This is a genomic window from Massilia sp. IC2-278 (assembly GCF_020708045.1).
Taxonomy (GTDB): domain Bacteria; phylum Pseudomonadota; class Gammaproteobacteria; order Burkholderiales; family Burkholderiaceae_D; genus Telluria.
In genome coordinates, this window is sequence record NZ_JAJFES010000004.1 from 286,014 (window position 1) to 341,425 (window position 55,412).

A 55,412-nucleotide genomic window follows, 5' to 3' on the forward strand; every position below is an offset into this window, starting at 1 on the left:
GCAGGCATAGTTCGGCCCGCAAGGCGGCGCCTCGGCCAGCAAGGAGGTGATGGCCGAGGCATCCGCCGGTGCAAAGCCGAGCAGGCGCACGGCGGTCGGGGTTTTCTTTGCTTGCATGATGATCATCCGGCACCGCAGACAATGCCTGTTGTGCGCTGCGGTGCGGTCGGCCTCTCCCCCGCCCCTTGCACTATAATACTGTATGCATGTACAGTATCGGTCTTGACCAGCGCTTTCCTTTCGACGATTTCTCGAAGCCCCTATATGCTGGCAGGCTTGCGTATCAATCTAGTCACGTTCCACAACGTTGACAAGGAGATTCGGCCGCACGGCTCCTATTTTTGCCTGCCGACAAGATAGAATGCGCAGGAATTTCAAAAAACACACATCAGCATGGCAACCAAGAAACCCGCACCCGATTACAGCGAATCATCCATCCGCGTCCTGAAGGGGCTCGAACCCGTGAAGCAGCGTCCGGGCATGTACACCCGGACCGAGAACCCGCTGCACATCATCCAGGAGGTGATCGACAACGCCTCGGACGAGGCACTGGGCGGTTACTGCAACAACATCGGCGTCACCCTGAACGTCGATGGTTCCGTCACGGTCGAAGACGACGGCCGCGGCATCCCGGTCGGCATCCACCCGGAAGAAGGCGTCTCCACGGTCGAGATCGTCTTCACGCGCCTGCACGCCGGCGGCAAGTTCGACAAGGGCTCGGGCGGCGCCTATGCCTTCTCGGGCGGCCTGCACGGCGTCGGCGTCTCGGTCACCAACGCGCTTTCCACGCGCCTGGAGATCAACGTCTGGCGCAAGACCGACGACGGCAACGGTATCCACCGCCTGGTCTTCGAAAACGGCGACGTGGTCGAACCCCTCAGCTCCGCGCCGTTCGAGCGCGGCGGCAAGAAGAATGGCACCCGCGTCACCGCCTGGCCCGATCCGAAATACTTCGATTCGCCGAACATCCCGATGGCCGAACTGGTGCGCCTGCTGCGCTCGAAGGCCGTGCTGCTGCCGGGCGTGACCGTCACCCTCACCAACGCCAAGACCGGCGACGTGCAAACCTGGCGCTACGACGAAGGCCTGCGCGGCTACCTGACCGAAGCACTGGCGCAGGGTTCCAGCGGCCAGACCCTGATCCCGCTGTTCGAAGGCGCGCAGTACGCCCCGCTAGGGGACGAAAGCTTTGCCGAAGGCGAAGGCGCGGCCTGGGTCGTGGCCTGGAACGAAGAAGGCAGCGTGGTGCGCGAGTCCTACGTCAACCTGATCCCGACGCCGAGCGGCGGCTCGCACGAGTCCGGCCTGCGCGACGGCTTGTTCGGCGCAGTGAAGGGCTTCGTGGAACTGCACGGCCTGCTGCCGAAAGGCGTGAAACTGCTGCCGGAAGACGTGTTCGCGCGCGTCTCGTTCGTGCTGTCGGCCAAAGTGCTGGATCCGCAATTCCAGGGCCAGACCAAGGAACGCCTGAACTCGCGCGATGCCGTGAAGCTGGTTTCCACCTTCACCAAGCCGCCGCTCGAACTCTGGCTGAACCAGCACGTCGAATACGGCAAGAAACTGGCCGACCTGGTCATCAAGCAGGCGCAGTCGCGCATGCGCTCGCTGCAAAAGGTCGAGAAGAAAAAATCCTCGGGCGTGGCCGTGTTGCCGGGCAAGCTGACCGATTGCGAATCGACCGACCTCACCCGCAACGAACTGTTCCTGGTCGAGGGCGACTCGGCCGGCGGTTCGGCCAAGATGGGCCGCGACAAGGAATACCAGGCGATTTTGCCGCTGCGCGGCAAGGTGCTGAACACCTGGGAAACCGACCGCGACCGCCTGTTCGCGAACAACGAGATCCACGACATCTCGGTGGCGATCGGCGTCGACCCGCACGCGCACGGCGATTCGCCTGACCTCTCCGGTCTGCGCTACGGCAAGATCTGCATCCTGTCGGACGCGGACGTCGACGGCTCGCACATCCAGGTCCTGCTGCTGACCCTGTTCTTCAAGCACTTCCCTGCCCTGTTCCGCCACGGCCACATCTGCGTGGCGCGTCCGCCGCTATACCGCGTTGACGTACCGGCGCGCGGCAAGAAGCCGCTGCAAAAACTGTATGCGCTCGACGACGGCGAACTGCTGGCCATCGAAGACAAGCTGAAAAAGGAAGGCCTGAAGGAAGGTTCGTGGAGCATTTCGCGCTTCAAGGGCCTGGGCGAGATGAACGCCGAGCAACTGTGGGAAACCACGATGAACCCGGACACCCGCCGCCTGCTGCCGGTGTCGCTGGGCGACTTCGACCACGTCGAATCGAGCGCACGTTTCAACATGTTGATGGGCAAAGGGGAGGCCGCCGCACGGCGCGCCTGGATCGAAGAACACGGTAACGAAACCGAAGCGGACATCTGATCATGATCATTGGTATTGATTTGGGCACCACAAACAGCTTGGTAGCAGCCTGGCGTGACGGGCGCGCGCAGATCATTCCCAATGCGCTCGGCGAATACCTGACGCCGTCCTGCGTCGGCATCGACGACGACGGCACGGTCCTGGTGGGCGCAGCGGCACGTTCGCGCCTCCAGACCCACCCCGACCTTTCCACCTCGCTGTTCAAGCGCTACATGGGCAGCGAGCGCGTGACGCAACTCGGCAAGCAGCGATTCCGTCCGGAAGAGCTGTCATCGCTGGTGCTGCGCGCCCTGAAGGAAGACGCCGAGGCCTGGCTCGGTCAACCGGTCGAAGAGGCCATCATCACGGTGCCGGCCTACTTCAGCGACGCCCAGCGCAAGGCCACGCGCGCGGCGGGCCAGCTGGCCGGCCTGAAGGTCGAGCGCCTGCTGAACGAACCGACCGCCGCGGCCCTGGCCTACGGCATCCAGGACAGCCAGCAGGAAACCAAGTTCCTCGTCTTCGACCTCGGGGGCGGCACCTTCGACGTTTCCATCCTCGATTTGTTCGAGGGTGTGATGGAAGTGCGCGCCTCGGCCGGCGACAATTTCCTGGGCGGCGAAGACTTCGTCGAGGTGCTGGTCAAGACCTTCTTCGAACGCAGCAGCCTGCGCAACGCGCTCGGCACCGCGGTGCTCAGCCGCGCGCAGACCCAGCGCCTGCGCGACGAAGCCGAACGCGCCAAGCGGGCGCTGTCGGAATCCGCCACCGCCCAGATGACGTTCCAGCACGAGGGCCGCGAATTCACCTGGCGCCTCGACGAAGACACCCTCGCCCAATTGTGCGAGCCGCTGCTGCAGCGCCTGCGCAAGCCGGTCGACCGCGCCCTGCGCGACTCCACCATCAAGGCGAGCGAACTGGATGCCGTGGTGCTGGCCGGCGGCGCCACCCGCATGCCGATCGTGCGTAAACTCGTGTCGCGCATGTTCGGCCGCTTCCCGTCGGTGCACCTGGATCCGGACCACGCCATCGCACTCGGCGCGGCAGTGCAAGCCGGCCTCAAGATGCGCGACGCCGCGCTCGAAGAGGTGGTGATGACCGACGTCGCGCCCTACTCGCTCGGCATCAACATCTCGCGCCAGATCGGGCCGAACAACTTCGAAGGCGGCCATTACCTGCCCATCATCGAGCGCAACTCCACGGTGCCGGTGTCGCGCGTGCAGAACATCACCACCGTGCGCGACGGCCAGGGCGCGCTGCGCGTGCTGGTCTACCAGGGCGAGGCGCGCCTGGTGAAGGACAACGTGTACCTGGGCGCGATCGACTTCCCGATCCCGCCGAAAAAGGCTGGCGAGATCAGCGCCGACGTGCGTTTCACGTACGACATCAGCGGCGTGCTGGAAGCCGAGATTACGGTTCATCCGACCGAGGAAAAGCACAAGCTGGTCATCACCGAGAATGCCGGCGTGATGACGCCCGAGCAGGTCGAACAGCGCCTGGCTGAACTGGCCGAACTGAAGATCCACCCGCGCGACCAGATCGAGAACCGCACCGTGGTAGCCGAGGCCGACCGCCTGTACCAGGAACTGCTGGGCGACGCGCGCGAATACCTGGCCCAGCACATCGCCGCCTTCCAGTCGGTGCTGGAGCAGCAGGACCACCATGCGGCGGCGCGGGCGCGCACCACGCTGCAGAAGGTGCTGGCCGACCTCGGCCGCGGCGGCCTCGAATGAGCGCCTGGGCCGTCCTCGGCATCAATCCCACGCCGGATGTGCGTGCGATCAAGCGCGCCTATGCGCGCAAGCTGAAAGTCACCCGGCCGGAAGACGACGCCGAGGGCTTCCAGGAACTGAACGACGCCTACCAGGCGGCGCTGCAGATGGCGGCCTACCTGGACAGCGACGAAGAGCAGGCCGAGCCGGAAGTGCTGGTCGCGCAGGCGCCGGCGCAATGCCATGAACCGGCGCCAGCACCTGCGCTGGCGCCTGCACCAGCGCCTGCATTCATGCCACTGCAGGAAGCGGCGCCCGAAGAAACGCAGGACGATCTCGAACCCGCCTGGCAACGACCGGTCGCCGCCTGGCGCGAAGAAGCCTGGGAACGCCCGGTGCCGCTGCTGCGCGAGGTTCCGGACGAGCACGCTCAGCGCCTGGCGCGGCAGAAGGAACGCGAACAGGCGCGCGCCGCCGCCCAGGCCGCGAGCGAGGCCGCCTTTACGCTGGCCGGGCAGTTGTGGGCAGGCTTCCTCGAACGCGCCGCCGTCTCGCCCAAGTACCAGCTCAGCCTGATCCTCGAGGGCGACGACATGCTGAACCTCGAAGTGCGCGAGCATTTCGAGCTGTTCGCCATCCAGTACTGCGCCGGCGCCGCCTGCAGCGACGAGCTGCGCGAAGCCATCGTTACCGTCTTCGGCTGGGAAGAGGACGACGCCTTCGTGCAGCGCCGCCTGCCCGAAGCCGCCGGCGAAGCCATGGCGCGCCTGCGCGCCGGGCGCGACTACCTGCAGCTGCAGCAGCGCGCCAGCAGCGAACCGGCGATCGCCGCCCTGCTCGCCGACAGTGCGGGACGCCGTTTCGGCCGCACCCTCAGGAGCGGCTTCACGCGCCAGATGCAGCAACAGACCGCGCTGATCCGCGAATACCAGCGCGAACTGCTGTACTTCAAGCTCAACCTCGACGTGTTCGGGGAATGGGAAAAACGCGTCGCAGGCCGCCGCTATTTCCTCGAGACGGCGCTGTGGTCGCTTGCCGTGGGCCTGTTCGGCCTGAACCTGCTGGCCGATTACCTCGTGAAGTCGTCGGGCCTGGACGTCGATCCGAACCTGCGCATCGCGCTGTGCGTGGCGCTGGCGCTCGCGGGCGGCGCCGCCTGGACGCTATACCAGCCGCTGGCCAAGCTGCAAGGCGGCGACCGCGGCGCCTGGCTGCTCTACGAAGTGCGCTACCGGCCCGACGTACAGCTGGGCTGGATACCGGTGTTTGCACTCCTGTCGGCCTTCATGGTCCTGTATGAACCGCAGACTGCCGGTGCCTGGCTGTTCCGGGTGGCGCTGCTGGCCTGCGCGCTGGTCGCCGGCTTCGCCAATTCGGTCATGCTGGAAAAAGTCCATTATGTGTTCGGCGCCCTCGCCGCCTGCCTGTTCGGCAGCATCATGGCCAGCCGCTATTTTTCCAGCTACGGCTACGTCACCTGCATGGCCAGCGCCTTCTGCGCCATGCAACTGCTGTACCGCGGCGGCGCCGACCTGTGGAGCCGGATGCCGGACAAGACGCACCTGCTCCTGCCGCTGCGCTGCGCCTGGCTGGCCGGAACGATGGCCATCGTGCTCGGCGCGGAAGGCTCGCCGCTGCCGCTGCCCCTGCATGCCGCGCTGTGCTGGCTGTGGGTACTGGGCGGCATGCTGCTGTCGAACCCGACCATCCACTATTTCGCGGCGGCGGTCGGCGGCCTCGTCTTCATGTTCGGCCTGAGCACGGTGCAGCCCTTGTCGCCGGCACTGAAAACCCAGCCGCTGTCCCTGCTCGTCACACCCCTTTTTGGTGTTGCCATCTTCATGATCATGAACATGATCCGCACTAAAAAGAATCAACATCCATTTTCGTAAGTACCATGTCTAATCAAGCAAATCTGTTCGAACAAGCCAGCGAAGCGCTCGACGACGTCGAATCGCTGACCCTGTCCACCTTCGCCGAGCGCGCCTACCTCGACTACGCCGTCTCGGTGGTCAAGGGCCGCGCCCTGCCCGACGTCTCCGACGGCCAGAAGCCGGTCCAGCGCCGCATCCTGTACGCGATGAACGAACTGGGCCTGGGCGCCACCGCCAAGCCGCGCAAGTGCGCGGCCGTGGTCGGCGACGTGCTCGGTAAACTGCACCCGCACGGCGACCAGTCGGTGTACGACGCGCTGGTGCGCATGGCCCAGGACTTCTCGCTGCGCTACCCGCTCATCGACGGCCAGGGCAACTTCGGCTCGCGCGACGGCGACGGCGCCGCGGCGATGCGCTACACCGAAGCCCGCCTGACTCCGATCTCGCGCCTGTTGCTCGATGAAATCGACATGGGCACGGTCGACTTCCAGCCGAACTACGACGGCACGACGAACGAGCCGCGCGCCCTGCCGGCGCGCCTGCCGATGGTGCTCCTGAATGGCGCATCCGGTATCGCGGTCGGCCTGGCCACCGAGATCCCGTCGCACAACCTGCGCGAAGTGGCCGATGCGGCGGTCGCCATGATCCGCAATCCGAAGATCTCGAACGCCGAGCTGATGACCATCATCCCGGGCCCGGACTTCCCGGGCGGCGGCCAGATCATCACCCCGGCATCGCAGATCGCCGACATGTACGCCACCGGCCGCGGCTCGATGAAGGTGCGCGCGCGCTGGAAGATCGAAGAGCTCGCCCGTGGCCAGTGGCAGGCGGTGGTCACCGAACTGCCGCCGGGCACCTCGGCCGCCAAGGTGCAGCAGGAAATCGAAGAGCTGACCAACCCGAAGGTCAAGCTGGGCAAGAAGACGCTGACGCCGGAACAGATCGCACTGAAGCAGACCATCCTGAATTCGCTCGACACCATGCGCGACGAATCCGGCCGCGAAGCACCGGTGCGCCTGGTGTTCGAGCCGAAGTCGAAGAACCAGGACCAGAACGAGTTCATGCTGCTGCTCCTGGCGCACACCTCGCTGGAAACCTCGAGCGCGATCAACCTGGTGATGATCGGCGGCGACGGCCGCCCGCGCCAGAAGGGCCTGAACGACATCATCCAGGAGTGGATCGACTTCCGTTTCGTGACCGTGCGCCGCCGTACCGAGTTCAAGCTGGGCAAGGTCAACGACCGCATCCACATCCTGGAAGGCCGCGAGATCGTCCTGCTGAACATCGACGAGGTGATCGCCATCATCCGCAATTCGGACGACCCGAAGGCGGCGCTGATCGAGCGTTTCAATTTGTCGGAACGCCAGGCTGAAGACATCCTGGAAATCCGCCTGCGCCAGCTGGCGCGCCTGGAAGCGATCAAGATCGAGCAGGAGCTGGCCCAGCTGCGCGGCGAAAAGGAAAAGCTAGAAGACATCCTGGCCAATCCATCGACCATGAAGCGCACCATCATCCGCGAGATCGAAGCCGATGCAAAACAGTTCGGCGATGCGCGCCGTACCGTGATCGAGGAAGCGCAGCGCGCCGTGGCCGAGCAGAAGGTCATCGACGAGCCGGTGACGGTGATCATTTCCGAGAAGGGCTGGGTGCGCGCGCGTACCGGCATCGGGCACGATGCAGCCCAGTTCACCTTCAAGCCGGGCGACTCGCTGGGCAGCGCCTTCGAGTGCCGCACCGTCGACACCCTGCTCGGCATCGGCGACAACGGCAAGGTGTATTCGGTGCCGGTGGCGGCCCTGCCTGGGGCGCGCGGGGATGGCGTGCCGATCACCACGCTGGTCGATCTGTCGGGCGGCGTGCGCATCCTGCATTACTTCGCGGGTTCCGGTGAGACGCGTCTCCTGATCTCGACCTCGAACGGTTTCGGCTTCATCACCAAGGCCGGCGACATGATCAGCCGCCTGAAGGGCGGCAAGTCCTTCATCACGCTCGACGACAAGGCCGTGCCGCTGGCGCCGCGCGTGATTTCGGATGCCGCCGGTGCGGTGGCCTGTTTGTCGGAAAAGGGCCGCGTGCTGGTGTTCGGCATCGACGAGATGAAGGTGCTGACCAATGGCGGGCGTGGCGTGATCCTGATGGAGCTGGAGCCGAAGGAAACGCTGCTCGCCGTGCAGCCGATCAGCCAGAAAGGCGTGAACGTGATCGGCACCTGGGCGGGATCGAAGCCGCGCGTGGTGGAGCTGTACGCGTCGGGGCTGGAGCCGCACTTCGGCAAGCGCGCGAAGAAGGGTAAACCGCTGTCGGCGAAGCTGAAGGCGACGGATCTGGCGATGCGGGCGACGGGCGAGTAATCGCTTGACCGCAGCGTGAATGGACGAAGCCGGCGAAAGCCGGCTTTGTTGTTTGTGGCGCCGGTTGCGGATTATTGGCAGGCGGTGCGATGACAGTCAACGCGGCATGACGAGGACATTCCGACGTAGCCAGCGCACGTCGGGCAGCCAACGGCGCTACACTGATCGCGTCCATTCACAGCAAGCCTGCCGGCGCCACTGCAGGCGGCGACTACCTACGGAAACCGATCATGCAGCGCACCCGCTCACGCCATTGCCGTACCGCCCACACTCACCGTACGCTACCCATCCTGCTGGCCTGCCTGTCGGCGCTGACGCTGCTTTCATCCGCCAGCACCAATGCCGCGGCACAGGCAGCCGCCGCCGATACGCGCTATGAACGCGTCGCACCCAGCCCGGACGGCATCGGCAAGCGCTACATGGGCCGCGAGATTGCCGGCGTGATGGGATGGGAAGGCGCGCAATGGCTCGAGCGCGACAGCCGCGCACGCGAGGAGCGGCCGGAACTGCTCCTGCGGGAACTGGCGCTGGCGCCAGGCATGACGGTGGCCGACATCGGCGCCGGCACCGGCTACTACACCTGGCAGATGGCGAAACAGGTCGGGCCCGGCGGGCGTGTGTATGCGGTCGACGTGCAGCCGGAAATGATCGCCATGCTCGACAGCCAGATGACAAAGCGCGGCGTGCGCAACGTGGTCTCGGTGCTGGGCAGCGAAACCACCGTCAAATTGCCGCCGGCCAGCATCGACCTGGCAATCATGGTCGATGTCTATCACGAGCTCGCCTATCCCTCGGAAGTCCTCGACAGCATCGTCGCAGCGCTGAAGCCGGGCGGGCGCGTCATCTTCGTCGAATACCGGGCCGAGGATCCCGCAGTCGCGATCAAGCCGCTGCACAAGATGAGCGAGTCGCAGATACGGCGTGAAGCCACGGTGCATGGCCTGAAGTGGGAACGCAGCATCGGGTCGCTGCCGATCCAGCATGCGATCGTGTTCCGCAAGCCCTGAGCGCAGATTTTCTTGCCGTGGCTATCGAAACTGCCTGAACGAAAAATGCCGGCATCACGCCGGCATTTCTCATGCGTTCGACACACGGATTACTTCTTGGCAGCAGCCTTGTGCACGTCGGCCATCGCTTCGGCGCGTGCCTGTTCGGTCTTGGCAGCAGCGGTCGCGCGGTCGGCGGCGGCATCAACCTGCTTCTTCAGCGACTTTTCGTCGGCCTTGATCATGGTCTTCTCGGCCTTCAGGTTCGCTTCCGAGACTTTTTCCTCAGCCTTGGCCACGGCCTTGGCGCGGTCTTCCGGATCAGCCTTGGTCACTTTCTCGGCTGCGTCGGCGTGGGCCTTCACGGCCTTGGCGTGGGCCTTGGCTTTCTTTTCCTGGGCGTCGGCGACGGCCTTGGTGGCTTTTTCGTCGGCCTTGGCAGCAGCCTTGGCTTCTTTCGCTTCGGCCTTGGCGACGTCGGCTTCGGCCTTGGCTTCGGCTTTCACCACGGCTTCGGTGTTGGCCGAGTTGACGTTGGTCTGGGCGTAAGCGGAAGTAGCGAAAACGCCGGCGATCAGGGTTGCGAGCAGCTTGTTCATGGTATGTCCTTTCGGTTTTATGGTGGGGTGCAGGTCTGTGCCTGCGTTTGTATTTTTGTTAAGCACAGGTCCAGAATATGCCTCCGGCCCTGGAAGTTCTGTTCGCCACCACACACACTACTGCTGAGTTGAAACAAGGTGTTTCAGCGCCGCGCCGGCCCCGCATACAGGTCGATGATGTCGACGATCCCGTCCTGGCAGACCGGGCAGAACTGCTCGCTGCGATCGAACATGATGCATTGCATCGCCGGCCGGTAATACCCGCTCGCTTCGTAGTTCGCCCCCTCGAACGCCCCTATGGCGTGGCGGTGCGGCTGCTTCTCGAACAGGGCTTTTGTCGCTGCCAGGTCTTCGCGGAACAGCGCGTTCATTTCGCTTTCGGGACGATTGTTTTCACGCAGCTGGGCACGCTTTTTCTGGTAAGCGCGCGAGGCGTTTTCGTACTCTTTTTTCGGCCAGGGCGTCGGCAAGGGCGTGTTTGCTGTTACATGTTGTTTCCATTTGAGCGCGGCCGGATCGCGCAAGGCGGTCACGTTCGGCTCCCACGGTTCGGTGCGCACGTCGCTCGCCTGGTAGGCCACCGGCGAGGTGTAGTATTCGTCGGCCAAACCGGCGAAGTGGTGGCCGAACTCGTGCACGAACAGATAGTTGGCCCAGGCATTGCCCGCCGCCGCCGTGCTGAACTGGCCGAAGATGCCGCCGCCGCCATAGGTCTCGTTGTTCACCAGGATTTCGATGAATTCGTAGGGCGCGTGCTGGGCAATGTCGCGCAAGGCGCGGTTGTCGAGCGTCAGCACGTAGCGTTCGCTGCCGAAGATGTCGTAGCGCGTACCGAGTGGCGACGCGTGGTGCACGCCGGTCGAGGGCCGCGAGATGCCCGACTCGGTGGTCGGCACCGCCAGCGCCCAGACGTTGAAGTCGTTCGCACGCTCCTTGAACGGCGACACCGTGAACAGGTGCTGCGACAGGCGGCGCGCATCGGCCTCGAACTTCTTCATGTCGGCAGCCGTGTAGCCGTCGCCCAGGATCAGCAAATCGACCTTTTGCGGCGACGGACCGCTGACGTGGATCGGAATCGGTTTCGCTGGCGCGGGAGGCTGCTGCTTCACCACGTCAGGCGCTTTCGGATCGACCTCCACGCTCCAGGCCACCGAAAAGGCATTGCGTTCGTCGCGCTTCAGGATGCGCACGCGCACCGGCTTGTCGAACTGTGGAAAGCGCACCGACTCGCTGAAGCTGCGGCTGAGCTTATTCGCTTCCTCGGTCGTGCGCCACTCGCCGAACACGGTCGAGAAGCCGCGCGAATACAGCAAATCGCCGGTCTTCGCATCGACCACCTCGACGCGGTTCTGGCCGCGGTTGGTCTCATCGAAGTTGCGCGACATGTCGCCCGGCCAGGGCAGCGGCTCGATCAGTACGCGTTCGATGGCGTAGCTGTCGCTTAACGCGTTGCCGCTGTGGGTGTAGTCGAGGCGGACGGTGGCGGGCTGGGCGGCGAAGACGGCGCTGGAAGCAAGCGCCAGGACGGCGGCAAGGAAGCGGAGCATGCGGTTTCCTGTGAGATGGGAAAGCCCGCATTGTAATCCTGTACACGGCCGGCAAGCGCTGCCCGCCGGCCGTGCAGGTTCACGCTATTTGTACTGGTACAGCGGCCGCTTCACGATGATCGGCCGGATATCCAGCCGCACGTTATAGATCGAGTAGTTCTCGGTCGCCGCCGACATGTAGCCCACGCTCTCCCCCGTGCGCGAGAACTTGAACTCGAAGCCGAGGTCCGGCTGCACCGAATTGGCGCTATCGAGGGTTAGGCCGATGGCTTCCGGCTGGTCGCTGTCGATCAGCTTGCCCATCAAATCGACCACCGTGCTGTTGCCGAGGATATCGGCGGAGAACAGCGGCTCGCGGTAATACGGCCGGGCCGGGTCGAGGCGGCCGTCGGCCTTGTCGGGCGCTGGGGTGAATGCATGGCTGGCGATGTTGAAGCGGTCGCCGTTGTCGAGGTAGCTCAGGCGCACGTTGCTGACGTTAAAGGCGCCCTCCTGCGCATTCGCCGCCGACAGATCGACCACCAGCGCGCCCTTGTAGCCGATCACCTCGACGTCGCGCTACGGCCCCACCACCATCGCCGTGTTCTCGTCGATGCCCAGGCCCAGCTTGTAGCCTTTTTGCAGCATGGCCGGCAGCATGCGTGCAAAGCGGCCGCGCACCAGCAGGTGCTGGTCGACGAATACGTCGTCGCCGATGAAACCGAGTCCGGGCGTGATTTCCTGGCCGTCGGTGAGGCCGAGCTTGAGGGTGGCCAGCACCGGCTTCGGGTGGCCGAACATGGAGGAACTCATGATGGCGGCGCCGGCGCTGGTGCCGGCGATCACGCCGCCGCGCCGGTACATGCTCCAGAGGGCGTCGAGCACCAAGCTGTTGGCGCCGTCGGGGCGGCGCAGCGCGCGCGTGATGCGGGCCTGGTCGCCGCCGGCGAAATACGCTCCGCCTGCGGTGCGGACGGCTTCGGCCAAGGCGGGATTGTCGGCGGCAGCCTGGTAGTCGGTGCCGGTCAGGCGCACGGCCACCGGGACGAAAAAGGCATTCGCGCCGTAGCGGTTCAGGCGCTCGACGAGGAAGGCGCCGGATTTTTCGGGATTGGAGGAAGCGGAGGCGAATACGGCAATGCGCGCGCCCTTGCCGCCGGCCAGTTCGACGATGCGCTCCCAGACGGCGGCGTTATCCGGACGCAGCGCCCCGCCGATGATGACCAGCGAGCCCTTCGGCGGGGTTTCTGCGGCGACCCCGGGCTGGCCCGCCAGGCAGGCCATGATGAAGGCGACAAAGACGGCGAACCGGACCATGATGCGCTCCTTCTCGAACAGTCAAAGCGTAAGCCTGATTCCAGAAAGACGTCGCCATGTTGAGTTCTCTCAGGAGACGTATATGTTGGGGAAATAGCGTTCCATCAACGTTTCCGGCTTGCTGGGTGTGGTGAAACCGAAGCGTTCGTACAGGCCGTGGGCGTCGCTAGTAGCGAGGGTAAAACGGCGCAGGCGTTGCAGGCTGGGGTGGCGCAGCACGGCCGCGACCAGCTGCTTGCCGTAGCCATGGCCGCGGTATTCCGGCACCACGAAGACGTCGACCAGGTTGGCAAAAGTGGCGAAATCAGTGATCACGCGGGCAAAGGCGACTTGCCGCCCGTCCAGGTAGCCGCCGAAGCACAGCGAATTCTCGATGGCGCGCTCGACGACCGGCCGCGAGATGCCGACCGCCCAGCTCGACTGCTCGCTGAGGAAGCGGTAGATCATCGGGATGTCGAGCAGCGACTGGTCGGTGCTGACTTCGAAACTGGAATCGTTGGTAGTCATCCTGGAGCCGTCTGCGAAAAAACCAATTCTAGCGCCGTTTGCCTGAACAACAAGTTTCGATTGCGCCTGCCTCAGCGTGCGTCTTCGCTGCCCGGCAGGTAGCGCTCGGGCAGGGTCAGGTGGGCATCTTCCGCGCGCCAAATCAAGTTGGCGATCCACCAGCGCTTGCCGTCGTGTACCAGCTGGATGCTGTTAATGCCGCGCATGAAGGGCTTGGTGTCGTGCGGCGCGCGCAGCAGTTCATAGGTGCTGAACACGTGCACCAGCTGGCCGAAGGTCTCGGTGCGGCGCGCGATTTCGCGCTCATAGAAACCGTTGGCGCTGAAGGTGCTCATGTTGCGGCTGATGTAGTCCTCGACCGTCATCGGGCGCAGGGCAAAAGCGCCGTGATTCTGCGGGACGATCATCGACAGTTTGGCGTCGGGCACGAACAGCGCGCGCATGCGGTTCCAGTTGCGCGCCGCGCCGGCCGGGCCGGAAATGACTTCGTACAGGGCGGCGACGGTGGAGTCGACCGAGGCGCCGTCGGCTTCCCGGGCGGTGACCGGCTGGGCCGGGGCGGTATGGACCTGGGCCGGCGGCTGTGCCGGTGCCTGCGGCGTTTGCGCTTGCGGCTGGGCGTGGGCAGCGGCGCCGGCCAGCATGGCCGCCGCGGCAGCCGGGATCCATCGTTGCATCATCTTGTTCTCCATTGCGTCAGACTTAACATGCGCATCATCGGGGATTTTTGCCGCCTTGTCATCCAGCCTTGCCCGGACTGCGGCCCTGCGTGGCGGTTTATAATCCGGTAAATCAACCGGAACCTTCCCCATGACTTCACAATTCTCCAAGAAAGCCGAGGCCTGGTCGGCGCGCTTCTCCGAACCCGTCTCCGACCTCGTCAAGCGCTACACCGCGTCCGTGTTCTTCGACAAGCGCCTGGCCCTGTTCGACATCCAGGGTTCGCTCGCCCACGCCGAGATGCTGGCCGCGCAAGGCATCATCAGCCAGGAAGACCGTGCCGAGATCGAGCGCGGCATGGCGCAGATCCGCGGCGAGATCGAAGCCGGCAGCTTCGAGTGGCTGCTCGACCTGGAGGATGTGCACCTGAACATCGAGAAGCGCCTGACCGAACTGGTCGGCGACGCCGGCAAGCGCCTGCACACCGGCCGCTCGCGCAACGACCAGGTGGCGACCGATATCCGCCTGTACGTGCGCGCCGCCATCGACGACGTGCTGGCTCTGCTGAACGGCCTGCGCAGCGCGCTGACCGACCTGGCGGAACGCCACTTCGACACGATCATGCCGGGCTTTACCCACCTGCAGGTGGCCCAGCCGATCACCTTTGGACACCACATGCTGGCCTATGTGGAGATGTTCGGGCGCGACGCCGAGCGCATGCAGGATGCGCGCCGCCGCGTGAACCGCCTGCCGCTGGGCGCCGCGGCCCTGGCCGGCACCACCTTCCCGATCGACCGCCTGCGTGTGGCGCAGAACCTCGGCTTCGAGGATGTGTGCCACAACTCGCTCGACGCCGTGTCCGACCGCGACTTCGCGATCGAGTTCACCGCTGCGGCCTCGCTGATCATGATGCACGTGTCGCGCATGTCGGAAGAGCTGGTCATGTGGATGAGCCCGCGCATCGGCTTCATCGACATCGCCGACCGCTTCTGCACCGGCTCGTCGATCATGCCGCAAAAGAAGAACCCGGACGTGCCGGAACTCGCGCGCGGCAAGACCGGCCGCGTGTATGGCCACCTGGCCTCGCTGCTGACCCTGATGAAGGGCCAGCCGCTGGCCTACAACAAGGACAACCAGGAAGACAAGGAACCGCTGTTCGACACCGTCGACACCGTGCTCGACACCCTGCGCATCTTCACCGACATGGCCGGCGGCATCACCGTCAAGGCCGAGAACATGCGCGCCGCCGCGCTGCAGGGCTATGCCACGGCGACCGACCTGGCCGATTATCTCGTCAAGAAGGGCCTGCCGTTCCGCGATGCGCACGAAGCCGTGGCGCATGCGGTACGTGCCTGCGACGCGGCCGGCGTCGATCTGTCGGAGATGTCGCTGGAGACGCTGCAGGGCTTCTCGCCGCTGATCGAGGACGATGTGTTTGCGGTGCTGACGCTGGAAGGCTCGGTGGCGGCGCGCGATCACGTGGGTGGGACGGCGCCGGATCAGGTGAAAAAGGCGATCGAGCGCGTACGTGGGCAGTTGAAGGATAACTGACCAACGGCTTATCCCGTAGGGTGGGCACTCCGTGCCCACGCGGTTACGTGCGTCTCTCCCGGACTCGTGCGTGCGAATGTCGCTCGCATCGCGTCACCGTGCCGCGATCCAATCGCCGCCCAATCGGATCGCAACTAGCGGACACACCGCGAGCGACCAGTCACGACACGTGTCCACGGGAAACGCACGTACCGCGTGGGCACGGAGTGCCCACCCTACGGACTCGACGGCTCCGTAGCCGTATTTGCTTATGCGCACGACTCCCCCGTTACGATGAGCAATCTCCAGTTGCTGCACCGGCCATTCAATGTCAGCATGCATGCTTGCCAACAATATTGAACACGCATGGACGCCCAGCTCTGGCTGATCTGTTTCCTCACCTTCGTCATCCACCTGATCGGCACCCTCGCCTACTCGGTACGCATCGCCGGCGTGCGCACGCGCCGCATCGCGGTCTCGTTTGCCCTGTTCAGCATCCTGGTGCTGGTCTCGCGCACCTCGAATTCCTTCCTCGGCCCCTTCCTCGCCAAGCGGGTCGAATCGAACCTGGCCGGCACCATGGCCACGCACCTGCTGTCGGACTTCCGCTGGCTGCTGGTCTCCGCCTCGCTGGCGACGATTGCCGGCGCCCTCCTGATCCCGACCTTCCAGCGCGTGTTCTGCCGCGCCGTCGAGCACTTCCAGGTGCACCGCTCGGTGCCGAAGCTGATTCTGCACGGCTTTTTCAAGGGCGGGCTGTCGTACATCCGGCATTCGGCCACGCTGCCATCCGCGCCGCAGGTGAGCAAGCCGACCAGGACCGGCGCCGTGTCGTGGTCGATCCTGCTGCTGAACGTCGGCGCCGCCGCGCTCTGGACCGTGGGCGTGTTCGCCGCCCTGTACGCCGGCGCGCTCGATCCGGCGGTGCGCGTCACCTCCAGCACCCTGTCCTCGATCATCAATGGCGGCGCAACCATCATGATGGCCGTCTTCATCGACCCACATCTGTCCGGCATGACCGACGACGTGGTGGAGGGCAAGCTCGATGAAGCGGAGTTCCGCCAGGGTATCGTGTGGCTGGTGGGCAGCCGGCTGGCCGGCACCTTGCTGGCGCAAGCGCTGCTGGTGCCGTCCGCCATGGTCATCGTCTACGTGGCGCGGATCATTTGAAGGAAAGCAAGGCCGCGCACGCTTCCCCGGCATCTGGCTAGAATCTCTTTCAAGCCATATTGCAGGGGAATCACATGCATCGCTATAAAAACATCAGCGGCGAATCCGGTGTCGTTGCGTACGACATCGGCCGCCGTTCGATCACCGTGGAATTCCGCAGCGGTGAGCGCTACCTCTACACCGACGACAGCGCCGGCGCCGACAACATCACCGAGATGCAGCGCCTGGCCACGCTCGGCAGCGGCCTCTCGACGTACATCAGCCAGATCGTGCGCGAGCGCTATGCGCAAAAACTGAATTGAACTGAATTGGTAACCATGAAACTCAGCACCCTGCCCGACCGCAGCTATTCCGTTTTCCTGTTCGACATGGACGGCACCCTGCTCACCTCGATCCGCTCCGCCGAACGCGTCTGGACCGCCTGGGCCACGCGCCACAAGCTCGACGTCGAGAAATTCCTGCCGACCCTGCACGGCAAGCGCACCCACGACACCATCAGCCAACTGAAACTGCCCGGCGTCGACCCGATCGCCGAAGCCGCCTGGATCACGGCCGCCGAGATCGAGGACGTGGCCGATATCGAAGCCATCGAAGGCGCCGCCGACTTCATCGCCAGCCTGCCGCCCGAACGCTGGGGCATCGTCACCTCGGCGCCGCGCAAGCTGGCCGAGGCGCGCCTGGCCGCGGCCGGCCTGCCCGCGCACCGCCTGCTGGTGGCGGCCGAGGATGTGGAGCACGGCAAGCCGGCGCCCGACCCTTTCCTGCTCGGCGCGCGCAAGCTCGATGCCGCCCCGGCCGACTGCCTGGTGTTCGAAGACACGCAAACCGGCCTGCGCTCGGCGGAAGCAGCGGGCATGGACGCCATCGTCGTCACCCTGACCCACGCGCATCCGATGGAGACCACCGTGCCCGCCATCCTCGACTACGCCGACCTGCGAGCGCAGTCTGGCCCCGACGGCCTGCGTGTGCTGCGCAAGGCCGCCTGATCACCCTTCCTGTTGCGGCGCCGGCATCAGCCAGAACGCCGCCAGCACCACGTGGATCACAGCGCCGAGCGGCGCGTACCACAGCGACACCAGGATCGCCGCCGCATACAGCCCGATCGACACACGGTTCTTGCGGCTGCCCCAAGCCATCGCGTGGCCGCCCGCGCTCACATCCAGGCGCCAGGCCAGCAGCATGAAGGAGATCGAGCAAAGCAGCAGCACCGCGCCATACAGCGCCACCGGCAGCGGCGCCATCGGGTTCTCGCCGGCCCAGGCGGTGACGTAGGGGATCAGCGACATCCAGAACAGCAGGTGCAGGTTGGCCCACAGGATGCCGCCGTCCACCTTCTGAATCCGGTCGAACAGCGCGTGGTGATTCACCCAGTAGATGCCCACGTAGACGAAGCTGAGCGCATAGCGCAGCCAGCCCGGCAGCACATGGGCCAGGTCGGCCACCTCGGTGCCGTGCGGCGGTTTCAGCTCCAGCACCATGATCGTGATGATGATGGCGATCACGCCGTCGCTGAAGGCCTCGAGCCGGCCCTTGCTCATGGTGCGGCGCGACGTGTTTGTGACGACGTTGCTCATGGCGCCACCAACTGCGCAGCGGGTTCCGGACGCCACACGTGGAAGGCTAGGATCGCCACCGGCAGCACCAGCATCACGAAGCCCAGCGCCAGGTAGGCAAACGCCGCAGCCGCACAGCCCAGGGCGAATGCCAGCACCGGCCAGAAAAACTTGGCACAGCGCGCGGCGGTGGCGGCATCGGCCGCGCCGCGCAGGCGGTCGACCGTGTCGATGACGAGCTGGGTCACGTTCCCGGTCATCATCGAGGTTGGGGCCAGGTGGCTCAGCAGCAGCTTGCTGGCCGCGCTGTGCGCACCCATGCTAGCGGTGCCGAGCAGCCCGGCCGCCATCGCCAGCGCGCCGACATGCTTGCCAACTGGCTCGGCCAGCATGCCGCAGACCATGAAGCCGAGCAGCAGCACCAGCTGCAGCAGATACACCGGCCGTGTGGCGGCGGTGCCGCGCCGTTCGCAACTTGCCACCAGCAGCCGGCAGGCCGCCACGCCGAGAATGAACGCCGGGAAGGCGAGCAGTTTCAGCAGCGACGGCGTTTGCGTGGGGTCGGCCAGCGACACCGCGATCAGGACGAAGTTGCCGGTCACGTGGGCCGTGAACAGCCCGAACAGGGCGATGAAGCCGAAGGTGTCGACGTAGCCGGCCAGGAAGCCCATGCTGGCGCCTTGCAGGCGCTGGAATTGTGGGGTCGTCATGATCAGAACGCGAAGCAGCTGCAACCGAAGGCGCCCCAGAAGCCGCCGAAGTCCGACACCGGCACGTTGGCTTTGCGCGCCCGGTCGTGCGAGTGGGCGTGCACGCCGCAAGGACCGCTGCACTGGTGCGGCATGGCGATCTTCGCCTGTGGCTGCGGCTCGGCGCGGCGCCAGTGCCCCGGCACCTTCTGCACCGGCGACCATTCCGGCAGCACCGGGATCGGCGCCGGCCCGTGGCCCGAGAACTCGGCCGCGCCATACACCACCTTGCCGCCGACGACCGTCAGCACCGACTCGATGGCCTTGATGTCGTCTTCCGGCACGGTGAAGAAGTCGTTCGACAGCACGGCGAGGTCGGCCAGCATGCCTTCCTGGATGCGTCCCTTGCGGCCCTGTTCGTTGGAGAACCAGGCGCTGCCCGCGGTCCAGAGTTCGAGGGCCGTCTCGCGCGGCAGGTGGCCATTGTCTCCGTACAGGGCCAGGCCGCCGACGGTGCGCCCGGTGACCAGCCAGTACAGTGCCGTCCACGGGTTGTAGCTGGCCACGCGGGTGGCGTCGGTACCGGCGCCGACCGGCACGCCGCTCGCCAGCATCTGCTTGATCGGCGGCGTGGCGCGCGCGGCGTCCTTGCCGTAGCGGTCGACGAAGTATTCGCCCTGGAAGGCCATGCGGTGCTGGATGGCGATGCCGCCGCCCAGTGCGCGTACGCGCTCGATACTGCGTTCGCTGATGGTCTCGCAATGGTCGAACATCCAGTGCAGGCCGTCGAAGGGAATCTCGCGGTTCACCTTCTCGAACACGTCGAGCATGCGCGTGATCGATTCTTCATACGTCGCATGCAGGCGGAAGGGCCAGCGGCTGCTTACGAGGTGGCGCACCACCTTTTCCAGTTCGTCTTCCATGCCGGCCGCCAGTTCCGGACGCGGCTCCAGGAAATCCTCGAAGTCGGCCGCCGAAAACACCAGCATCTCACCGGCGCCGTTGTGGCGGTAGTAGTCGCTGCCCTGCCCCGGCGTCACCATGTCGGTCCAGCGCTGGAAGTCTTCCAGCTCGCCGCCCTTGTTCTGGGTGAACAGGTTGTAGGCGATGCGGATGGTCAGCTGTTCTTCGCGGTCCAGCTGCTCCACCACCGCGTAATCGTTGGGGAAGTTCTGGAAGCCGCCGCCGGCGTCGATGGCGCTGGTGATGCCGAGGCGGTTCAGTTCGCGCATGAACTGGCGCGTGGAATTCACCTGCAAGTCGAACGGCAGCGTCGGTCCCTTGGCCAGGGTGGCGTACAGGATCATCGCGTTCGGGCGGGCGATCAGCATGCCAGTGGGGTTGCCGGCGGCGTCGCGCTGGATCTCGCCGCCCGGCGGATTCGGCGTGTCCTTCGTGTAGCCGACGGCGCGCAGGGCGGCGCGGTTCAGCAGCGCGCGGTCGTACAGGTGCAGGATGAACACCGGCGTATCGGGCGCGGCGGCGTTGATCTCTTCCAGGGTCGGCAGGCGGCGCTCGGCAAACTGGAATTCGCTCCAGCCGCCGACCACGCGCACCCATTGCGGATGCGGAGTGCGGTCGGCCTGGTCCTTCAGCATGCGCAGCGCGTCGGCCAGCGAAGGAACGCCTTCCCAGCGCAGTTCCAGGTTGTAGTTCAGTCCACCGCGGATCAGGTGCAGGTGCGAATCGTTCAGGCCCGGGACCACGGTGCGACCGTTCAGGTCGATGACCTGGCTGCCCGCTTCGCGATAACGCATCACGTGTTCGACGTCGCCGACGGCGAGGAAGCGGCCGTCCTGCATGGCGACCGCAGTGGCCTGCGGCTGTTCGCGGTCGAGGGTGGCGAAGCGGCCGTTGATGAGGATGAGGGGCGCCGCGGCGCTGCGGTTGGACTGTGCTTGCATGTGCTGCTCCTGTCGCCGGGCGCTGGCCGGCACGATGGTGGGGATAAGGTCCGCCCTGGCGGCGGACCTGTGGTCGGCTTGCGGTAAGGCTTAGTGGGTGGCGGGCACCGGCGCCAGCACTTCGTTCTGGCCCTGGTTGCGGGCCGCGGCCTTGTGCACCATCGTGTAGGCATAGTCGACACCCATGCCGTAGGCGCCGGAGTGCTCGCGCACGATGTCCATCACGGCGTTGTAGGTGTCGCGGTGGGCCCAGTCGCGCTGCCATTCGAGCAGCACCTGCTGCCAGGTGACCGGTACCACGCCGGCCTGCACCATGCGCTGCATGGCGAAGTCGTGGGCTTCTTTGGTGGTGCCGCCGGATGCATCGGCCACCATGTAGATTTCGTAGTCGCCTTCGAGCATGGCGCACAGGGCGAAGGTGGTGTTGCACACTTCCGTCCAGAGGCCGGCCACGATGACCTTCTTGCGGCCGTTGGCCTTCAGCGCGTCGCGCACCTTCTGGTCGTCCCAGGAATTCATCGAGGTGCGCTCCAGGATCGGCTGGCCGGGGAATACGTCCAGGATTTCCGGGTAGGTCTTGCCGGAGAAGGAATCGGTTTCCACGGTGGTGATGGTAGTCGGGATGCCGAAGGCCTTGGCCGCCTTGGCCAGGCCGACCACGTTGTTCTTCAGGGTCTGGCGGTCGATCGACTGCACGCCGAAGGCCATCTGCGGCTGGTGGTCGATGATGATCAGCTGCGAGTTTTGCGGGGTCAGGACTTCGAGTTTGGCGTTGTTCATGGTGTGCTCCTTTGGTATTGTGGTTTGCCGGGCCTGGCCGCGGCGGGTTGGAAATCGATCAGCCTTGACGGGTGTCTTCGGCTTCGGTGTTGGCGTTGACTGGCACGCCGGTAATCTTGGTCTGGCATTCGCTGGCGAACCAGGCGCGGGTGAGCGGGATGCCGTCGATAACACGCTTGGCCACCGGCACGATCTGCTCGCCGGCCAGCATGCCCAGCAAGCCGATCAGGGCAATGGCGGGCGGCGCCGGGGAGCGCACGTTGATCACACCGTAGAGCACGCCAGCCAGGATGCCGGCGCCGAAAGAGATCAGGTAGACCATGGTTCGCTCCTCGTTCTGCTGCGTTGATGATGCCGATACGTTCGGTTGTACCGTCGAATATGTCGGCTGCCCGTACTGCCTGCTTCTTTGCTGCATCGCCCTTTGTGTGCTGCGATGGAGTTCATTATGCGTGGCTAAAATGAAAACGAAAAACGGGAAAAATACAGTTGTAAAATCAAATTTTTCGATGATTGTTTTTGGGGTGGTGGCCGGGCACGGGCTGCTGCCGGTGAAAAGACTTTGACCGTGTTGATGAGATGAAGATTCCGATGACTTCCTGTCCGCTTGTCCTGCTGCCTGGGTTCATGCTGGACGAGACCCTGTGGGATGAGGTCGTTCCGCTGTTGCAGTGGGAGGCGCCGGTGCACCGTTTGCCGTTGGGGCCGGGCACGACGACGGACGAGATCGCGCGCAGCGTGGCTGCAGCGGCGCCGGAACGCTTCGTACTGGTGGGCTTTTCGCTGGGCGGATATATCGCGCGCAAGGTGGCCGAACTGTTTCCGGAGCGGGTGGCGGCGCTGGTGCTGGTTGCCAGTTCGCTCGAGTCCGATACCCCGGAGCGGGCCAAGGCGAAACAGGATGCGATCAGGGCGCTGGACCCGTCCACCTTCCGCGGCTTGAGCACGGGGTCGATTGCGCAGTCGCTGCATCCGGACCGGCGCGGGGACTGGGAACTGGTGACGCGGATCAGGGAGATGGGACGGCGGCTCGGTTATGAGGCGATGGTGGTGCAGTCGGGATTGCGGCGGGATGGGATTGCGGCGGCGGAGTTAAGGTGTCCGACGCTGGTGATCGGGGCGGATCAGGATGCTTTGCGTAGTGCGCAGGAGATCAGGGAGTTGGCTGATGCAATCCCTGGTACCAGGCTTGAGGTGATTAAAGGGTCTGGCCACATGCTGCCGCTGGAGCAGCCGGAGGCGCTGGTGAGTACGGTTCGACGCTGGCTTCTCGCACCAGAAAATCAATAGTGCTGTGGCCGAAGCAGCCAACGGCTTTCACAAGATAGCGTGTGCCCTGAGTCCGCGCAGCACTTCGTCGAACTGCGGTTTCCATTGCATATGTCCTCCGACAAATCTGGTGCAATCAAGCTCGACAATTCTCTTGTGCTTGTAATTGATCCCGGAAAGTCCGATAGGATTGCTGAGCATGGCATTGGCGCCACGATATGCCCATTGCAAGACATCATCGCGTGAAGAGTAGCAGTTGTAGATTTTTCCTTTTACAGCAGTGGCTGCAGTCGCCCAGCACTTGTCGTCTTTCGCGCCGCCTCCGACCGCACCGCCGAGCAGGTACGCGCTATCAATCGTGCATTGGGCATCCGTTCCCAGTTTCTTAAGCGCAAAATGGATGACTCGCGCACCGAGCGAATGTCCAGCAAGTGTGAATCGCCAGCCAGGTGTATGGGTGATGGCGTCAGCGAGCGCCCGTCCAGTGCTGTGAGCAGACAGCATGGCACGGTGCCATGCCAGCATGAAGTCAGCAACAGGCGTGGTCGGCCAAGTTGCAATCAGATCAGCAATCCCCTTTATGGAGGCAAGCTCGCCAAGCACGGCGGCGGGACTTTTCGCAGCGTTCCAGTCAAGGTGATAGATCGTCGAGTGACGATAACGCTCTTCGATGACGTGTTCCCAATCGCGCGTCTCCTTATCCCCCTGTGACAGGAAGCCATTAACGACGATGAGCCCATGTCGATTGCCGGATCGAATTTTCCTGAACCTGCAGAGGTCATTCGAATGAGAGTCAACACCCGATACTCCTTTTCCAAGTGCATTAACAACAGTCCCGGCAAACGAGGCGTCGGCCAAGCGCCCCCATAACGAAGTGGGACCTGGATACTCTTCAATATCGGAGAATGACTTTTCACTAGCAAACTTGAACATAACTATCCATATTTCTTTTGAGAAATATTATAGCCGATGTTTCGTATCACAACGCGGGCAAGCAGCGAATGTGGCTCTGCTAGGGTCTTCACAGGATGGTCACTGGCTGTACGGTCTGGAGAACTTATACTGATCCATGTCCTTGATTTTTGCCGGGCATGCAATGGACCCGATAACCCTTTCAAATTATCATGTACGGATCGACCCGAGGATGAAAGTATTTCAGCCGCCGTGAGACGGAACGCTACATCCCTGATTCTTGTTACGCCAACGTGTACAGCAAAGGCTGAAATTGTTCTCTCTTTTTCCAAGAAAATCACGATCACAACTGGGTCGGCTTTATCGTCCAGAAATTGTCGAACGTATTCATCGAATAGACTGGTTCGCACGATGCGGCCAGCCATTTGAAGCGGATTTCCCGTTCGAGCAGCGCTTTATGACCTGGACTGAAGCCGAAGCAAGCAGCACTTCGCAAGTCTGGGAAGATGCAACCCTGGAATTCAGCAACAGCCTCACCGGGCACCTTCACGCCAATGCGTATGCCGACTATCAGCAATGGAACAGCATTGTGGACAAGGCAAAACACGAGGTCATTCTTCCGCTGGAGCACGACGTGTGGAGACCGATGGTGCGCAGGCGCGGATGGGACGAGAAGATCGTCGCCACGCTTCAATGGGACATACTCGGTGCGCTAATGGAAAACGCCTTTTGTGACATCCAGGGCTGCCCAGACTTCTTCCAACGGCTCCTGACAACATATGAAGCCGGGCATTTCCCATGCGGGTGGGAAGGTACGATCGAACCTTTGGCGGGACGAATCATCGTTTATTAAGCCGGCGGACAGACTCATGCTACATTCAGTTCAAGGACCGGCTACTCAACGACCGTTCTGCTCGATGCTGGGCATCGGCATCGTAAATAGCTGTCGCCAGCGCCATTACGGACCAATTCACGAGCATTCTGTTTTCCGCAAAAACAAAACCATATACGCCTGGCGGCACCGACTCGATTACTTACCGCTCTAAACACTCAGCCGAAAACATGTATACATGGATGGGAAAAGCGATTCTGATCACAGCAATGCTTGGGTTGCTGATCGCGGACCTCATCGCGTTTTCTCACCTCTGTCACGCGACACCGCCTCCAAACCGCCCCGGCATCATCATAGGGTCGCTATTCCAGCTTTGCGCCCTTGGTGCAATCGCAGTCGCGCTGCAGTATTTCAGGTTCGCTTATGAACCGTTCAGACCGGCTGCGGTTTCGATACGGATAAGAGTGGTTGTAGCAGCTATCGTTTTTTGCGCGGTTTCAACCGGCTTGTTCCGATCATCGTTGTTGTTCTCAGATACCTTGTGGCAACGTGGTGCAGTTTCCGATGGATATGCATGCTTTAGCTAATGCCCCTCATCTTCCGATTGAATGCGGGTCTGCGGCGCCTGTAGAGGAAGCAGAATGTCAGATCTCACGACCGCTCCAAGTTTGTAAATATGTAAAGGCACTAACTGGCCCAACACGCAGCAAAAGTTGTCTTGATTGCACAAGTGCCGTTAACACAAAAACGCTCATCAATATGCAACATCCACCGCCTATTTGACGAAATTGCGTGACAGTTGCCTTAGCGCAATTTATGATCGTAGGCCTTCACCACACTTCGGCCGCACGCGTGTGTGCGCCTCTCCAATGAACAACATCACCAATATCGCCGGCTGGCGAGAGCGCATCTTTGCCTCCTTGCTGACAGTTGTACTGGTTGTAGGCGCCATTTCCACCGCTGTCGTCATTCCCTTCCTGATCCAGAACGGCATGTCGCTGGTCGCGCTTGCCGATGGCTTGGCACTGGCCTGGATGTTCGCGATCTGGCGTTTCAAGCGGCTCTCGTATGCCACCCGGGTCCTGAACTTCCTGGCGGTGGTGTACGTGCTGGCCATCGTCCTGATGCTGTCCGTCGGCTCCGCGAGCCTGAGCTACCTGCTCGGCCCGCCCCTGATCGCCGCCATCCTGCTCAACCTCCGCTCCGCCATGATCGCCACCGCCCTTGGCGTCGCCGCCCTGGTCGTGGCCGGCGCGACCAGCCATATCGAATTGAGCGTGCCGGGCATGAGCGATGCGCCGTTGAAGTCGTCGATCGTCGCTGCCATCAATTTCAGCACGGTGGGCGTCATGCTGTCGCTGACCTGCAGTACCCTCCTGCAGGGTCTGTCGCGCTCGCTCAAGGAACTCGAACTCACGTCGGCAGCCGTTTCGCACCTGAACGACATGGTCCTGATCCTGGAGGCTGCCCACCATCCCGGGCCGGACCAGCCCATCATCTTCGTCAACGATGCGTTCCTGCACAGGATGGGCTATGCACGCGGCCAGGTCCTCGGGAAAGGCTTGCCGCTCCTGCGCGGCCAGGACACCGATGCAAGCGTCTTCGCAGGCATTTTCGAGGCGATGAAGGCGAACCGGTCGGCCAAGGCCGAGATCATGGCCTGCACATCGGCCGGCGCGTCGTTTTGGCTGGAAATCGAAGTGATGCCGTTCACCCGCGACGAGGACTGCGCGAGCAACTGGGTCGTCGTCAGCCGCGACATCACCGAACGCCGCACGGCGGCGGACGCCATCCACCGCCTGGCCTTCTACGATGTGCTGACCGGGCTGCCGAACCGGCGCCTGTTGATGGACCGCCTGAGCGCCACAGTAGAACGCAGCCAGGCCGAGGGGAGCGTCAGCGCGGTGCTCTACCTGGACATCGACAAGTTCAAGAACGTCAATGACGAACGCGGCCATGCGACGGGCGACGTCCTGCTCGAACATGCCGCCGCGCGCTTGAAACAGGCCGTACGCGACACCGACATGGTGGCCCGCATCGGCGGCGACGAATTCGTCGTCCTGCTCGACAGCCACGATCCGCATCCGGATACCGCCGCACGTCTTGCCCTGGAGGCCGCTGCCCAGGTGCGCGACACCCTGGCGGCGCCGCTCGACCTCAAGGGCAAGCCCTACCGCATCGCGGCCAGCATCGGCATCGCGCTGGCCAGGCCAGGCGGGCCGGGTGCGCACGACCTGCTGCGCGAAGCCGACACCGCCATGTACCACGCCAAGGCCGCCGGCCGCGACGGCGTGAGGGTGTTCGAGGACGCCATGCTGGCAGACGCGCAGCATGCACTCATGCTGGAACGCGACCTGGCTGCGGCACTCGAGAACGGCGAACTGGCCATGCACCTGCAGTTGCAGGTCGACCAGCGCGGCCTGCCGGTCGGCGCCGAACTCCTGATGCGCTGGCGCCGTGCCGACGGCAGCATGGAGCGGCCGGACATCTTCATTCCCGTGGCCGAATCGAGCGGCCTGATCGTGCCGCTCGGCCACTGGGCCTTGCGCCAGGCATGCACTGCCTGGCTGGCGCTCGACAGGGCCGGCTGCCCCCTGCCGCTGTCGCTCAACGTCAGCCCCATCCAGTTCCGCCAGCCCGACTTCGTCGAGCAGGTGCACCGGATCTTCACCGAGATGGGCGTGCCGGCGCAGGAATTCATCTTCGAAGTCACGGAAGGCCTGCTGATCGAGGACATCGACCAGACGATCACGCGCATGCACCAGCTGGCCAGCCTGGGCATCCGCTTCTCGGTCGACGATTTCGGGACCGGCTATTCGAACCTGGCCTACCTGAAGAAGATGCCGCTGTACGAGCTGAAGATCGACAAGAGCTTCATGCGCGATACGCCGCAGGACCACAACAGCACGGCAATCGTCCAGTCGATCCTGGCGATGTCCGCCCACCTGGGCCTGCGCGTGGTGGCGGAAGGCGTGGAGACCGCGGCACAGGCGTGCTACCTCGCGCAGCACGGGTCAGCCTATATGCAGGGCTTTCACTATCATCGGCCGATGCCGCTCGGCGACGTGATCGCGCGCCTGCAAACTACCGCCGAAGCCGCATGACGGGCGCGCATTGAGAGGCGCGCATTGAGAGCTGCTCACTCGTGCCGGTACACGCGCTGATCGAGGGTCTGCTCTTCCAGCGCCGGCGCATCCGCCGCCACCGCAGCGGCCGGCGCCGCAGCGTCGCGCTTTGGATACGGCGTGCCATCCCGGTGCGTATAGCTGTCGGTGGTGCCGTCGTACACCAGGTCGATGTCCGGATAATTCGCCCGGTCCGCCGGAATGGTCGGGCCCACCGCCACGAACAGGGCATTGCCCCAGCTGCGGTTCACGAGATGATGGCCGTTCGGCTTCCCCGCCGGGAAGGCGGCGCAATCGCCCGCGCGCATCAGGGTCTCGCCTTCGTCGGTGATCAGGGTGAGTTCGCCCGACACCACCATCACGAATTCGTCTTCATGCGTATGCCAGTGGCGCTGCGACGAAGCCGCGCCCGGCTTGAGTTCGACCAGGTTGACGCCGAACTGGGTCAGGCCGCCGGCCTCGCCCAGCGCCTGGCGGCTGCGGCCGTTGACGATCTCGGCAAAGGGTTCGGGATAACCGGTGCCGGTCAACACGGGGATACTGCTCAGGTCTAGCCGCGACATGCTTGCTCCTCAAGGATAAGTTGGGCGGCCGACCTGTCACAAGCCCGTGTCAGCCGCGCTTTTGTACTAGCGTCAGGATATCGTAACTTGCCACCAGTTCGTCGTTCTGGTTGGTCACCTGCACGTCCCAGGCCACCACGCCCTGGCCGCGCCCTTGCTCGTCGGTACGATTCCGGTCGACCTTGCGCTTGCAGGTCAGGCGTGCGCGGATGGTATCGCCGATCGCCACCGGCGCCACGAAGCGCAGGTTGTCGAGGCCGTAGTTGGCCAGCACCGGTCCCGGCGCCGGCGACACGAACAGCCCGGCCGCCGCCGACAGCACGAAGTAGCCGTGCGCGATGCGCTTGCCGAATTGCGTGTCCTTGGCCGCGATCTCGTCGAAGTGCATGTAGAAGTAGTCGCCCGAGATGCCGCCGAAATTGACGATGTCCGCTTCGCTCACGGTGCGGCGATGGGTCAGCAGCGAGTGGCCGATTTCCAGGTCTTCGAACCAGCGGCGGAACGGATGGATCTCCGATTCCTTCACGGCGCCGCCGCGCACATATTCGCCGGTCACGGCAGTCAGCATGGTCGGCGAACCCTGTACCGCCGCGCGCTGCAGGAAGTGTTTTACCGCGCGGATGCCGCCCAGCTCTTCGCCGCCGCCGGCGCGGCCCGGGCCGCCGTGCTTCAGCTGCGGCAGCGGCGAGCCGTGGCCGGTGGAATCCACCGCCGACTCGCGGTCGAGAATGTGCACGCGGCCGTGCGAAGCGGCGGCAATCGGCACCGCATGCGCGGCGATCATCGGGTCTTTCGTTGCCAGCGTGGTCACCAGGCTGCCGCGGCCCAGCGCGGCCAGGTGCAGGGCCTCGTCGATGTCGCGGTAGGTCATCATGGTGGACACCGGGCCGAAGGCTTCGATGTCGTGCACGGCCGTGTTGATGGACGCGTTGCGGCACAGGAGCAGGGTCGGCGCGAAGAAAGCGCCGCTGGCCGCGTTCTCGCCGACCGGGTTGAAGCCGTGGTGGGCGCCGAAGATGACTTCGTTGCCGCGCGCGAGCATTTCCACGCGTTCGCTGACGTCGCGGTGCTGGTCCATCGAGGCTAGAGCCCCCATGCGCACGCCTTCCATCTTCGGGTTGCCGACCACGGTCTTTTCCAGGCGCGCACGCAGGCGCTCGCCCAGCGCATCCACATGCTGCTCGGGCGCGATGATGCGGCGGATCGCCGTGCATTTCTGGCCGGCCTTGCCGGTCATCTCGCGTGCGACTTCTTTCACGAAGAGGTCGAACTCGGGGTCGTCCGGCGTCACGTCCGGCGCCAGGATGGCGGCGTTCAGCGAGTCGGCTTCGGCCGTGAACGGGACCGATTCGCGGATCAGGTTATGGTTCGCCTTCAGCTTGGCGGCGGTGTCGGCCGAGCCGGTGAAGGTGACGGCATCAAAACCCGTCAGGCGGTCCAGCAGATCGCCGGTGGAGCCGATCACCAGCTGCAGCGCGCCTTCCGGTAGCAGGCCGGATTCGTGGATCATTTTCACGACCGCGTGGGTCAGGTAGCTGGTGGCGGTGGCGGGCTTGCCGATGCAGGGCATGGCGGCCAGGAAGCTGGGCGCGAATTTCTCGAGCAGGCCCCAGATCGGGAAGTTGAAGGCGTTGATGTGCACGGCCAGGCCGCCCTTCGGGACCAGGATGTGGGTGCCGGCGAAGCCGCCGCGCTTGCCCAGGTTCAGGGCCGGGCCTTCGTGCAGCACGTTCGAGGACGGCAGTTCGCGCGAGCCCATGCTGGCGTAGGCGAACAGGGTGCCAATGCCGCCTTCGACGTCGACCCAGCTGTCGGGGCGGGTGGCGCCGGTCAGGTGGGAGATCTCGTACAGCTCTTCCTTGCGCTCCATCAGGTAGAGCGCGAGGGCTTTCAGGCGCTGGGCGCGGGTCTGGAAGTCGAGCTTCATCAGGGCGGGGACGCCTTGCTTGCGCGCGTAGGTCACGGCCTCGTCGAAGTCGAGCTTCTCGGCATGGGTGTGGTAGACCAGTTGGCCGTCGAGGGCGCTGTGCAGGGGGGTGGCGGCTTCCTGGCCGATCCAGCGGCCGGCGATCCAGCTTTGCAGGGTGGTTGGGGTGTGCATGTTAGTGTCTCCTCGGATTTCTTTCAGGCGTTCGGGCTGGTCATCGGCCGGAATCCGCGTGGGCTCGAGAGCCCACCCTACGGACAGCCGGCAGCCGTTTATTCTTTGGGGGCGTGGCCGCCGTTATTACTGAAATCGAAGACGGGGCGGTTGGGTTCGATTTCGGTGTAGGCCTCGACTTCGCGCATGGTGTTGCGCGAGCGGTCGGTCAGCTGGTGGTACTGGCGGGTGCCGAAGCTTTTCCAGGCGATTTCTTCGGGCTTCAGCTCGCGCATCACGCGTGCGGGCGTGCCCATCACCATGCTGCGCGGCGGGATCACCATTTTCGCTTTCACGAAACTCATGGCGGCGACGATGGATTCTTCGCCGACCACCGCGCCGTCCATGACGACGGCGTTCATGCCGACCATGGCGTTGCGGCCCACGCGGCAGCCGTGCAGCACGGCGCCGTGGCCGATGTGGCCGTCGACCTCGATGACGGTTTCGCCGTCCTCGAAACCGTGCATCACGCAGCTATCCTGCACGTTGGCGCCCTCTTCCAGGATCAGGCGGCCGAAGTCGCCGCGCAGCGAGGCCAGCGGGCCGATGTAGCAGCGCGGGCCGACGATCACGTCGCCGATCAGCACTGCCGTCGGGTGCACGTAGGCCGTGGGGTGGACCACAGGGCGGACGCCGTCGATTTCGTAGACCTTGACCATGTTCTTCACACCCGTTCGATGATGAGGGCGATGCCCTGGCCGACGCCGATGCACATCGTGCACAGGGCGTAGCGGCCGCCGGTACGCTGCAATTGGTAGACAGCGGCGGTGACCAGACGTGCGCCGGACGCGCCCAGCGGATGACCCAGCGCAATCGCGCCGCCGTTCGGGTTCACATGCTCGGCGTCGTCGGCCACGCCCAGGTCGCGTAGCACGGCCAGGCCCTGGGAAGCGAATGCTTCGTTCAGCTCGATCACGTCCATTTGCTCGATGGTGAGGCCGGTCTGGGCCAGCACCTTCTTGGTGGCGGGAGATGGGCCGAAGCCCATGATGCGCGGCGCCAGGCCGGCGGTGGCCATGCCGATGATGCGTGCGCGCGGGGTCAGGCCGAAGCGTTCGGCGGCGCTGCTTGATGCGATCAGCACGGCGCAAGCGCCGTCGTTCACGCCCGAAGCGTTACCGGCGGTGACGGTGCCGTCCGGCGTCACGACGCCCTTCAGCTTGGCCAGCGCTTCGATAGTCGTGTCCGGACGCGGATGCTCGTCGGTGTCGAACACGCGCGACTCGCCTTTCTTCGAATGCAGGGTCACGTGGACGATTTCGTCCTTGAACACGCCGGCCGCGTTCGCGCGCGCCCAGCGCTGCTGGCTGCGGATGGCGAATGCGTCCTGGTCTGCGCGGTTGATGTTGAATTCCTTGGCCACGTTCTCGGCGGTTTCCGGCATCGAGTCGATGCCGTACTTCGCTTTCATCAGCGGGTTCACGAAGCGCCAGCCGATGGTGGTGTCTTCGATCTTGGCCGCGCGCGAGAAAGCGCTATCGGCCTTGCCCATCACGAAAGGCGCACGCGTCATGCTCTCCGAGCCGCCGGCGATGATCAGGTTCGCTTGGCCCGAGATGATGGCGCGGGCGCCGATGCCGATGGCGTCCAGGCTCGATCCGCACAGGCGGTTGATGGTGTTGCCCGGCACCTCGACCGGCAGGCCGGCCAGCAGGCCCGCCATATGGCCGACGTTGCGGTTGTCTTCGCCGGCCTGGTTGGCGCAGCCCCAGTACAAATCGTCGACCATGGCCCAGTCGACGTTCTTGTTGCGTTCGATGAGGGCGGCAATCGGCAGCGCGGCCAGGTCGTCGGCGCGCACCGAGGCGAGCGAGCCGCCGTAGCGGCCGAAGGGGGTGCGCACTGCGTCGCAGATGTAAGCGTCGATCATGTCAGGTCTCCTGTATTTTTTAAGTATTCTTCGGGCGCTTGTCGACCACGCGGCGGGCCTTGCCGGTCAGCGTGCGTTCGATGCCCATCGGCGGCGTCAGGGTCACCTTGGTGCTGACGCCCACATAGGTCTTGATGCAGTGCTGCAGTTCCTTGCACAGTGCTTCGACGCTGTCGGCCGAGTGATGGCCTTCGCGCAGCTCGCCGAAGACTTCCAGCGTATCCAGGTGGCCGTCGCGCGCCACCACCAGCTGGTATTGCGGCGCCAGCGCCGGCATTTTGAGCACGAGTTCCTCGATCTGGCTCGGGAACACGTTCACGCCGCGGATGATCAGCATGTCGTCCGAGCGGCCGGTGATGCGGCCCATGCGGCGCATCGAACGCGAGGTCGGTGGCAGCAAACGCGTGAGGTCGCGCGTGCGGTAGCGGATGATCGGCAGCGCTTCCTTGGAGAGCGAGGTGAACACCAGTTCGCCCTCTTCGCCGTCGGGCAGCACTTCGCCGGTATCGGGGTCGATGATCTCGGGGTAGAAATGGTCTTCCCAGATCACCGGGCCGTCCTTGCTCTCGATGCATTCGCTGGCCACGCCCGGACCCATCACTTCCGACAGGCCGTAGATGTCGACCGCGTCGATGCCGGCGGCTTCTTCGATCGTAGCGCGCATCGCATTGGTCCAGGGTTCGGCGCCGAAAATGCCGACCTTCAGAGAGGACTTGGCCGGGTCCAGGCCCTGGCGCTTGAATTCCTCGACGATGTTCAGCATGTAGCTCGGCGTGACCATGATGATCGAGGGCTGGAAGTCGCAGATCAGCTGCACCTGCTTCTCGGTCTGCCCGCCCGACATCGGCACCACGGTGCAGCCCAGGCGCTCGGCGCCATAGTGAGCGCCCAGGCCGCCGGTGAACAGGCCGTAGCCATAGGCCACATGGACCATGTCGCCACGGCGCCCGCCGGCGGCGCGGATCGAGCGTGCGACCACGTCGGCCCAGGTGTCGATGTCCTTCTGTGTGTAGCCGACCACGGTCGGGCGGCCGGTGGTGCCCGACGAGGCGTGCACGCGCACCACCTGGTCGCGCGGCACGGCGAACATGCCGAAGGGGTAGTTGTCGCGCAGGGTCTTCTTGTCGGTGAAGGGGAACTTGGCCAGGTCGGCGAGCGACTTCAAATCGCTCGGGTGCACGCCGGCTTCGTCGAAAGCCTTGCGGTAGTGCGGCACGTTCTCGTAGGCGTGCTGCAGCGACCATTTCAGGCGTTCGAGTTGCAGGGCCTGCAGTTCGTCGCGGCTGGCGCGTTCGATCGGCTCCAGGTCGCCGGGTTCAGGGATGCGTTGGACCATGATGTTGTCTCCTTCCGTTCTCGTGGTTCTGTATCAGTCGGCGTTGACCACCGTGCCGCTCACGCGGTGCGACTTGCCGCGGAAAAGCGCAATCGTCTTTCCTTCGGCATTCGTCACGGTGACGTCGTAGACGCCGGTCTTGCCAGCCAGTGCCTGCTCCTGCGCTTCGGCGGTGAGCAGGTCGCCTTCGCGGCCGGGCGCCAGGTAGTCGATGGTGCAGCCGGCGCCGACGGTGTTGAAGTTGTGCGAATTGCAGGCAAAGGCAAACGCGCTGTCGGCCAGGGTGAAGATAAAGCCGCCGTGGCAGCTGGCGTGGCCATTGAGCATGTCGGGGCGCACGCGCATGCTCATGCGCGCGTAGCCCGGGCGGATTTCGTCGAGCGTCATGCCCAGGCCCTTGCTGGCCGGGTCGCGCTCGTACATGGTCTTGCCGGCCAGTTCGGCCAGGGCTTGTGCATCCTGGGTTACATCGTCAAGCATGGAAACGGGCTCCGTTCGGGTTGGCCGCGAGCTTGCGGCGCAAGAGCGGCGAGACGCGGTAGCGGTCTTCGCCATAGGTGGCGGCGAGGTTCGCCAGCACGGTCACGATATGTTGGATGCCCACGGCGTCGGCCCAGGCCAGCGGACCGCGCGGGTAGTTCACGCCCTTCTGCATGGCGATGTCCACCGCGCTGACGCTGCACACGCCCTGGTTGACGGCATCGGCCGCTTCGTTGGCGAGCATGGCGACGGTGCGCATCACGGCCATGCCGGGCACGTCGTCGAGCCGGCAGACCTCGAAGCCGGCGGCCTGGAACATGCCGACCGTCGAGTAATACGCTTCGTCGCTGCACTGGTCGGCGCGCGCCAGGGCGATGCGCTTGGCGGTGGCGTGGTCGAGCAGCAGGTCGTAGACCACGGTGTTGGCGTGGTTATTGGCGGCGGCGCGCTCGGTGGCGCTGCGGCCGTCGCTCAGGAAGATGGCGGCGCCGTTGCAGTGGAAGGCCGGCGCTTCGTGCTTCTCGGCGCCGTGCAGCGGTTCGCGGTGGCCGACCGTGAAGCCGGCTTCGTTCAAACGCGCTTCCATTGGGCTGAGGATGCTGTTGACCACTTCGCGGCGCACGCTGATGCCGACCGTGCTCGGGCGCGGCTGCGGCGCTTCGATGTTCGGCATCGGTTTCGCGGCGTCTTCGCCGTAGCGATAGAAGCCGCGGCCCGATTTGCGGCCGAGGAAGCCGGCGTTCACCAATTCCTGCTGCACCACCGACGGCGTGTAGCGCGGGTCGCCAAAGTAGGCGGCGTGCACCGATTGCGTGACCGAGAAATTCACGTCATGGCCGATCAGGTCCATCAGCTCGAAGGGACCCATGCGGAAGCCGCCGCAGTCGCGCAGTACGGCGTCCAGCGTGGCCGGATCGGCGGCGCCTTCCTGCAGCAGGCGCAAGGCTTCGGCGTAGTAAGGACGGGCGACGCGGTTGACGATGAAGCCGGGTGTGGACTTGGCGTGCACCGGGTCCTTGCCCCAGGCCTGGGCGGTAGCGTAGACGGTCTTGGCCACTGCCTTGTCTGTTGCGAGACCGCTGATCACTTCGACCAGCGCCATCAGCGGCACCGGGTTAAAGAAGTGCATGCCAACCAGGCGCTCGGGGTGGCGCAGCGGCGCGGCAATCGCCGTCACCGAAATCGAGGACGTATTCGTGGCGAGGATGCAGCGTTCGTTCACGATGCCTTCCAGCTCGGCAAACAGGGTGCGCTTGGCGTCGAGGTTTTCGACGATGGCTTCGATGACGATGGCGGCGTCGCTCACCTGGGCCAGCGCGTCCACGGTGTGCAGGCGCTCGCGCGCCAGGTCCGCCTCGGCGGCGCCCATGCGGCCCTTGTCGACCAGCTTGCCGAAGACCTTGCCGATGTCGGCGATGGCCTTGGCTGCGGCGCCCGGACGCGTGTCGAACAGGCGCACCTGGTGGCCGGCAGCCGCTGCGATCTGCGCGATGCCGGAACCCATGGCGCCGCTGCCGATCACGGCAACGACGTTCTCCTTGGCCAGCGCTTCCATCATTCGCCCTTGAACTGGGCCGGGCGCTTGGCGATGAAGGCGGCGACGCCTTCGCGGTAGTCGTGGCTGTAGCCGAGTTCGCGCATCATCTCGCCTTCCAGCTTCAGCTGTTCGGGCAGGGTGTTGGCGTAGCTGGCTTGCAGCGCTTTCTTGGTGAATGCCAGACCCTTGGTCGGCGCGCTGGCGAAGTGGTCGGCCATGGCCAGGGCTTCGTCCATCAGCGCTTCGTCGGGCACGCAGCGCCAGATCAGGCCCCACTCTTCCGCCTTTTCAGCGCTGAGTTTTTCGCCCAGCATGGCCAGTCCCGTGGCGCGGGCATGGCCGATCAGGCGCGGCAAATGCCAGGTGCCGCCGGTGTCGGGGATCAGGCCGAGTTTGCAGAAGGCTTCGATGAAGCTGGCCGATTTGGCGGCCAGGACGATGTCGCAGGCCAGGGCCAGGTTGGCGCCGGCGCCGGCGGCCACGCCGTTCACGGCGCAGATCACCGGCATTGGCAGCGAGCGCAGGGTCATGACCAGCGGCGCGTAGAATTTTTCCACCGATTCGCCCAGGTCGACGCCCGGTGTGCCGGGAGCCACCGCACGGTCGGCCAGGTCTTGGCCGGCGCAGAAGCCGCGGCCGGCGCCGGTCAGCACCAGCACGCGCACCGATTTGTCGGCTTGCAGTTTATCGAGGGCGTCGCGCACTTCGAGGTGCATCGCTTGGGTGAAGCTGTTCAGGCGGTCGGGGCGGTTCAGCGTCAGGACTGCGACGCCGTTTTCCACCATGTACAGGATCGATTCGTAGCTCATCTTTGTCTCCTCCGGTTTTTGTTATTCGTGCTGGTCGAAATCGACGATCAGCTTGTCGGTGATCGGGAAGGCCTGGCAGCTCAGCACGAAGCCGCGTGCGACTTCATAATCTTCAAGCGCATAGTTCACGTCCATCTCGACGTTGCCCTCGACGACCTTGCAGCGGCAGGTCGAGCAGACGCCGCCCTTGCACGAGTAGCGCATGTCGATGCCGGCGCGCAGGCCGGCGTCGAGGATCGATTCCTTGTCCTTGTCCATCGTGAAGCTGGCGGCGCTGCCGTCCATGATCACGGTGACTTCGGTCTGGTGCGCGGCGCCTTGCGCCACTGGGCGCGGCTTGTGCTCGTGCTTCGGAATGCTGGCGGCGAACAGCTCGATGCGGATGCGTTCCTTCGGCAGGCCGGCTTCCTGCAGCGACTTCGAGACGCCGTGCATCATGTCTTCCGGGCCGCAGACGAACGCCACGTCGATGTCCTGGATGTCGATCCAGTGCTGGAGGAAGGCGCTGCACTTCTCGCCGGTGATGCGGCCGTTGAAGAGTTCGATGTCCTGCTGCTCGCGGCTCATCACGTACACGAGCTTGAGGCGGCCCATGTAGACGTCTTTCAGGTCGGTCAGTTCGTCGCGGAAGATGACGGAAGACGAAGCGCGGTTGCCGTAGACGAGGGTGAAGCGGCTTTTCGGCTCGGCCAGCAGGGTCGTCTTGATGATCGAGAGGATGGGCGTGATGCCGCTGCCGGCGGCAAAGGCCAGGTAGTGGCGTTCGCTCTCGGCGTCGAGCGGCACGTTGAAGTGACCCATCGGCGGCATCACGTCGAGCGTGGCGCCTGGCTGCAGGCTTTCGTTGGCCCAGCTCGAGAACAGGCCGCCCGGGGTGCGCTTGATGGCCACGCGCAGGGTCTCGTCCTGCACGGCCGAGCAGATCGAGTAGGAGCGGCGCACGTCTTCGCCGTCGATCATGGCGCGCAGGGTCAGGTGCTGGCCCTGCTGGTAGGCGAAGGTGGATTTGAGTTCGGGCGGGACGGCAAAGGTGACGGCGATGGCGTCGCGCGTTTCGTGCTTCACCTTGGCGACAGTCAGTGGATAGAATTTGCTCATGGTGCTGTTGTTCGCTTTATTCGCTTAGTGGCACTTGAAGTAATCGAAAGGCTCGCGGCAGTCCAGGCACTTGTAGAGCGCCTTGCACGGGGTCGAGCCGAACTGGCTGGTCAGCTGGGTGTGTGTCGAGCCGCAGTTGGGGCAGGCCACCTCGGGCTCCTTGAAGGCGCCGCGTTTGACGCCGCCGCGCAGGCCGCTGATGTCGATCGCTTGTTCGACCGGCGGGGCGATGCCATAGCCCTTCAGCGCGGCCTTGCCGGTCTCGCTCATCCAGTCGGTGGTCCAGGCGGGCGAGAGCTGGGTGACGATGCGCAGCTTGTCCAGGCCGCGTGCGCGCAGGGCTTCGCCCACGGCGTCGGAGATCACCTGCATCGCTGGGCAGCCCGAGTAAGTCGGCGTGATCGTCACCACGCACTCGTCGCCGTCGAAGGCAACGTCGCGCACGATGCCGAGGTCGACCACCGAGATCACGGGAATCTCGGGATCAGGGACCTCGCCGAGCCAGGACCATACCTGGTCCAGCGTGACGCTCTGGGCGTGCATTTACCACTCCGCTCCGGGATAGGCGCGCTGCAGGAACTGCATCTCGGCCAGGATATAGCCGAGGCGTTCGCTGTGGCGCCCCTGCTTGCCGCCGCGCTGCATGTAGGCTTCGGGCGAGGGCATGGTGAGCGTGGCTTCGGCGAAGATTTCGCTCACATGTTCGAGGAAGGCAGCGCGCAGGCCTTCGACCGGCGGGGCAATGCCCCCCTCCACCATGGCGTTATCGATGTCGTCGTAGAGGAACACTTCGCCGGTGTACATCCAGAGTTCTTCGGCGGCGGCCTGCATCTTGGCGTGGCTGACGTCGGTGCCGTCGCCCAGGCGCACGACCAGGTCGCCGCTGCGGCGCAGGTGGTAAGTCACTTCCTTCAGCGATTTCTCGGCAATCTCGGCGATGCGGCTGTCGGTCGACTTCAGCAAGCCTTGCATCAGGAAGTAGTGCCAGGTGTCGAAGAAGAACTGGCGCATCATCGTTTCGGCGTAGCTGGCGTTCGGCTGCTCGACGAGGAGGACGTTGCGGTACTGGTGGGCGTCGCGGTGGAAGGCGAGCTTGTCTTCGTCACGGCCTTGGCCTTCGAGTTCGCCGGCGTAGGTGAGCCACATGCGGGTCTGGCCGAGCAGGTCGAGGGCGACGTTGGTCAGGGCCATGTCTTCTTCCAGGGCCGGGCCTTTGCCGCACAGCTGGGAGAGCTGCTGCGAGAGGATCAGGGCGTTGTCGCCCTGGCGCAGCACATATTCGAACTTGGCGTCCATGGTGGCACTCACAGGTTCTTCACTTCTTCCGGCATCGGGAAGAAGGTGGGGTGGCGGTAGACCTTGCTGTTGGCGGGCTCGAACAGGGCTTCCTTGTCGGATGGGCTGCTGGCCACGATGTCGGCGGCGCGCACGACCCAGATCGAGACGCCTTCGTTGCGGCGCGTGTAAACGTCGCGCGCGTTGTTGATTGCCATTTCGGCGTCAGGGGCGTGCAGGCTGCCGACGTGCTTGTGGGCGAGGCCGTGCTGGCTGCGGATGAATACTTCCCACAGGGGCCATTCTTTGCTCATGATGTCTCCGGATGTTCAGGATGTTCGGCTTCGATAGCCGTATTGGTTTGCGGGCTTCACGCGTGGGCACGGGAGCGCCCACCCTACGTTCGTCATGCGTTCGTTGAACGCGTGGACGGCGGAGCCGTCCACCCTACGTTATGCAGCGGCCTTCTTGGCGGCTTTCTTGTCGGCGTGGGCGACCAGGGCGTCGCGGAACCATTCGCCGTCGTCCCAGGCCGTCACGCGGGTGCGCAGGCGCTCGCGGTTGCAGGGGCCGTTGCCCTTCAGGACGTTGTGGAATTCGCTCCAGTCGATCTCGCCGAATTCGTAGTGACCCGTCTCTTCGTTGAACTTCAGGTCCGGGTCGGGAATCGTCAGGCCCAGGTATTCGGCTTGCGGCACGGTCTGGTCGACCATGCGCTGGCGCAGTTCGTCGTTCGAGAACAGCTTGATGCGCCATTTGCTCGACTGCGCGCTGTTCACCGATTCGGCATCCGAAGGCCCGAACATCATCAGCGACGGCCACCACCAGCGGTTCAGCGCGTCCTGGGCCATCGCCTTTTGCTCGGGCGTGCCCTTGGCCAGGCTCATCATGATGTCGTAGCCCTGGCGCGCATGGAAGGATTCTTCCTTGCAGACGCGGATCATGGCGCGGGCGTACGGGCCGTACGAGCAGCGGCAGAGCGGAATCTGGTTGATGATGGCGGAGCCGTCGACCAGCCAGCCGATGGTGCCCATGTCGGCCCAGCTCAGGGTCGGGTAATTGAAGATGCTCGAATACTTGGCCTTGCCCGAATGCAGGGCGGCCAGCAGTTCGTCGCGCGACACGCCCAGAGTTTCGGCGGCGCTGTACAGGTACAAGCCGTGGCCGGCTTCGTCCTGGATCTTCGCCAGCAGCACCGACTTGCGTTTCAGTGTTGGGGCGCGCGTGACCCAGTTACCTTCCGGCAGCTGGCCGACGATCTCGGAGTGCGCGTGCTGGGAGATCTGGCGGATCAGGGTCTTGCGGTAAGCCTCGGGCATCCAGTCCTTGGCTTCGATCTTGATGCCTTCGTCGATCCGGGCCTGGAACGCCTGCTCTTCCGCGCTCATGTCTTGTTCTGTCTGGACCTTTTTCAGGCCCGTTTCTACCATCTGTGCGTACATGGTCTGTCTCCCATTGCAAACATCGTGAAGCCATAATACGATACAGAAAACGAGATGTACACCAAAATTTTGAATCATATTGAGAAGCAAGGTTTTTCCGATTCCATGAAGCAAATGACCAGTCCCGAGTGGATCGCTCACTTCCTCGCCATCGATCCGCCACGCTCGAAATCCCTGGTCATGACCGTCATGGGCGACGCGATTGCGCCCCATGGCGGCGCGGCCTGGCTGGGCAGTTTGATTGAGCTGCTGGGTCCGCTGGGCGTGACCGACCGCCTGGTGCGCACCAGTGTGTTTCGCCTGGTGCAGGAGGGCTGGCTGACGGCCAGCCGCGAGGGGCGGCGCAGCCGGTATGGGTTCGATCCGAAGTCCCTGCCCCGCTTCCAGCGCGCCGACCGCCGCATCTATGCGCCGCCCGGCTTGCACTGGGACGGGCGCTGGACTTTGCTGCTGGCGCCGAACGGCAGCATCGATGGCGATTTGCGGACGGCGGTGAGGAAGGAACTGCAGTGGGAGGGCTTTGCGATGTTGGGGCCGGGCTTGCTGGCGCATCCGGCGGGCGATGTCGAGGGGCTGGCCGATGCCTTGCAACGTACCGGGGCGGCGGGCAAGGTGTTTGCCTTGAGCGCGGCCGAGCTGCCGGACGTCGGCTCGCGGCCGCTGCAGGAGTTGGTGAATGAAGGCTGGAACCTGACGGCGGTGGCGCAGGGTTATCGGGATTTCATCGCGCAGTTTTCGCCGCTGCTCGCCTTGTTGAAGGATGGGGCCGAAGTGGCGCCGGAGGCGGCGTTTGCGATGCGTTCGCTGTTGATTCACGCCTACCGGCGCTTGCAGTTGCACGATCCCTTGTTGCCGGTCGAGTTGTTGCCGGACCCGTGGCCGGGGTCGGATGCGTACGAGGTGGCGCGCGCGATTTATGTACGTGTTGCGAGGCAGGCCGAGGTGCATGTGAATGCGGTGTTGCGGCGCGAGGATGAAGCGGCGCCAAGCGCGGATGAAGCGTTTTACCAGCGGTTTGGCGGATTGCGCGGTTGATCGTCGTGTCGAATGGTGGGTTCGAGAACCCACCAATGTCACCGCATAATGATCCGGGGCATGCATCGCGGGTTCGCATCCGTACCATACCGCGTGGACACAGGTGTCCACCCTACGAAACCCTGCCTTTGTAGGGTGGACTCCCGAGTCCACGCTGTTTCATCGCATGATCATCGGCACCGCATGGTGGGTTCTCGAACCCACCGATAAGCGAGTATGATCTCGGCTTTACGCCATCAACCAGGACACACCATGTCTATCAAGATCAGCAGCCAGTTCGACGCTGGCGCCATCGAGATCGTGAACGCCACGAGCGCGAACGCCATCGACCTGAACATCCGCAAGGATTCGCACGCCGACATCACGCAATGGTTCTACTTCCGCCTGCAGGGCGCGCAGGGCGAGCCGTGCACGATCCGCCTGCTGAACGCCGGCCAGGCCGCCTATCCGGCTGGCTGGGAAGACTACAACGCGATGGCCAGCTACGACCGCATCAACTGGTTCCGTGTGCCGACCTCGTACGACGGCCAGGTGATGACCATCGAGCACACGCCAGGCATGGACAGCGTCTACTACGCCTACTTCGAGCCCTACTCGTGGGAACGCCACCTCGAGCTGCTCGACCGCGCCCAGATGAGCGAAAACGTGCGCATGCTCGACCTGGGCTCCACCGTCGAAGGCCGCGACCTGAACATGCTGGTCATCGGCGAGCCGGCCGAAGGCAAGAAGAAGGTCTGGGTCATCGCCCGCCAGCACCCGGGCGAAACGATGGCCGAGTGGTTCGTCGAAGGCATGCTCGACGCCCTGCTCGACCCGGCCCACCCGTTCGGCCGCCAGCTGCTGAACGAGACCGTGTTCTACGTGGTGCCGAACATGAATCCGGACGGTTCCGTCCGCGGCAACCTGCGCACGAATGCCGCCGGCGCCAACCTGAACCGCGAGTGGCTGAACCCGACCATGGAGCGCAGCCCGGAAGTCTTCCTGGTCAAGCAGAAGATGCACGAGACCGGCGTCGACCTCTGCCTCGACGTGCACGGCGACGAAGGCCTGCCTTACGTCTTCGTGGCCGGCAGCGAATCGCTGCCGAACTTCACGCCCGAGCAGGCCGCCGCCCAGAAGCGCTTCAGCGACAACTTCATGATCGCCAGCCCGGACTTCCAGGACGTGCACGGCTACGGCGCAACGCCATACACCGAAGAGACCCTGACCATGGGTTCGCCGCACATCACCCACGCCTTCGGCTGCCTGTCGCTGACCCTGGAACTGCCGTTCAAGGACAACGCCAACGATCCGGACCCGCAAGTGGGCTGGGATGGCGCGCGCAGCGCCCGCCTGGGTGCGGCCGTGCTGCAGCCGGTGCTGCAGGCGATCCGCGCACTCAAGTAATTGCGGTAAGATTCATGCGATAAGCAAAGATGCCCCGCCCGCCGGGGCATTTTTCCAACCACTTCCGAACCGAACACTTATGTCCGTATTTTCCGCTCCCGTTTTCGATGCCACCGTGGTCTACGAAGGCCAGGAACTCTTCAAGGGCCGTGGCGCCGCACAGGGCTGGGCCGACAAGGTCGCCAGGGAACTCGAAACCGACGTCACCGTCGAGAAGATCGGCACCGGCTGGGCCTTGTGCGCCACCGTCGACGGCGCTCCGACCCGCTGGGGCATCTTCGGCCAGCGCCTGAGCCGCATCGAAGGCTGATGGTGATGAGGCGTGGCCGTTAGGCAACGCTTGACCTGGGATGCGGCTTGCAAAGCACTCTATAATGCTTCGCTGGAAAGACCGCAGTACCACCCCAGCCCTTCCTCCCGTCATACCATAGGCCGCTTCATGAATTCCGCATCCTCCAGCACCTTGACCACCGCCCCGCGTATGTCCACCGGCATTCCGGGCCTCGACGATATCCTCGGCGGCGGCCTGACCCCGCAGCGGGTCTACCTGGTCGAAGGCACGCCGGGCACCGGCAAGACCACGCTGGGGCTGCAGTTCCTGCTCGACGGCGTGGCGCGCGGCGAGAGCGGCCTGTACATCACCCTGTCGGAAACCGCGGACGAACTGAAGGCGGTAGCCGCCAGCCATGGCTGGTCGCTCGACGCACTGGCCATCCACGAACTGGCCGGCGACGAAGCGCTCGACCTCGATTCACAGCAGTCGGTGTTCCACCCGTCGGAGGTGGAGCTCGGCGAAACCACGCGCAAGGTGATGGACGAAGTCGACGGGTTGAAACCGGTGCGCGTGGTCTTCGACAGCATGTCGGAGATGCGCCTGCTGGCCCAGAACCCGCTGCGCTACCGGCGCCAGATCCTGGCGCTGAAGCAGTTCTTCTCGGCCCGTAACTGCACCGTGCTGCTGCTCGACGATAAATCCAGCGCCTCCGACCAGCACCTGCACAGCATCGCCCACGGCGTGATCAGCCTCGAGCAGATGGCCAAGGAATTCGGCAAGGAGCGCCGCCGCGTGAACATCGTCAAGATGCGCGGCATCCGCTTCCGCGGCGGCTTCCACGACTACAACCTCGACACCGGCGGCATCGTCATGTACCCGCGCCTGGTGGCGGCCGAGCATATCCGCGACTTCACCCCGGCGATCAGCTCGAGCGGCTCGGATGGCTTCGACAGGCTGCTCGGCGGCGGCCTGGTGCGCGGCACGAATACCCTGATGGTCGGCCCGTCCGGCATCGGCAAGACCACCCTCTCGGTGCGCTGCCTGCTGGCGGCGCTGGAACGCGGCGAAAAGGCGTCCTACTACCTGTTCGACGAAGGCCTGGGCACCTTCTTCGCGCGCAGCGCCTCGCTCGGCATGAACCTGCGTCCGTATGTCGACAGCGGCCAGCTGCGCATCGCCCACATCGACCCGGCCGAGCTCTCGCCCGGCGAATTCGCCCAGATGCTGCGCGACGCGGTCGAGCTGCATGCGGTGAATTTCATCGTCATCGACAGCCTGAACGCCTACCTGCAGGCGATGCCGGGCGAGCAGTACCTGACCCTGCAGATGCACGAACTGCTGTCCTACCTGAACCAGCAGGGCGTGACCACGGTGCTGGTGCTGGGCCAGCACGGCCTGATCGGCGAAGTGCGCACCGACGTCGACCTGAGCTACCTGTCCGACACCACGGTGCTGATGCGCTTCTTCGAGGCCAACGGCCGCCTGCGCCGCGCCCTCACCGTCATCAAGAGCCGCACCGCCACCCACGCGCTGACCATCCACGAGCTGCAGCTGAGCCACGAAGGCGTGCGCATCGGCGATCCGCTCGAAGGCTTCGAGGGCGTGCTGACCGGCCTGCCGAGCTACCGCGGCGTGACGCCGATGATGGCCAACGTCGCCGATGCCGCCCCTTAATCACAGCGACGTGCGCGACAGCGAAGAGCGCATCCTGCTGCTGGCGCCGCGCGGACGCGACGCCCAGGTCATGTGCTCGGTGCTCGACGTCGACGGCATGGCCTGCGATGCCGTGCCCGACATCGCCACCCTGGCCGCGCGCATCGAGGCCGGCGCCGGCGCCGCCATCCTGGCCGAGGAAGCGCTCACCGGCGTCGACCTCGGACGCCTGCGCGGCTGGCTCGACGCCCAGCCGCCGTGGTCGGATTTTCCCTTCGTGGTCCTGCTGGCCAAGGCGATCGCGCCGGCGCCGGAAAGCGAACGCGCGCGCATCGCGGAACTCGGCAACGTGATCGTGCTGGAGCGCCCGCTGAATACGCAGACCCTGCGCAGCGCGGCGGCATCGGCCCTGCGCGCGCGGCGCCGCCAGTACCAGGCGCGCTCGGTGCTGGCCGACCGCGAGTACACCGCCGCCAACCTGCGCCGCAGCCAGAGCGACCTGCTCGACCTGAACGAAACCCTGGAGGCCCGCATCGAGGAACGCACGCGCGCCCTGGCCCAGGCCAACGACCGCCTGACCAACGAGGTGATCGAGCGCGAGCGCGTGCAGCAGGCGCTGGTCCAGTTCCAGAAGATGGAGGCGATCGGACGCCTCACCGGCGGCATCGCCCACGACTTCAACAACCTGCTGAACGTGGTGCAAGGCAGCATGGACCTGATCCTCTTGCGGTCGCAGGACGATTTCGTGCGCAACCGTGCCGAGGTGGCGCGCCGCGCCTGCCAGCGCGGCGGCAAGCTCACCGGCCAATTGCTGGCCTTTTCGCGCAACCAGAGCCTGGACCTGCGCCCGCTCGGCCTGGCCGCCCTGTTCGAGGGTGTGCGCGAGCTGGTGGCCACGTCGCTGGGTTCGAGCGTGCGCCTCGAATTCGCGCTCGACGATCCGGATGCGGCCGTGATGGCCGACACCAACCAGATGGAGATGGCGCTCCTGAACCTGGCGATCAACGCGCGCGACGCCATGCCGGGCGGCGGCCAGCTGCGTTTCCACGCCGGCGCGGCCGTACCGCCCGCCGGCCTGCTGCCGGCCGGCGACTACGTGTGCATCGCCGTGGCCGACAGCGGCGAAGGCATGCCGCCCGAGATCATCGCGCGCGTGTTCGAACCCTTCTTCACCACCAAGGGCGTGGGCAAGGGCACCGGCCTGGGCCTGAGCCAGGTGTACGGCATGGCCCAGCAGTCGGGCGGCGCGGCGCGCATCCTGAGCGAACAGGGCGTGGGCACCACGGTGGAAATCTGGCTGCGTGCGGCCGGCAGCGCGGCCGACGCCCCGGCCCTGGTCCGGCCCTCGGTGGCCGCCACCCGCCAGCGCGGCGCGCGCATCCTGGTGGTCGAGGACGACGCCTGGGTGCGCCAGTCGGTGGTCGAATCGCTGGAGGTGCTGGGCTACACGGTGGCGCAGGCGGCCGATGGCGAGGCGGGCCTGGGCGAACTGCAGCGTTCCAGGCCCGATCTCCTGATTACCGATTACCTGATGCCGGGGATGACCGGCGCCGAACTGGTACGGCAGGCGCGCGGCATGTATCCGGAGCTGCCGATGATGATCGCCACCGGCTATGCCGACATGCGGCTGATCGAGGAGGTAGTGGGGGAAGACATGGTGCTGAACAAGCCGTTCCAGCTGGCGGAACTGGCGGCGAGTGTGGAGCGGGCGCTGAGCAAGCGGAATTGAATGGCGGCGGTCGTGTCACCCTCGGCGGCCTTTCATTGCTAACGTTCCCCGTACGGTGGGCACCCCATGCCCACGCGGATGCGGGCATCGCGGCTGCTCTCTTTGATGCGTACCATGTGATCAACGGCTAACGGTGACATGAGCATATCGTTAGCGCGACGTTCCGCGTGGGCACGGAGTGCCCACCGTACGGTCTGCCGCTCGTCCAGGGGTTAATCCAACGCGATTACAGCTGCACGCCGAGATTCTTCTCCACCCACGCATGCGCATCTTCGATCGTATCGAAGTGCACCGTCGCAATCACCGTCTTGTCATGCGCCAGGCAGCTGGCATACACGCGCTTTTCGTCGGCGGAGCTGAGCAGGTCGGACTGCGGCGCCAGCTCGACCGATGCCACCAGGTCGAGGTTCAGCAACTGTGCCTTCTTCGGGTTGTTTTCCTTGTCGATACGGACGAATTTGCTCATCTGATGCTCCCTTAGCTACCCGCCACGACCATCTTTTCGATCAGGATCGACCCGGTCGACTTGTTCCCGCGCGCCAGCACGTCGTTGCCGACGCCGACGATCTGCTGGAACATCTCGCGCATGTTGCCGGCAATCGTGATCTCTTCCACCGGATACTGGATGACGCCGTTCTCGACCCAGTAGCCCGAGGCGCCGCGCGAATAGTCGCCGGTCACGTAGTTCACGCCCTGCCCCATCAGTTCCGTCACCAGCAGGCCGGTGCCCATCTTGCGCAGCATGCCCTCGAAGGTATCGCCACGCTTCGTGTTATCCGAGGTGATCGACAGGTTGTGCGAGCCGCCGGCATTGCCCGTGGTCTGCATGCCGAGTTTGCGCGCCGAGTACGAGGACAGGAAGTACCCCTGCAGCACGCCATCCTTGACGACGTCGCGGCGCACCGTGCGCACGCCTTCTTCGTCGAAGGGCGAGGAGCCGACTTCGCCGATCAGGTGCGGGTCTTCGACGATCTGGATGTGCTCCGGGAAGACCGGCTTGCCCAGGGTGTCGAGCAGGAAGGTGGACTTGCGGTACAGCGAGCCGCCCGACACCGCCTGCACGAAAGCGCCCAGCAAACCGGCGGCCAGCGGCGCCTCGAACAGCACCGGGCAGGTGCGGGTATCGAGCTTGCGCGCGTTCAGGCGCGCCAGCGCGCGCTCGGCGGCGTAGCGGCCCACGGCTTCCGGCCTGGCCAGCTTCTTCGGGTCGCGCGCCGAGGTGTACCAGTCGTCGCGCTGCATCTTGTTGCCCTTGCCGGCGATCGGCGCCACCGACATGGTGTGGCGCGAGAACGGGTAGCCGCCGATGAAGCCGCGCGAGTTGGCGGCCACGAAATGCGACTGCTGCACGTAGACGCTGGCGCCTTCGCTGTTGCTGATGCGCGGGTCGACCTCGAAGGCCGCGTTCTCGCAGCGCTGGGCCAGTTCCACGGCTTCCTCGGTCGAGATCTGCCACGGGTAGCACAGGCGCAGATCGCGCGGGTTCATTTCCAGCATGTCGGCGTCGGGCAGGCCGGCGGCATCGTCTTCGGCGGTGAAGCGGGCGATGTCCCAGGCTGCCTGCACGGTGGCCCTGAGCGAGGCTTCCGAGAAGTCGGAGGTGCTGGCGTTGCCGCGGCGCTGGCCCTTGTATACCGTGACACCGATGCCCTTGTCGCGGTTTTGCTCGATGGTCTCGATCTTGCCGCGGCGCACCGACACCGACAGTCCGCTACCCTCGCTGATTTCCACTGCGGCATCGCTGGCGCCGCCTTCGCGGGCAAACGCGAGCACGCTTTGCGCCAGTTCCCGCAACTGGTCCTGGGTGTGGGTAAAAACGGTGTCGTTCATGTGTGTTTTATGTAGCGAGCCCTAAAACAGTTATCATAGCAGCCGTTTACTGTTTTCACTGATCGGCCCAGCGCCAATCAAATCATCCATATCATGCCTAATGCAAACCGCGGCGCCGTTGGCTTCCAGTCCAGCGAGTTCGAGCAAGAATACGAACGCCCTTCCAAGTCCGAACTCAAGCGCCAGATGGACGAGCTGCAAAAGCTCGGAGCCCAGCTCGTGGCCGAGCCGCGCGACCGCGTCAAGCGCGTGCCGATGCCCGACGAGGTGAAGGACGCGATCCTGATGTGCCAGACCATCACCAACCACGAAGGGCGCCGCCGCCAGCTACAATTCGTCGGCAAGAAGATGCGCACCCTGTCGGAAGAGGAAGTGGCCGTCATCCAGCGCACCATCGACAGCTGGAAAGGCGCCTCCAAGGCCGAAACCGCCGCCCTGCACGCGCTGGAACGCCGCCGTGAAAAGCTGCTGACCGACGACAAGGCCCTGACCGACCTGCTGACCGAACACCCGCAGCTCGACGTGCAGCACCTGCGCACGCTGATCCGCAACGCGCGCAAGGAACAGGCCGAGAACAAGCCGCCGAAGGCCTACCGCGAACTGTTCCAGATCCTGAAGGACCTGTCCAAGAAGGATAAGAAAGCCGCCAGCGACGAGGAAACCGATGACGACGAGCCAGCAGACGAGTAAGGAACTGGCGAATGCGTTGGTGATCGGCCTGGTGTCGGTCTCCGACCGCGCCAGTGGCGGCGTGTACGAAGACAAGGGCATCCCGGCGCTGCAGGACTGGCTGGCCGCCGCCCTCACCACGCCGTTTCGCGTCGAGACGCGCCTGATTCCCGACGAGCGCGGGCAGATCGAGCAGGCCCTGGCCGAGCTGGTCGACGTGCAGCGCTGCCACCTGGTGCTGACCACCGGCGGCACGGGTCCTGCGCGGCGCGACGTCACGCCCGAGGCCACGCTGGCCGTCGGCACCAAGGAAATGCCGGGCTTCGGCGAGCAGATGCGCCAGGTCAGCCTGGCCTTTGTGCCGACGGCGATCCTGTCGCGCCAGGTGGCCGTGATCCGCGAAACCGAGGATCACGCCGCCCTGATCATGAATTTGCCGGGCCAGCCGAAAGCCATCAAGGAAACCCTGGAAGGCCTGAAGGATGCCGACGGCAAGGTGCTCGTGAACGGCGTCTTTGCCGCCGTCCCGTACTGCATCGACCTGATCGGCGGCCCGTACATGGAAACCGATCCAGCTGTCACCAAGGCATGGCGTCCGAAAAACGCCCAGCGCCCTGCCCCTGCTTCCGCTTAACCCTGACTCTGCTTAACCTGAGACCCGCATGAGCGACCTGCTGCAAAACATCGAAATCGAAACCGCGCCGAACCCCACGGCCGCAATCATCTGGCTGCACGGCCTGGGCGCCGACGGCAACGACTTCGTGCCGCTGGTGCGCGAACTCGACCTGAAGGGCCTGCCCGGCATCCGCTTCGTCTTCCCGCATGCGAAGACGATTCCGGTGACCGTGAACGGCGGCTACGTCATGCGCGCCTGGTACGACATCACCGGCGCCGAACTCACGCGCCGTGAAGACGAAACCGGCCTGCGCGATTCGCAGCGCGACGTCGAAGCCCTGATCGCACGCGAAAAGGCGCGCGGCATCCCGGCCTCGAAGATCATCCTGGCCGGCTTCTCGCAAGGCTGCGCGATGACCCTGCAGACCGGCATGCGCCACCCGGAAAAGCTGGCCGGCATGCTGTGCCTGTCGGGCTATCTGCCGCTGGCCGACAAGGTCGCGCACGAGCGCAGCGAACAAAGCATCGACACCCCGGTGTTCATGGCGCACGGCCGCCAGGACCACGTGGTGCCCTTCATCCGCGCCGAGCAGTCGCGCGACGTGGTCAAGGGACTCGGCTACCAGGTCGAGTGGCACGAATATGCGATGCAGCATTCGCTGTGTTTCGAGGAAGTCCAGGACATCTCGGCCTGGCTGAAAAAAGTATTGGCGTAAGGCCTTAATTACCGGGAGCCTTGGCTCCCGTTTTCATTTGGAGGCCTGGAAATGGCAAAGAAAGAAGAGCTGGACGAAGAAACGCTGGCCTTGATTAACTGGTGCATTGAGGTGGAAGGTTTCCTCGTGGCCGGCGGGGCGACGCAGAAGCAGGCGCAGGAGCATATCGAGGAACAGGTCGAGTGGTTTACGGACTTGTTCTATGATGGTCTTACGCCTGAGGAAGCCGCAAAGGAAGCACTGGCCTGATTTGGTTGGGTTTCGTAGGGTGGGCACCTGTGCCCACGCGGTACGGCGGTTGCGTCCAGATTGCTCCGCCGAAGACCCGGTGCGCGAGCATATCGACGCTTCGCATGACAATGGTGGTTCGTTCGGGTACGACCGCGTGGACACGGGTGTCCACCCTACGTTAGTGATGTAGGGTGGGTACTCGTACCCACCATGCCTTACTGGTTGATCACGCGCCCCACGGTGGGTACGAGTACCCACCCTACATCCCCTTGAACAAATGCTGGAAGCGCTGGCTCACCGGCAGCCGGGCGCCATGCCCGCGCAAATGCAGCCATAGCGCTCCATCCTCGGCCCGGTGCGCCGAGGCGATGCGCTTGAGCGCCACCACGTAGCCGCGGTGGATCTGCCAGAACGCGTCTCCGTCGAGCGAGTCCGCCAGCTCCTTCAGCGACAGCCGGATGTGCGCTTCGAGCGTATCGGTCACCACCCGCGTGTACTTGGCGTCCGAGCAAAAATACACGACGTCGGCCAGGTCGATGAAATGGATGGTCTGGCCACTTGATGCCTGCAGCCACGCAGGCTGGGCCGGGCGCGGCTGCTCCGGCACCTGCCCCGCCACCTGCCGCAGACTGGGCGGCGGCATCCGCAATCTCCCCTTCAATCGCTCGACCGCACGCGCCAGCCGTTCGTGCGAGACCGGCTTGAGCACGTAGTCGACCGCGCCTTCGTCAAAGGCCGCCACCGCATGCTCGTGGTGGGCGGTGACGAACACCACGTGGCTGCGCCCGCCGAACACGTGGGCCAGCTCGATGCCGTCCAGTCCCGGCATGCGCACGTCGAGAAAGACGGCGTCGGGCGACAGTTCGCGCCCCAGGCGCACGGCGTCGATGCCGTCCACCGCCTCCCCTACCACCTCGGCCTGCGGCCACAGCGCGGCCAGCATCTCGCGCAGCTCGGCGCGCAGCAGCGGCTCGTCGTCGGCGATCAGGATGCGCGGCCGAATCACGCTGCCGCCATCTGCAAGGGCAGTACCAGGCGCGCCTCGGTAATGCCGCTGTCCAGGCGCAGCAGCTCGAAGCGTGCGCGCTTGCCGTACAGCGCGGCCAGGCGTTCGCGCAGGTTGCGCAGGCCGACGCCGCTCCCGAACACGGCCTTGCCGATGCCGGGACCGTCGTCGCAGACGGTGACGCACAGGTCCGTCCCCAATGCCGCGGCGCGCAAGCCGATCCGCACCGCGCCCGGCTGGCGCTCCAGGCCGTGCTTCACCGCGTTCTCGGCCAGCGTCATCAGCATCAGCGGCGGCAGCGCGGCGGATGCCAGGGCGTCCGGCACCTCGATGGCCACCTGCAGGCGCTCGCCGTGGCGCAGGGCGATCACGGCCAGGTAGTGGCGTACCAGGCCGGCTTCGCGGCCCAGGGTCGAGGTCTCGGCGCGCATGTCGGGCAAGGCGCTGTGCAGGTAGCCGATCAGGTGCTCGAGCATTTGCCCCGCCTTGTCGGGATCGTGGCGCGTCAGGTAGCGCGTGCTCGACAGCGTGTTGTACAGGAAGTGCGGTTCGATCTGGGCCTGCAGCGTCTTGAGCTCGGCCGCCAGCGCCGCCTGCTGCAGCCGCGCCAGTTGCTGGGCGCGGAACTGGATCTGGGCCCGCCACAGCGGCAGGCCGAGCACCAGCGCCGCCACCCCGAAGCTGGAGGCCAGCACCTGGCGGCCGGTGCCGGCGGGCAGGCCGGCCGCCGCGTTCCAGTAGCGGTAGAACAGCAGTCCGAGGCCGGCCCCCAGCGCCAGCAGGATGCCCAGGGCCAGCCAGGCGCCGGTCCAGTGCAGGCGTGCGCGCAGCAGTGCCGCCACGCCTGCCATGCCGCCGGCGCCCAGCACGATCGGCGCCAGCAGCGCTCCGAACAGGGCGATCCAGGCCTGCCGGCCCAGCGCCCAGGCCAGCGCGAAGCAGGCGGCGGCGCAGGCCGCGCTCAGCAGGCGCTGGCCTGGCGTCGCGCCGTACACGCGCGCCAGGGCGGCATGGACCGGCTCGGCACCGGCGATGTGGCCGGCGCCCGTCACAGCGTCGGCTTGTCCGGCAAGGGCCGCTGCCGCGCGCTCATGCGGTCGACCGGCACATCGCGCCCGACCGGCTCCAGCGTCAGCGCATCGATCCATACCTGGCCCTTGCCGGAACCGATCACGCCAAAGGAGACGATGCTGGCGTCGGCCGGCACATCCAGGGTGACCGTGCGCTCCTGCCAGTCGGTACTGCCACGGATCGGCTTGTCGACACTGTTGTAGAAAGCGGCGCCATGCTTCGCTGGCGTGTCGACACGCATCCACAGCCCGGCGTAGTTGCCGATGTCCGCCGTCTTGATGCGCGCCTTGAACTGCAAACGCTGGCCGAGGTAGCGCTGGGCCGATATCTGCTGGGTCAGCGCGCCCCAGGCCTGCGCATCCTCGGATTTATTGCGCAGGAACTTGGCGCCACGGACGCCGCCGACGTCGCTGGTTTCGACGCCGCTGCTGAATTTCTGCGGCGACGGCCCGCTCACAGTCCAGGCGGCGGGAAGCTTCTCGGGCGGCCCCGCGATTGCAAGCAGGGACGAGGTGGCCAGTGCGGCCAGCAGCACATAATGCGGTTTCATGGTGAAGGTCTCCGGTGGCATGACGGGATGTCATGGCCACAGTCTGCCGCCGCCGGCCCCGTGCGTGGCCGCGCTGCGACGAGCGCGCCGCCGTGGCGACGAACGCGTCCCGATGCGGACGAGCGCACTGCGGTCGCGGTCATCGCGTCAGTCGGGCAAGGCCGCCGCGCTCGACACCGGCACCTCGGTCTGCGCGGTGTTCATCACCATCGCCAGGAAGGTGTAGTAGCCGGTCAGGCCCATCAAGTCGACCACGCCCTGCTCGCCGAACAGCGCCAGCGCCTCGCCATAGGTGTGGTCCGAGACGCCCTTGTTCTGCTGCAGCTCGAGACAGAAGTCGTGCACCACCGATTCGTCGACCAGCATGCCCTCCGGCCGCCGGCGGTGCGCAATCGCATTGATCACGTCCGGCGGAATGCCCACCTGGGCCGCGATCGGCGCATGGATCGCCCACTCCACCCGCTGGTTCCACTGGCGCGCCGTGACCAGGATCGCCAGCTCCGACAGGCGCACGCCGATGGCGCTGCGGTAGCGCAGGTATTCGCCCATGCGCTGGGCGTTTTCCAGCAGTTCGGGGCTGCGCAGCAGCGGCACGAAGGGACCGTAGAGGGCGCCGCGCGGCCCCTCGATCACGGCCTGGGCGGCGCGGCGCTGGGCTTCGGTCAGCTGGTCGGGCGGAATCGGGCGCAGGCGGTCGCTCATGGCAGGCGTAGCAAAAATGTCTATTGAGAAAAATATTCGCACAGCTTCCCGTAAAGATCAAAGGAAACCGTTGGCGCGGCGCTTATTGTCAAACGTCAATCTTTCCTCGAAGGGGGTAGCCATGAGCCATATCATCCACCGCAGCCTGCGCCAGACCCCGCCGGTCGCCGTGGCAGCAAGCGGCGTCACCGTGCGCGACAGCAGCGGCAAGACCTACATCGACGCCAGCGGCGGCGCCGCCGTGTCTTCGCTCGGCCACGCCCACCCGCACGTGATCGCCGCCATGCACCGCCAGATCGACGCCTGCGCCTATGCCCACACCGCCTTCTTCACCACCGAGGTGGCCGAGGAACTGGCGGCCAAGCTGGTGTCGAAGGCGCCGGCCGGGATCGACGCGGTCTACCTGGTCTCAGGCGGTTCGGAAGCAATGGAGACGGCGCTGAAGCTGGCGCGCCAGTATTTCGTCGAAGGCGGCGAACCCCAGCGCAGCGTGTTCATCGCGCGCCGCCAGAGCTACCACGGCAATACCCTCGGTGCGCTGGCGGTGGGCGGCAATGAATGGCGCCGCAAGCCCTTCGCGCCGCTCTTGATGAACGTGCCGCGCGTGGCGCCCTGCTACGAATACCGCGACCGCGGCGAGCACCAGAGCCTGGACGACTACACCGCGGGCCTGCTCGACGAACTGGAAACGGCGATCATGAAGGCGGGGCCGGACAAGGTGATCGCCTTTGTCGCCGAGCCGGTGGTCGGCGCCACGGGCGGCGCGATCCCGCCCACGCCCGGCTACTTCCGCGGTGTGCGCGAGATCTGCGACCGGCACGGCATCCTGTTCATCGCCGACGAGGTGATGTGCGGGATGGGGCGCACCGGCACCATGTTCGCGATCGAGCAGGACGGGGTGGCGCCGGACATCATCGCGGTGTCCAAGGGGCTGGGCGCGGGTTACCAGCCGATCGGCGCGGTGCTGGCGCAGGGGGCGATCGTCGAGCGGCTGCGGCGCGGCAGCGGCAGCTTCCTGCATGGGCACACCTACATCGGGCATTCTGTGGCGGCGGCGGCGGCGCTGGCGGTGCAGGAAGTGATCGAGCGCGACGGCTTGCTGCAGCAGGTGCAGCGGCGCGGGGCCACGCTCAAGCGCATGCTGGGCGACGTGTTCGGGCAGCATCCGCACGTGGGGGATATCCGCGGGCGCGGGCTGTTCGTGGGGATCGAGCTGGTGCGCGATCGCGCGAGCAAGGAGCCGTTCGCGCCGCAGCGGCGGCTGCATGCGGCGATCAAGAACGAGGCGATGGCGCGCGGGCTGATGGTGTATCCGATGGGCGGGACCATCGATGGGCAGCGTGGGGATCACATCTTGCTGGCGCCGCCGTTCATTGTCAGTGCGTCGGACTTGTCGGAGATCGTGGCGCGCCTGGCGGAGGCGCTGGATGCGGCGTTGGTGGCGTAGCGCAAACACGTGAAATAGTGTTGGCTGGAACGTAGGGTGGGCACCCCGTGCCCACGCGGAAGCATGCGTTGCGGCTGCTCATTAGACGCGGATCACATGATCATCGGCCAGCGCATCCAGGAGCGTCTCGTTAGCGCGTCGTTCCGCGTGGGCACAGTGTGCCCACCGTACGGTCAACGCCGCAGGCCATCGCGCGCGCTATCCTTTACTTCGGAAACGCCACCACTTCCGCCTGCTGCTCGCCCAAGCCCGCAATCCCCAAACGCAGCGTATCGCCCTTCT

General features: G+C 65.1%; 56 protein-coding genes (2 of these 56 cut by a window edge). 23 read left to right on the forward strand and 33 right to left on the reverse strand.

Translation table 11 applies throughout. From position 1 onward, the window contains the following. Positions 1-117, reverse strand: partial view of a response regulator gene (locus tag LK540_RS11165; RefSeq protein ID WP_229437365.1) — the start only. The gene continues 699 nt to the left of window position 1, outside the view; the window shows 117 of its 816 coding nt (coding positions 1-117); it begins with the start codon at positions 115-117; its stop codon lies off the left edge, out of view. A 276-nt stretch (positions 118-393) separates the two neighbouring features. Here LK540_RS11165 and LK540_RS11170 point away from each other — a divergent pair, with 276 nt between their 5' ends. The 5 genes from LK540_RS11170 (at position 394) to LK540_RS11190 (ending at position 9,314) form a co-directional block, all read left to right on the forward strand. Then, positions 394-2,391 carry a DNA topoisomerase IV subunit B gene (locus LK540_RS11170; protein WP_229437366.1) on the forward strand — a complete coding sequence of 666 codons (1,998 nt, stop codon included), beginning with the start codon at positions 394-396 and terminating at the stop codon, positions 2,389-2,391. A 2-nt stretch (positions 2,392-2,393) separates the two neighbouring features. Beyond that, positions 2,394-4,103 (forward strand): molecular chaperone HscC, encoded by a 1,710-nt coding sequence (locus LK540_RS11175; protein ID WP_229437367.1) that lies wholly within the window; start codon positions 2,394-2,396, stop codon positions 4,101-4,103. Beyond that, positions 4,100-5,974, forward strand: coding sequence for a J domain-containing protein (locus tag LK540_RS11180; RefSeq protein ID WP_229437368.1), 1,875 nt, complete (start codon positions 4,100-4,102; stop codon positions 5,972-5,974). Before LK540_RS11175 ends, LK540_RS11180 begins: the two co-directional genes overlap by 4 nt. A 5-nt stretch (positions 5,975-5,979) precedes the next feature. Beyond that, positions 5,980-8,307: a DNA topoisomerase IV subunit A gene (gene parC / locus LK540_RS11185; protein ID WP_229437369.1), complete on the forward strand. Its 2,328-nt coding sequence runs from the start codon at positions 5,980-5,982 to the stop codon at positions 8,305-8,307. 230 nt (positions 8,308-8,537) lie between these two features. Beyond that, positions 8,538-9,314, forward strand: a complete 777-nt coding sequence (locus LK540_RS11190) for a class I SAM-dependent methyltransferase (protein ID WP_229437370.1) — start codon at positions 8,538-8,540, stop codon at positions 9,312-9,314. Positions 9,315-9,403: 89 nt separating this feature from the next. Here LK540_RS11190 and LK540_RS11195 read toward each other — a convergent pair whose 3' ends face one another. The 6 genes from LK540_RS11195 to LK540_RS11215 all read right to left on the reverse strand — a co-directional run bounded on the left by LK540_RS11195 (position 9,404) and on the right by LK540_RS11215 (position 13,922). Further along, a complete protein-coding gene (locus LK540_RS11195) occupies positions 9,404-9,892 on the reverse strand; it encodes a hypothetical protein (RefSeq protein WP_229437371.1) in 489 nt (162 codons plus the stop codon). A gap of 143 nt (positions 9,893-10,035) precedes the next feature. Further along, on the reverse strand, positions 10,036-11,439 hold the full coding sequence (locus tag LK540_RS11200; protein WP_229437372.1) for an IgA Peptidase M64: 1,404 nt from the start codon (positions 11,437-11,439) through the stop codon (positions 10,036-10,038). 84 nt (positions 11,440-11,523) lie between these two features. Further along, on the reverse strand, positions 11,524-11,985 hold the full coding sequence (locus LK540_RS25335) for a hypothetical protein (protein WP_307729168.1): 462 nt from the start codon (positions 11,983-11,985) through the stop codon (positions 11,524-11,526). A 12-nt stretch (positions 11,986-11,997) separates the two neighbouring features. After that, positions 11,998-12,735, reverse strand: coding sequence for a cyanophycinase (locus LK540_RS25340; RefSeq protein ID WP_307729169.1), 738 nt, complete (start codon positions 12,733-12,735; stop codon positions 11,998-12,000). A gap of 69 nt (positions 12,736-12,804) precedes the next feature. Continuing rightward, positions 12,805-13,242: a GNAT family N-acetyltransferase gene (locus tag LK540_RS11210; RefSeq protein ID WP_229437373.1), complete on the reverse strand. Its 438-nt coding sequence runs from the start codon at positions 13,240-13,242 to the stop codon at positions 12,805-12,807. Positions 13,243-13,313: 71 nt separating this feature from the next. Then, entirely contained in the window at positions 13,314-13,922 is a 609-nt protein-coding gene (locus LK540_RS11215) for a hypothetical protein (protein WP_229437374.1), read from the reverse strand. 130 nt (positions 13,923-14,052) lie between these two features. Between LK540_RS11215 and argH the strand changes: the two genes are divergently transcribed. The 4 genes from argH to LK540_RS11235 all read left to right on the forward strand — a co-directional run bounded on the left by argH (position 14,053) and on the right by LK540_RS11235 (position 17,588). Continuing rightward, positions 14,053-15,453, forward strand: coding sequence for an argininosuccinate lyase (gene argH / locus LK540_RS11220; protein WP_229437375.1), 1,401 nt, complete (start codon positions 14,053-14,055; stop codon positions 15,451-15,453). A 345-nt stretch (positions 15,454-15,798) separates the two neighbouring features. Then, positions 15,799-16,602 carry a lipid II flippase Amj family protein gene (locus LK540_RS11225; RefSeq protein ID WP_229437376.1) on the forward strand — a complete coding sequence of 268 codons (804 nt, stop codon included), beginning with the start codon at positions 15,799-15,801 and terminating at the stop codon, positions 16,600-16,602. A gap of 74 nt (positions 16,603-16,676) precedes the next feature. Continuing rightward, entirely contained in the window at positions 16,677-16,904 is a 228-nt protein-coding gene (locus tag LK540_RS11230; protein WP_229437377.1) for a hypothetical protein, read from the forward strand. Positions 16,905-16,919: 15 nt separating this feature from the next. Beyond that, positions 16,920-17,588: an HAD-IA family hydrolase gene (locus LK540_RS11235; protein ID WP_229437378.1), complete on the forward strand. Its 669-nt coding sequence runs from the start codon at positions 16,920-16,922 to the stop codon at positions 17,586-17,588. Here LK540_RS11235 and LK540_RS11240 read toward each other — a convergent pair whose 3' ends face one another. From LK540_RS11240 to LK540_RS11260, 5 genes are all read right to left on the reverse strand, one after another. Continuing rightward, positions 17,589-18,176, reverse strand: coding sequence for a TMEM175 family protein (locus LK540_RS11240; protein WP_307729170.1), 588 nt, complete (start codon positions 18,174-18,176; stop codon positions 17,589-17,591). It lies immediately after the preceding gene. Continuing rightward, a complete protein-coding gene (locus LK540_RS11245; RefSeq protein ID WP_229437379.1) occupies positions 18,173-18,865 on the reverse strand; it encodes a YoaK family protein in 693 nt (230 codons plus the stop codon). The genes LK540_RS11240 and LK540_RS11245 overlap by 4 nt, the downstream gene beginning before the upstream one ends. 2 nt (positions 18,866-18,867) lie before the next feature. Then, complete coding sequence (locus LK540_RS11250; protein WP_229437380.1) at positions 18,868-20,748, reverse strand: amidohydrolase; 1,881 nt, start codon at positions 20,746-20,748, stop codon at positions 18,868-18,870. A gap of 90 nt (positions 20,749-20,838) precedes the next feature. Then, complete coding sequence (locus tag LK540_RS11255; RefSeq protein WP_229437381.1) at positions 20,839-21,528, reverse strand: hydrolase; 690 nt, start codon at positions 21,526-21,528, stop codon at positions 20,839-20,841. A gap of 58 nt (positions 21,529-21,586) precedes the next feature. Continuing rightward, complete coding sequence (locus LK540_RS11260) at positions 21,587-21,850, reverse strand: XapX domain-containing protein (protein WP_229437382.1); 264 nt, start codon at positions 21,848-21,850, stop codon at positions 21,587-21,589. Between LK540_RS11260 and LK540_RS11265 the strand changes: the two genes are divergently transcribed. Together LK540_RS11265 and LK540_RS11270 are read left to right on the forward strand one after the other, a co-directional pair. Further along, positions 21,849-22,094, forward strand: coding sequence for a hypothetical protein (locus tag LK540_RS11265; protein ID WP_229437383.1), 246 nt, complete (start codon positions 21,849-21,851; stop codon positions 22,092-22,094). The two genes, LK540_RS11260 and LK540_RS11265, sit on opposite strands and share 2 nt — an antisense overlap. A gap of 13 nt (positions 22,095-22,107) precedes the next feature. After that, a complete protein-coding gene (locus LK540_RS11270) occupies positions 22,108-22,818 on the forward strand; it encodes an alpha/beta fold hydrolase (RefSeq protein ID WP_229437384.1) in 711 nt (236 codons plus the stop codon). Between the two features lie 27 nt (positions 22,819-22,845). Here the strand turns inward: LK540_RS11270 and LK540_RS11275 are convergent, their stop codons facing one another. Continuing rightward, entirely contained in the window at positions 22,846-23,730 is an 885-nt protein-coding gene (locus LK540_RS11275; RefSeq protein ID WP_229437385.1) for a DUF726 domain-containing protein, read from the reverse strand. Positions 23,731-24,166: 436 nt separating this feature from the next. Here LK540_RS11275 and LK540_RS11280 point away from each other — a divergent pair, with 436 nt between their 5' ends. Together LK540_RS11280 and LK540_RS11285 are read left to right on the forward strand one after the other, a co-directional pair. Next, positions 24,167-24,562 (forward strand): hypothetical protein, encoded by a 396-nt coding sequence (locus LK540_RS11280; protein ID WP_229437386.1) that lies wholly within the window; start codon positions 24,167-24,169, stop codon positions 24,560-24,562. Between the two features lie 848 nt (positions 24,563-25,410). After that, positions 25,411-27,645, forward strand: a complete 2,235-nt coding sequence (locus LK540_RS11285) for a bifunctional diguanylate cyclase/phosphodiesterase (protein WP_229437387.1) — start codon at positions 25,411-25,413, stop codon at positions 27,643-27,645. Between the two features lie 35 nt (positions 27,646-27,680). Here the strand turns inward: LK540_RS11285 and LK540_RS11290 are convergent, their stop codons facing one another. The 13 genes from LK540_RS11290 to paaA all read right to left on the reverse strand — a co-directional run bounded on the left by LK540_RS11290 (position 27,681) and on the right by paaA (position 40,216). Beyond that, positions 27,681-28,229 carry a cupin domain-containing protein gene (locus LK540_RS11290; RefSeq protein WP_229437388.1) on the reverse strand — a complete coding sequence of 183 codons (549 nt, stop codon included), beginning with the start codon at positions 28,227-28,229 and terminating at the stop codon, positions 27,681-27,683. A 49-nt stretch (positions 28,230-28,278) separates the two neighbouring features. Next, positions 28,279-30,330 (reverse strand): phenylacetic acid degradation bifunctional protein PaaZ, encoded by a 2,052-nt coding sequence (gene paaZ / locus LK540_RS11295; RefSeq protein WP_229437389.1) that lies wholly within the window; start codon positions 30,328-30,330, stop codon positions 28,279-28,281. 98 nt (positions 30,331-30,428) lie between these two features. Beyond that, complete coding sequence (locus LK540_RS11300) at positions 30,429-31,028, reverse strand: phenylacetic acid degradation protein PaaY (RefSeq protein ID WP_229437490.1); 600 nt, start codon at positions 31,026-31,028, stop codon at positions 30,429-30,431. A gap of 5 nt (positions 31,029-31,033) precedes the next feature. Beyond that, positions 31,034-32,239: a 3-oxoadipyl-CoA thiolase gene (gene pcaF, locus LK540_RS11305; RefSeq protein WP_229437390.1), complete on the reverse strand. Its 1,206-nt coding sequence runs from the start codon at positions 32,237-32,239 to the stop codon at positions 31,034-31,036. Between the two features lie 19 nt (positions 32,240-32,258). Further along, the gene (gene paaK, locus LK540_RS11310) at positions 32,259-33,575 is read right to left on the reverse strand and encodes a phenylacetate--CoA ligase PaaK (protein ID WP_229437391.1); all 1,317 of its coding nucleotides are present in this window, start codon (positions 33,573-33,575) and stop codon (positions 32,259-32,261) included. Positions 33,576-33,608: 33 nt separating this feature from the next. After that, the gene (gene paaI, locus LK540_RS11315) at positions 33,609-34,055 is read right to left on the reverse strand and encodes a hydroxyphenylacetyl-CoA thioesterase PaaI (protein ID WP_229437392.1); all 447 of its coding nucleotides are present in this window, start codon (positions 34,053-34,055) and stop codon (positions 33,609-33,611) included. Then, a complete protein-coding gene (gene paaH, locus LK540_RS11320) occupies positions 34,048-35,610 on the reverse strand; it encodes a 3-hydroxyacyl-CoA dehydrogenase PaaH (RefSeq protein WP_229437491.1) in 1,563 nt (520 codons plus the stop codon). Before paaH ends, paaI begins: the two co-directional genes overlap by 8 nt. Beyond that, positions 35,610-36,401, reverse strand: coding sequence for a 2-(1,2-epoxy-1,2-dihydrophenyl)acetyl-CoA isomerase PaaG (gene paaG, locus LK540_RS11325; protein ID WP_229437393.1), 792 nt, complete (start codon positions 36,399-36,401; stop codon positions 35,610-35,612). Before paaG ends, paaH begins: the two co-directional genes overlap by 1 nt. A gap of 21 nt (positions 36,402-36,422) precedes the next feature. After that, positions 36,423-37,499: a 1,2-phenylacetyl-CoA epoxidase subunit PaaE gene (gene paaE, locus LK540_RS11330; RefSeq protein ID WP_229437394.1), complete on the reverse strand. Its 1,077-nt coding sequence runs from the start codon at positions 37,497-37,499 to the stop codon at positions 36,423-36,425. Between the two features lie 24 nt (positions 37,500-37,523). After that, a complete protein-coding gene (paaD, locus tag LK540_RS11335; RefSeq protein ID WP_229437395.1) occupies positions 37,524-38,042 on the reverse strand; it encodes a 1,2-phenylacetyl-CoA epoxidase subunit PaaD in 519 nt (172 codons plus the stop codon). Further along, positions 38,043-38,795 carry a 1,2-phenylacetyl-CoA epoxidase subunit PaaC gene (gene paaC, locus LK540_RS11340; RefSeq protein WP_229437492.1) on the reverse strand — a complete coding sequence of 251 codons (753 nt, stop codon included), beginning with the start codon at positions 38,793-38,795 and terminating at the stop codon, positions 38,043-38,045. It lies immediately after the preceding gene. Between the two features lie 8 nt (positions 38,796-38,803). Beyond that, complete coding sequence (gene paaB, locus LK540_RS11345; RefSeq protein ID WP_020651929.1) at positions 38,804-39,088, reverse strand: 1,2-phenylacetyl-CoA epoxidase subunit PaaB; 285 nt, start codon at positions 39,086-39,088, stop codon at positions 38,804-38,806. A gap of 138 nt (positions 39,089-39,226) precedes the next feature. After that, the gene (paaA, locus tag LK540_RS11350) at positions 39,227-40,216 is read right to left on the reverse strand and encodes a 1,2-phenylacetyl-CoA epoxidase subunit PaaA (RefSeq protein ID WP_229437396.1); all 990 of its coding nucleotides are present in this window, start codon (positions 40,214-40,216) and stop codon (positions 39,227-39,229) included. A 54-nt stretch (positions 40,217-40,270) separates the two neighbouring features. Here paaA and paaX point away from each other — a divergent pair, with 54 nt between their 5' ends. From paaX to LK540_RS11375, 5 genes are all read left to right on the forward strand, one after another. Next, positions 40,271-41,251: a phenylacetic acid degradation operon negative regulatory protein PaaX gene (paaX, locus tag LK540_RS11355; protein WP_307729171.1), complete on the forward strand. Its 981-nt coding sequence runs from the start codon at positions 40,271-40,273 to the stop codon at positions 41,249-41,251. A 252-nt stretch (positions 41,252-41,503) separates the two neighbouring features. Further along, positions 41,504-42,637 carry a M14-type cytosolic carboxypeptidase gene (locus LK540_RS11360; protein ID WP_229437397.1) on the forward strand — a complete coding sequence of 378 codons (1,134 nt, stop codon included), beginning with the start codon at positions 41,504-41,506 and terminating at the stop codon, positions 42,635-42,637. 79 nt (positions 42,638-42,716) lie between these two features. Beyond that, complete coding sequence (locus tag LK540_RS11365) at positions 42,717-42,947, forward strand: hypothetical protein (protein WP_229437398.1); 231 nt, start codon at positions 42,717-42,719, stop codon at positions 42,945-42,947. 129 nt (positions 42,948-43,076) lie between these two features. After that, positions 43,077-44,585 (forward strand): ATPase domain-containing protein, encoded by a 1,509-nt coding sequence (locus tag LK540_RS11370; protein ID WP_229437399.1) that lies wholly within the window; start codon positions 43,077-43,079, stop codon positions 44,583-44,585. Continuing rightward, on the forward strand, positions 44,572-46,293 hold the full coding sequence (locus LK540_RS11375) for a response regulator (protein ID WP_229437400.1): 1,722 nt from the start codon (positions 44,572-44,574) through the stop codon (positions 46,291-46,293). Before LK540_RS11370 ends, LK540_RS11375 begins: the two co-directional genes overlap by 14 nt. Before the next feature lie 226 nt (positions 46,294-46,519). Here LK540_RS11375 and LK540_RS11380 read toward each other — a convergent pair whose 3' ends face one another. Both LK540_RS11380 and pmbA read right to left on the reverse strand, forming a co-directional pair. Continuing rightward, a complete protein-coding gene (locus LK540_RS11380) occupies positions 46,520-46,759 on the reverse strand; it encodes a hypothetical protein (protein WP_229437401.1) in 240 nt (79 codons plus the stop codon). An 11-nt stretch (positions 46,760-46,770) separates the two neighbouring features. Next, the gene (gene pmbA / locus LK540_RS11385) at positions 46,771-48,123 is read right to left on the reverse strand and encodes a metalloprotease PmbA (RefSeq protein WP_229437402.1); all 1,353 of its coding nucleotides are present in this window, start codon (positions 48,121-48,123) and stop codon (positions 46,771-46,773) included. A 93-nt stretch (positions 48,124-48,216) separates the two neighbouring features. Here pmbA and yjgA point away from each other — a divergent pair, with 93 nt between their 5' ends. Genes yjgA through LK540_RS11405 form a run of 4 tightly spaced genes read left to right on the forward strand, consistent with a single transcriptional unit; the run spans position 48,217 to position 50,372 of the window. Further along, positions 48,217-48,813 (forward strand): ribosome biogenesis factor YjgA, encoded by a 597-nt coding sequence (gene yjgA / locus LK540_RS11390; protein WP_229437403.1) that lies wholly within the window; start codon positions 48,217-48,219, stop codon positions 48,811-48,813. After that, positions 48,788-49,426 carry a molybdopterin adenylyltransferase gene (gene mog / locus LK540_RS11395; protein ID WP_229437404.1) on the forward strand — a complete coding sequence of 213 codons (639 nt, stop codon included), beginning with the start codon at positions 48,788-48,790 and terminating at the stop codon, positions 49,424-49,426. Before yjgA ends, mog begins: the two co-directional genes overlap by 26 nt. A 28-nt stretch (positions 49,427-49,454) precedes the next feature. Then, positions 49,455-50,123, forward strand: a complete 669-nt coding sequence (locus LK540_RS11400; RefSeq protein WP_229437405.1) for an alpha/beta hydrolase — start codon at positions 49,455-49,457, stop codon at positions 50,121-50,123. 51 nt (positions 50,124-50,174) lie between these two features. Beyond that, positions 50,175-50,372 (forward strand): hypothetical protein, encoded by a 198-nt coding sequence (locus LK540_RS11405; RefSeq protein ID WP_210735995.1) that lies wholly within the window; start codon positions 50,175-50,177, stop codon positions 50,370-50,372. A 241-nt stretch (positions 50,373-50,613) separates the two neighbouring features. Here the strand turns inward: LK540_RS11405 and LK540_RS11410 are convergent, their stop codons facing one another. The 4 genes from LK540_RS11410 to LK540_RS11425 form a co-directional block, all read right to left on the reverse strand. After that, complete coding sequence (locus LK540_RS11410) at positions 50,614-51,360, reverse strand: LytTR family DNA-binding domain-containing protein (protein WP_229437406.1); 747 nt, start codon at positions 51,358-51,360, stop codon at positions 50,614-50,616. Further along, complete coding sequence (locus LK540_RS11415) at positions 51,357-52,412, reverse strand: histidine kinase (RefSeq protein WP_229437407.1); 1,056 nt, start codon at positions 52,410-52,412, stop codon at positions 51,357-51,359. Before LK540_RS11415 ends, LK540_RS11410 begins: the two co-directional genes overlap by 4 nt. Further along, positions 52,409-52,981: a transcriptional regulator gene (locus LK540_RS11420; RefSeq protein ID WP_229437408.1), complete on the reverse strand. Its 573-nt coding sequence runs from the start codon at positions 52,979-52,981 to the stop codon at positions 52,409-52,411. Before LK540_RS11420 ends, LK540_RS11415 begins: the two co-directional genes overlap by 4 nt. Positions 52,982-53,128: 147 nt before the next feature. After that, positions 53,129-53,683 (reverse strand): carboxymuconolactone decarboxylase family protein, encoded by a 555-nt coding sequence (locus LK540_RS11425; RefSeq protein ID WP_229437409.1) that lies wholly within the window; start codon positions 53,681-53,683, stop codon positions 53,129-53,131. A gap of 121 nt (positions 53,684-53,804) precedes the next feature. Between LK540_RS11425 and LK540_RS11430 the strand changes: the two genes are divergently transcribed. After that, positions 53,805-55,130, forward strand: a complete 1,326-nt coding sequence (locus LK540_RS11430) for an aspartate aminotransferase family protein (protein WP_229437410.1) — start codon at positions 53,805-53,807, stop codon at positions 55,128-55,130. A gap of 205 nt (positions 55,131-55,335) precedes the next feature. Here LK540_RS11430 and LK540_RS11435 read toward each other — a convergent pair whose 3' ends face one another. Continuing rightward, positions 55,336-55,412: the end of a fumarylacetoacetate hydrolase family protein gene (locus tag LK540_RS11435; RefSeq protein WP_229437411.1), read on the reverse strand. Its footprint extends 772 nt past the window's final position; the window shows 77 of its 849 coding nt (coding positions 773-849); its start codon lies beyond the right edge, outside the window; the stop codon is at positions 55,336-55,338.

Bases quoted from the DNA above. Each gene is read 5' to 3' on its own strand.
- LK540_RS11170 (WP_229437366.1), top strand. From the start codon at position 394: ATGGCAACCAAGAAACCCGCACCCGATTACAGCGAATCATCCATCCGC.
- LK540_RS11175 (WP_229437367.1), top strand. From the start codon at position 2,394: ATGATCATTGGTATTGATTTGGGCACCACAAACAGCTTGGTAGCAGCC.
- LK540_RS11180 (WP_229437368.1), top strand. From the start codon at position 4,100: ATGAGCGCCTGGGCCGTCCTCGGCATCAATCCCACGCCGGATGTGCGT.
- parC (WP_229437369.1), top strand. From the start codon at position 5,980: ATGTCTAATCAAGCAAATCTGTTCGAACAAGCCAGCGAAGCGCTCGAC.
- LK540_RS11190 (WP_229437370.1), top strand. From the start codon at position 8,538: ATGCAGCGCACCCGCTCACGCCATTGCCGTACCGCCCACACTCACCGT.
- LK540_RS11195 (WP_229437371.1), bottom strand. From the start codon at position 9,892: ATGAACAAGCTGCTCGCAACCCTGATCGCCGGCGTTTTCGCTACTTCC.
- LK540_RS11200 (WP_229437372.1), bottom strand. From the start codon at position 11,439: ATGCTCCGCTTCCTTGCCGCCGTCCTGGCGCTTGCTTCCAGCGCCGTC.
- LK540_RS25340 (WP_307729169.1), bottom strand. From the start codon at position 12,735: ATGGTCCGGTTCGCCGTCTTTGTCGCCTTCATCATGGCCTGCCTGGCG.
- LK540_RS11210 (WP_229437373.1), bottom strand. From the start codon at position 13,242: ATGACTACCAACGATTCCAGTTTCGAAGTCAGCACCGACCAGTCGCTG.
- LK540_RS11215 (WP_229437374.1), bottom strand. From the start codon at position 13,922: ATGATGCAACGATGGATCCCGGCTGCCGCGGCGGCCATGCTGGCCGGC.
- argH (WP_229437375.1), top strand. From the start codon at position 14,053: ATGACTTCACAATTCTCCAAGAAAGCCGAGGCCTGGTCGGCGCGCTTC.
- LK540_RS11225 (WP_229437376.1), top strand. From the start codon at position 15,799: ATGGACGCCCAGCTCTGGCTGATCTGTTTCCTCACCTTCGTCATCCAC.
- LK540_RS11230 (WP_229437377.1), top strand. From the start codon at position 16,677: ATGCATCGCTATAAAAACATCAGCGGCGAATCCGGTGTCGTTGCGTAC.
- LK540_RS11235 (WP_229437378.1), top strand. From the start codon at position 16,920: ATGAAACTCAGCACCCTGCCCGACCGCAGCTATTCCGTTTTCCTGTTC.
- LK540_RS11240 (WP_307729170.1), bottom strand. From the start codon at position 18,176: ATGAGCAACGTCGTCACAAACACGTCGCGCCGCACCATGAGCAAGGGC.
- LK540_RS11245 (WP_229437379.1), bottom strand. From the start codon at position 18,865: ATGACGACCCCACAATTCCAGCGCCTGCAAGGCGCCAGCATGGGCTTC.
- LK540_RS11250 (WP_229437380.1), bottom strand. From the start codon at position 20,748: ATGCAAGCACAGTCCAACCGCAGCGCCGCGGCGCCCCTCATCCTCATC.
- LK540_RS11255 (WP_229437381.1), bottom strand. From the start codon at position 21,528: ATGAACAACGCCAAACTCGAAGTCCTGACCCCGCAAAACTCGCAGCTG.
- LK540_RS11265 (WP_229437383.1), top strand. From the start codon at position 21,849: ATGGTTCGCTCCTCGTTCTGCTGCGTTGATGATGCCGATACGTTCGGT.
- LK540_RS11260 (WP_229437382.1), bottom strand. From the start codon at position 21,850: ATGGTCTACCTGATCTCTTTCGGCGCCGGCATCCTGGCTGGCGTGCTC.
- LK540_RS11270 (WP_229437384.1), top strand. From the start codon at position 22,108: ATGAAGATTCCGATGACTTCCTGTCCGCTTGTCCTGCTGCCTGGGTTC.
- LK540_RS11275 (WP_229437385.1), bottom strand. From the start codon at position 23,730: ATGTTCAAGTTTGCTAGTGAAAAGTCATTCTCCGATATTGAAGAGTAT.
- LK540_RS11280 (WP_229437386.1), top strand. From the start codon at position 24,167: ATGACCTGGACTGAAGCCGAAGCAAGCAGCACTTCGCAAGTCTGGGAA.
- LK540_RS11285 (WP_229437387.1), top strand. From the start codon at position 25,411: ATGAACAACATCACCAATATCGCCGGCTGGCGAGAGCGCATCTTTGCC.
- LK540_RS11290 (WP_229437388.1), bottom strand. From the start codon at position 28,229: ATGTCGCGGCTAGACCTGAGCAGTATCCCCGTGTTGACCGGCACCGGT.
- paaZ (WP_229437389.1), bottom strand. From the start codon at position 30,330: ATGCACACCCCAACCACCCTGCAAAGCTGGATCGCCGGCCGCTGGATC.
- LK540_RS11300 (WP_229437490.1), bottom strand. From the start codon at position 31,028: ATGGTCAAGGTCTACGAAATCGACGGCGTCCGCCCTGTGGTCCACCCC.
- pcaF (WP_229437390.1), bottom strand. From the start codon at position 32,239: ATGATCGACGCTTACATCTGCGACGCAGTGCGCACCCCCTTCGGCCGC.
- paaK (WP_229437391.1), bottom strand. From the start codon at position 33,575: ATGGTCCAACGCATCCCTGAACCCGGCGACCTGGAGCCGATCGAACGC.
- paaI (WP_229437392.1), bottom strand. From the start codon at position 34,055: ATGCTTGACGATGTAACCCAGGATGCACAAGCCCTGGCCGAACTGGCC.
- paaH (WP_229437491.1), bottom strand. From the start codon at position 35,610: ATGGAAGCGCTGGCCAAGGAGAACGTCGTTGCCGTGATCGGCAGCGGC.
- paaG (WP_229437393.1), bottom strand. From the start codon at position 36,401: ATGAGCTACGAATCGATCCTGTACATGGTGGAAAACGGCGTCGCAGTC.
- paaE (WP_229437394.1), bottom strand. From the start codon at position 37,499: ATGAGCAAATTCTATCCACTGACTGTCGCCAAGGTGAAGCACGAAACG.
- paaD (WP_229437395.1), bottom strand. From the start codon at position 38,042: ATGCACGCCCAGAGCGTCACGCTGGACCAGGTATGGTCCTGGCTCGGC.
- paaC (WP_229437492.1), bottom strand. From the start codon at position 38,795: ATGGACGCCAAGTTCGAATATGTGCTGCGCCAGGGCGACAACGCCCTG.
- paaB (WP_020651929.1), bottom strand. From the start codon at position 39,088: ATGAGCAAAGAATGGCCCCTGTGGGAAGTATTCATCCGCAGCCAGCAC.
- paaA (WP_229437396.1), bottom strand. From the start codon at position 40,216: ATGTACGCACAGATGGTAGAAACGGGCCTGAAAAAGGTCCAGACAGAA.
- paaX (WP_307729171.1), top strand. From the start codon at position 40,271: ATGTACACCAAAATTTTGAATCATATTGAGAAGCAAGGTTTTTCCGAT.
- LK540_RS11360 (WP_229437397.1), top strand. From the start codon at position 41,504: ATGTCTATCAAGATCAGCAGCCAGTTCGACGCTGGCGCCATCGAGATC.
- LK540_RS11365 (WP_229437398.1), top strand. From the start codon at position 42,717: ATGTCCGTATTTTCCGCTCCCGTTTTCGATGCCACCGTGGTCTACGAA.
- LK540_RS11370 (WP_229437399.1), top strand. From the start codon at position 43,077: ATGAATTCCGCATCCTCCAGCACCTTGACCACCGCCCCGCGTATGTCC.
- LK540_RS11375 (WP_229437400.1), top strand. From the start codon at position 44,572: ATGCCGCCCCTTAATCACAGCGACGTGCGCGACAGCGAAGAGCGCATC.
- LK540_RS11380 (WP_229437401.1), bottom strand. From the start codon at position 46,759: ATGAGCAAATTCGTCCGTATCGACAAGGAAAACAACCCGAAGAAGGCA.
- pmbA (WP_229437402.1), bottom strand. From the start codon at position 48,123: ATGAACGACACCGTTTTTACCCACACCCAGGACCAGTTGCGGGAACTG.
- yjgA (WP_229437403.1), top strand. From the start codon at position 48,217: ATGCCTAATGCAAACCGCGGCGCCGTTGGCTTCCAGTCCAGCGAGTTC.
- mog (WP_229437404.1), top strand. From the start codon at position 48,788: ATGACGACGAGCCAGCAGACGAGTAAGGAACTGGCGAATGCGTTGGTG.
- LK540_RS11400 (WP_229437405.1), top strand. From the start codon at position 49,455: ATGAGCGACCTGCTGCAAAACATCGAAATCGAAACCGCGCCGAACCCC.
- LK540_RS11405 (WP_210735995.1), top strand. From the start codon at position 50,175: ATGGCAAAGAAAGAAGAGCTGGACGAAGAAACGCTGGCCTTGATTAAC.
- LK540_RS11420 (WP_229437408.1), bottom strand. From the start codon at position 52,981: ATGAAACCGCATTATGTGCTGCTGGCCGCACTGGCCACCTCGTCCCTG.
- LK540_RS11425 (WP_229437409.1), bottom strand. From the start codon at position 53,683: ATGAGCGACCGCCTGCGCCCGATTCCGCCCGACCAGCTGACCGAAGCC.
- LK540_RS11430 (WP_229437410.1), top strand. From the start codon at position 53,805: ATGAGCCATATCATCCACCGCAGCCTGCGCCAGACCCCGCCGGTCGCC.